At 70.3% G+C, this 49,332-nt stretch carries 39 protein-coding genes, 1 pseudogene and 1 riboswitch; of the genes and pseudogenes, 20 read left to right on the top strand and 20 right to left on the bottom strand.

Annotated elements, in window-relative coordinates; translation table 11 throughout:
- Window positions 1-275 (top strand): rhodanese-like domain-containing protein (locus JHN63_RS07440; protein ID WP_374222902.1); only part of this gene is annotated, 275 nt, incomplete at its 5' end.
- Between the two features lie 61 nt (window positions 276-336).
- Entirely contained in the window at window positions 337-1,020 is a 684-nt protein-coding gene (locus tag JHN63_RS07435) for a GntR family transcriptional regulator (RefSeq protein ID WP_200678112.1), read from the top strand.
- Window positions 1,021-1,037: 17 nt separating this feature from the next.
- Here JHN63_RS07435 and JHN63_RS07430 read toward each other — a convergent pair whose 3' ends face one another.
- Window positions 1,038-1,439: an Lrp/AsnC family transcriptional regulator gene (locus JHN63_RS07430; RefSeq protein WP_200678111.1), complete on the bottom strand. Its 402-nt coding sequence runs from the start codon at window positions 1,437-1,439 to the stop codon at window positions 1,038-1,040.
- A gap of 436 nt (window positions 1,440-1,875) precedes the next feature.
- Between JHN63_RS07430 and JHN63_RS07425 the strand changes: the two genes are divergently transcribed.
- Window positions 1,876-3,966, top strand: coding sequence for an RICIN domain-containing protein (locus tag JHN63_RS07425; protein WP_200678110.1), 2,091 nt, complete (start codon window positions 1,876-1,878; stop codon window positions 3,964-3,966).
- 82 nt (window positions 3,967-4,048) lie between these two features.
- Here JHN63_RS07425 and JHN63_RS07420 read toward each other — a convergent pair whose 3' ends face one another.
- On the bottom strand, window positions 4,049-5,104 hold the full coding sequence (locus tag JHN63_RS07420) for a LacI family DNA-binding transcriptional regulator (RefSeq protein ID WP_200678109.1): 1,056 nt from the start codon (window positions 5,102-5,104) through the stop codon (window positions 4,049-4,051).
- Window positions 5,105-5,559: 455 nt separating this feature from the next.
- Between JHN63_RS07420 and JHN63_RS07415 the strand changes: the two genes are divergently transcribed.
- From JHN63_RS07415 to JHN63_RS07395, 5 genes are all read left to right on the top strand, one after another.
- Entirely contained in the window at window positions 5,560-6,969 is a 1,410-nt protein-coding gene (locus JHN63_RS07415) for an ABC transporter substrate-binding protein (protein ID WP_200678108.1), read from the top strand.
- A gap of 5 nt (window positions 6,970-6,974) precedes the next feature.
- Window positions 6,975-7,940, top strand: coding sequence for a carbohydrate ABC transporter permease (locus JHN63_RS07410; protein WP_234476259.1), 966 nt, complete (start codon window positions 6,975-6,977; stop codon window positions 7,938-7,940).
- Window positions 7,941-7,944: 4 nt separating this feature from the next.
- On the top strand, window positions 7,945-8,829 hold the full coding sequence (locus tag JHN63_RS07405) for a carbohydrate ABC transporter permease (RefSeq protein WP_200678107.1): 885 nt from the start codon (window positions 7,945-7,947) through the stop codon (window positions 8,827-8,829).
- A gap of 71 nt (window positions 8,830-8,900) precedes the next feature.
- Window positions 8,901-10,406, top strand: a complete 1,506-nt coding sequence (locus JHN63_RS07400) for an alpha-L-arabinofuranosidase C-terminal domain-containing protein (protein ID WP_307781841.1) — start codon at window positions 8,901-8,903, stop codon at window positions 10,404-10,406.
- A gap of 44 nt (window positions 10,407-10,450) precedes the next feature.
- The gene (locus JHN63_RS07395; protein ID WP_200678104.1) at window positions 10,451-11,986 is read left to right on the top strand and encodes an alpha-N-arabinofuranosidase; all 1,536 of its coding nucleotides are present in this window, start codon (window positions 10,451-10,453) and stop codon (window positions 11,984-11,986) included.
- 32 nt (window positions 11,987-12,018) lie between these two features.
- Here the strand turns inward: JHN63_RS07395 and JHN63_RS07390 are convergent, their stop codons facing one another.
- From JHN63_RS07390 to JHN63_RS54590, 7 genes are all read right to left on the bottom strand, one after another.
- Entirely contained in the window at window positions 12,019-13,971 is a 1,953-nt protein-coding gene (locus JHN63_RS07390; RefSeq protein WP_200678102.1) for an alpha/beta hydrolase domain-containing protein, read from the bottom strand.
- Complete coding sequence (locus JHN63_RS07385) at window positions 13,968-14,981, bottom strand: LLM class flavin-dependent oxidoreductase (RefSeq protein ID WP_200678100.1); 1,014 nt, start codon at window positions 14,979-14,981, stop codon at window positions 13,968-13,970. The genes JHN63_RS07390 and JHN63_RS07385 overlap by 4 nt, the downstream gene beginning before the upstream one ends.
- Window positions 14,978-16,702 (bottom strand): dipeptide ABC transporter ATP-binding protein, encoded by a 1,725-nt coding sequence (locus JHN63_RS07380; protein WP_374222901.1) that lies wholly within the window; start codon window positions 16,700-16,702, stop codon window positions 14,978-14,980. Before JHN63_RS07380 ends, JHN63_RS07385 begins: the two co-directional genes overlap by 4 nt.
- A complete protein-coding gene (locus JHN63_RS07375) occupies window positions 16,699-17,634 on the bottom strand; it encodes an ABC transporter permease (RefSeq protein WP_200678097.1) in 936 nt (311 codons plus the stop codon). Before JHN63_RS07375 ends, JHN63_RS07380 begins: the two co-directional genes overlap by 4 nt.
- Window positions 17,631-18,590 (bottom strand): ABC transporter permease, encoded by a 960-nt coding sequence (locus JHN63_RS07370; RefSeq protein WP_200678096.1) that lies wholly within the window; start codon window positions 18,588-18,590, stop codon window positions 17,631-17,633. The genes JHN63_RS07375 and JHN63_RS07370 overlap by 4 nt, the downstream gene beginning before the upstream one ends.
- 3 nt (window positions 18,591-18,593) lie before the next feature.
- The gene (locus JHN63_RS07365; protein WP_200678095.1) at window positions 18,594-20,213 is read right to left on the bottom strand and encodes an ABC transporter substrate-binding protein; all 1,620 of its coding nucleotides are present in this window, start codon (window positions 20,211-20,213) and stop codon (window positions 18,594-18,596) included.
- A gap of 240 nt (window positions 20,214-20,453) precedes the next feature.
- The gene (locus JHN63_RS54590) at window positions 20,454-20,594 is read right to left on the bottom strand and encodes a putative leader peptide (RefSeq protein ID WP_374222900.1); all 141 of its coding nucleotides are present in this window, start codon (window positions 20,592-20,594) and stop codon (window positions 20,454-20,456) included.
- A 19-nt stretch (window positions 20,595-20,613) separates the two neighbouring features.
- Window positions 20,614-20,727: riboswitch (SAM riboswitch) on the bottom strand.
- Window positions 20,728-21,086: 359 nt separating this feature from the next.
- Here JHN63_RS54590 and JHN63_RS07360 point away from each other — a divergent pair.
- The 4 genes from JHN63_RS07360 to JHN63_RS07345 all read left to right on the top strand — a co-directional run bounded on the left by JHN63_RS07360 (window position 21,087) and on the right by JHN63_RS07345 (window position 24,579).
- Entirely contained in the window at window positions 21,087-22,115 is a 1,029-nt protein-coding gene (locus tag JHN63_RS07360) for an isopenicillin N synthase family oxygenase (protein WP_200678094.1), read from the top strand.
- Window positions 22,112-23,428, top strand: coding sequence for an O-acetylhomoserine aminocarboxypropyltransferase/cysteine synthase family protein (locus JHN63_RS07355; protein ID WP_200678093.1), 1,317 nt, complete (start codon window positions 22,112-22,114; stop codon window positions 23,426-23,428). Before JHN63_RS07360 ends, JHN63_RS07355 begins: the two co-directional genes overlap by 4 nt.
- A 90-nt stretch (window positions 23,429-23,518) precedes the next feature.
- Window positions 23,519-23,875 (top strand): hypothetical protein, encoded by a 357-nt coding sequence (locus JHN63_RS07350; RefSeq protein ID WP_234476258.1) that lies wholly within the window; start codon window positions 23,519-23,521, stop codon window positions 23,873-23,875.
- A complete protein-coding gene (locus JHN63_RS07345) occupies window positions 23,872-24,579 on the top strand; it encodes a dipeptide/oligopeptide/nickel ABC transporter ATP-binding protein (RefSeq protein ID WP_234476257.1) in 708 nt (235 codons plus the stop codon). Before JHN63_RS07350 ends, JHN63_RS07345 begins: the two co-directional genes overlap by 4 nt.
- Window positions 24,580-24,594: 15 nt before the next feature.
- Here JHN63_RS07345 and JHN63_RS07340 read toward each other — a convergent pair whose 3' ends face one another.
- Window positions 24,595-25,497, bottom strand: coding sequence for a LysR family transcriptional regulator (locus JHN63_RS07340; protein WP_200678092.1), 903 nt, complete (start codon window positions 25,495-25,497; stop codon window positions 24,595-24,597).
- A 185-nt stretch (window positions 25,498-25,682) separates the two neighbouring features.
- Here JHN63_RS07340 and JHN63_RS07335 point away from each other — a divergent pair, with 185 nt between their 5' ends.
- Both JHN63_RS07335 and JHN63_RS07330 read left to right on the top strand, forming a co-directional pair.
- A complete protein-coding gene (locus tag JHN63_RS07335; protein WP_200678090.1) occupies window positions 25,683-26,621 on the top strand; it encodes a family 2A encapsulin nanocompartment shell protein in 939 nt (312 codons plus the stop codon).
- A 2-nt stretch (window positions 26,622-26,623) separates the two neighbouring features.
- A complete protein-coding gene (locus tag JHN63_RS07330; RefSeq protein ID WP_267953723.1) occupies window positions 26,624-28,660 on the top strand; it encodes a family 2A encapsulin nanocompartment cargo protein cysteine desulfurase in 2,037 nt (678 codons plus the stop codon).
- Between the two features lie 160 nt (window positions 28,661-28,820).
- On the opposite strand, the gene JHN63_RS07325 is transcribed toward JHN63_RS07330, so the two are convergent.
- The 3 genes from JHN63_RS07325 to JHN63_RS07315 form a co-directional block, all read right to left on the bottom strand.
- A complete protein-coding gene (locus JHN63_RS07325) occupies window positions 28,821-29,642 on the bottom strand; it encodes an alpha/beta fold hydrolase (protein ID WP_200678088.1) in 822 nt (273 codons plus the stop codon).
- Between the two features lie 37 nt (window positions 29,643-29,679).
- Complete coding sequence (locus JHN63_RS07320; RefSeq protein WP_200678086.1) at window positions 29,680-30,138, bottom strand: cupin domain-containing protein; 459 nt, start codon at window positions 30,136-30,138, stop codon at window positions 29,680-29,682.
- A 123-nt stretch (window positions 30,139-30,261) separates the two neighbouring features.
- The gene (locus tag JHN63_RS07315) at window positions 30,262-31,200 is read right to left on the bottom strand and encodes a 2,3-dihydroxyphenylpropionate 1,2-dioxygenase (protein ID WP_200678084.1); all 939 of its coding nucleotides are present in this window, start codon (window positions 31,198-31,200) and stop codon (window positions 30,262-30,264) included.
- Window positions 31,201-31,439: 239 nt separating this feature from the next.
- Between JHN63_RS07315 and JHN63_RS07310 the strand changes: the two genes are divergently transcribed.
- Window positions 31,440-32,660: an IS110 family transposase gene (locus JHN63_RS07310; RefSeq protein WP_200678082.1), complete on the top strand. Its 1,221-nt coding sequence runs from the start codon at window positions 31,440-31,442 to the stop codon at window positions 32,658-32,660.
- A gap of 17 nt (window positions 32,661-32,677) precedes the next feature.
- Here JHN63_RS07310 and JHN63_RS07305 read toward each other — a convergent pair whose 3' ends face one another.
- Window positions 32,678-33,049, bottom strand: coding sequence for an alpha/beta fold hydrolase (locus JHN63_RS07305; protein WP_234476256.1), 372 nt, complete (start codon window positions 33,047-33,049; stop codon window positions 32,678-32,680).
- An 85-nt stretch (window positions 33,050-33,134) separates the two neighbouring features.
- Here JHN63_RS07305 and JHN63_RS07300 point away from each other — a divergent pair, with 85 nt between their 5' ends.
- From JHN63_RS07300 to JHN63_RS52475, 3 genes are all read left to right on the top strand, one after another.
- A complete protein-coding gene (locus JHN63_RS07300; RefSeq protein ID WP_200678115.1) occupies window positions 33,135-36,338 on the top strand; it encodes a TIM-barrel domain-containing protein in 3,204 nt (1,067 codons plus the stop codon).
- 426 nt (window positions 36,339-36,764) lie between these two features.
- Window positions 36,765-37,868, top strand: a complete 1,104-nt coding sequence (locus JHN63_RS07295) for an RICIN domain-containing protein (RefSeq protein WP_200678080.1) — start codon at window positions 36,765-36,767, stop codon at window positions 37,866-37,868.
- Window positions 37,869-37,901: 33 nt separating this feature from the next.
- Complete coding sequence (locus JHN63_RS52475) at window positions 37,902-38,315, top strand: peptidase inhibitor family I36 protein (protein ID WP_307781840.1); 414 nt, start codon at window positions 37,902-37,904, stop codon at window positions 38,313-38,315.
- 7 nt (window positions 38,316-38,322) lie between these two features.
- Here the strand turns inward: JHN63_RS52475 and JHN63_RS07285 are convergent, their stop codons facing one another.
- The 5 genes from JHN63_RS07285 to JHN63_RS07265 all read right to left on the bottom strand — a co-directional run bounded on the left by JHN63_RS07285 (window position 38,323) and on the right by JHN63_RS07265 (window position 45,713).
- The gene (locus tag JHN63_RS07285) at window positions 38,323-39,336 is read right to left on the bottom strand and encodes a nitronate monooxygenase family protein (RefSeq protein WP_200678078.1); all 1,014 of its coding nucleotides are present in this window, start codon (window positions 39,334-39,336) and stop codon (window positions 38,323-38,325) included.
- Between the two features lie 45 nt (window positions 39,337-39,381).
- The gene (locus tag JHN63_RS07280; RefSeq protein ID WP_200678076.1) at window positions 39,382-40,536 is read right to left on the bottom strand and encodes an acyl-CoA dehydrogenase family protein; all 1,155 of its coding nucleotides are present in this window, start codon (window positions 40,534-40,536) and stop codon (window positions 39,382-39,384) included.
- Complete coding sequence (locus JHN63_RS07275; protein ID WP_200678074.1) at window positions 40,520-42,631, bottom strand: acetate--CoA ligase family protein; 2,112 nt, start codon at window positions 42,629-42,631, stop codon at window positions 40,520-40,522. Before JHN63_RS07275 ends, JHN63_RS07280 begins: the two co-directional genes overlap by 17 nt.
- A gap of 64 nt (window positions 42,632-42,695) precedes the next feature.
- Entirely contained in the window at window positions 42,696-44,078 is a 1,383-nt protein-coding gene (locus JHN63_RS07270; RefSeq protein ID WP_200678072.1) for an NAD-dependent succinate-semialdehyde dehydrogenase, read from the bottom strand.
- A gap of 42 nt (window positions 44,079-44,120) precedes the next feature.
- Window positions 44,121-45,713 carry an APC family permease gene (locus JHN63_RS07265; RefSeq protein WP_234476255.1) on the bottom strand — a complete coding sequence of 531 codons (1,593 nt, stop codon included), beginning with the start codon at window positions 45,711-45,713 and terminating at the stop codon, window positions 44,121-44,123.
- Between the two features lie 128 nt (window positions 45,714-45,841).
- On the opposite strand from JHN63_RS07265, the gene JHN63_RS07260 reads away from it, so the two are divergent.
- Window positions 45,842-47,266, top strand: coding sequence for an FAD-dependent oxidoreductase (locus JHN63_RS07260; RefSeq protein WP_234476254.1), 1,425 nt, complete (start codon window positions 45,842-45,844; stop codon window positions 47,264-47,266).
- 29 nt (window positions 47,267-47,295) lie between these two features.
- On the top strand, window positions 47,296-48,183 hold the full coding sequence (locus tag JHN63_RS07255; RefSeq protein ID WP_200678068.1) for a TetR/AcrR family transcriptional regulator: 888 nt from the start codon (window positions 47,296-47,298) through the stop codon (window positions 48,181-48,183).
- Between the two features lie 25 nt (window positions 48,184-48,208).
- Here JHN63_RS07255 and JHN63_RS07250 read toward each other — a convergent pair.
- Window positions 48,209-49,332 (bottom strand): annotated as a pseudogene (locus JHN63_RS07250) (glycoside hydrolase family 5 protein); the annotation flags it as partial.

The following is a 49,332-nucleotide window of genomic DNA, read 5'->3' as shown; positions in this document are numbered from 1 at the left end:
GCTCCGGACACATACCCCGCACCACGAACCTGCCCTACGCCGACCTCCTCGGCCCGCACCACACACTCGACCCCGCCCGCACCGCCCGGCTGGCACGGGAGCACGGCCTACGGCAGGGAGCCGGCGCGGTCCTCTACCGCGGCGGGGCCATCAACGCGGCCGGACTGGCCCTTGCCCTGCACGAGATCGGCATCGACGACGTCGTCCTCTACGACGGCTCGCTCAGCGAGTGGCGGGCCCACCCGGAACTGCCCTTGGCGACCGGCCGACCGTGACGGACCGCCCCCGTATCGGGCATGATCGGTCCCGGCCCACGGGCCCACGACGAGGAAGCGGATGAAGAGCACACGGGACACGATCTACGACACCCTCAGACAGCGGCTGACCTCCGGGCACTACCCGGCGGACGCCTCGCTCGTACCGCTCGCGCTGAGCGAGGAGTTCGCGGTCTCCCGCACCCCGGTGCGCGAGGCGCTGGCCCTGCTGGAGCGGGACGGGCTGCTGGTGCCCACCCGACGCGGGTTCACGCTGCGGCTGCGCTCCGACGAGGAGATGCTCGAACTCTTCGAGATCCAGGCCGTGTTGGACGCCACGGCCGCCGAATCGGCGGCATGGCGCCGCAGCCCGGTCGACATGGTCCGACTGGACGCCCACCTCGACCACGCCCAGTCCCTGAACGAACCCGCACACATCCGGCGGAGCCTGAACGACTGGCACGACGCGGTCCGCCAGGCCGCCCACAACGGAACAGTCGTCGCCCTGCTCCGGACCCTCGACGCCCAGGTGAAGACGAGCGCGCCCTGGCGCACCCCCGAAGTCGCCGACACCTTCACCGCCGCCTTCGCCGAACACCGCACCATCACCGAGGCCATCCGGACCCAGGACGCCGAGGCGGCCCGCGTCGCGATGCTCGCCCACCACGGCCACGACCGGGACCGGCGCATACGGCAACGGGTGCGCGTGGAAGCGGAGTTGACCTCCACCACGGCATCGGACGGCAGCGCGGACGCTCAGCGGTGAGCGTCGAACGGTAGCGGTCAGGTCGGGATCAGGTGGCCGTCGCGGAGCCGCGTGCCCGCCTGCTTGAGGCGGTGCAGGACCGATCCGCCCTGGTCGCGGAGACCGGTGCGGGTCCGGCCCACGATCTCGGAGCCGCCGGAGGTGACGCTGACGTAGGAGGTGCCCTCGCGGGCGGCCGGCGCGTCCGCCAGGGCGTCGGTGGCGTCGGGACGGCACTGGACCCTCACGAACCAGGTCAGGTCCTCGGGAGTCGCGTGGCTGGGCAGGGCGCGCACCCGGACGGCTCCGTCGGCGACCAGGGCGCGGTAGCGGCGGGCCACGGTCTGCTCGGAGACCTCGGCCGCCTCGGCGATACGCCGGAAGGACGCGCGCCCGTCCCGTAGAAGGCACTGCACGATCCGCCGGTCTGTCGCATCCATGGTGGAAGTGTGGGGGTGGGTCGCCGATCGGTATGGATCTCTGGTCGCCGTCTGGCGGTCCGGCTGGGGGAGCGGAGCGGGACGGGGGACAGCGGTGTGGTGGCCCACCGCGTATGACCGCCCCGGAGCCCGGCGGTTGCCCGTGCGGGCGTTTCTTCGTGACGGTCGGTCACTCACGGCGCGGGCGCCCGGCAATCGGTACCGCACCCTCGGCGCCGTCCTGGATCTCCTGATCGGTACGCGGGGTGGCGCAGATCTATTGACGCCCACCAACCCACTAGGTACAACGTTGGAACCAGACGTGGTGGTCGGGTGATCCTCGCCCCCGCGCTGCTTCCGGCAGGGCTGGTGTCAGTCGCTGCCGGCCGTCGCTCGGCCCCGGCGGAGCGCTCCGCCGGGTCGCACCCACCCACTCCACCCGCTGATGAGGACTCGTATGCGCCTGCCCGAACGTCCTTCCTTCCCCCTGGGGCGCGCCGCCCTGCGGTGGCTCCTCCTTCTCGTGTCCTGCGTGGCGCTGGTCGCGGTTCCCGGCACGGCGTGGGCCGTCACCACCGGCAACGGCTCGCTCGTGTACTCGCCCGCCGCGGGGAGTTCCTTCGACCCCGCCGGCACGACCTACGCGAAGACCATCGTGCTGAAGCACGGCGGCTCCAGCAACGGCCGCATCCTGGTGACCTACGACCAGTTGGTCTGGGTCAACGGAAAGCAGGTGTACCCGATCTACTCCAGCGACGACAACGGGGCGACCTGGACGCACCTGAGCGACGTGGTGCCGGGAAACACCTTCTCCTCGCTGATCAAGACCTCGCAGCCGTTCCTCTACGAGGTGCCGCAGGCCACGGACGGTCTCGCGGCCGGCACGATCCTCCTGGCCGGCAACATCATGCCGTCGGACAAGTCCAGCAGCCGGCTCGTGGTCTACAAGAGCACCGATCACGGCGCGACCTGGTCCTACCTGAGCACCGTGGACAGCGGCGGCCCCGCCGTCTACGACCCGAGCCCGACCTCGACCACCACCACCGTATGGGAGCCGTCGCTGGGTCTCGACGAGGCCGGAGACCTGGTCTGCTACTTCTCCGACGAACGGCAGAAGGCCAACGGCGTGCTACAGGCAGTCTCCTACCGCGTGTCGGCGGACGGCGGAGCCACCTGGGGCACGGAGGGCAACGTCGCCGCGATCCCCAACAGCAGTGACAGACCCGGCATGATCACGGTGACCGCGCTGCCGAACGGGAAGTACATGGCGGTCTACGAGGTCGTCAACCGCCCCTCGCAGTCGCTCAACACGGCAGTGGTCTACTACAAGTTCTCCGACGACGGCATCACCTGGACCGCGAACGACCTCGGCACACCGATCAAGCTCGCCAACGGCCGCGGCATCGGATCCTCGCCCTTCGTGAAGTGGGTGCCGGCGGGCGGCCCGAACGGCATGGTCGTCGTCTCCTCGAAGTGGGGACTTGATGCGTCGGGCAACATCAGCGGCGGCCAGAACTTCATGGTCAACTACAACCTCGGCCAAGGCTCCTGGGAGCGGTTGCCGTACGCGGTGACGTACGACTCGAGCGACACCCAGGGCGGCACCTTCGCCGGCTTCGCCCAGGCCTTTGACACCAGCGTGGACGGGAACACCCTCTTCCAGGCCACCAACGTGGAGAACACGACCACCACCTACAACGACATCCGCGTCGGATCGATCCCGCTCAACGCCCACCACTACGAAGCCGAACGGGCCACCCTGACCGACACCACGCTCGTCTCCCATGTCGACGCGGACGGGGGCAGCAAGGTGGGCAACATCAACTACTCGGACAGCAAGGTCTCCTTCACCCACGTGAACGTGCCGACGGCCGGGACGTACACGGTCAACGTCCGCTACGACAACGGAACGGGCGCCACCAGCAGTCACACCGTGAGCGTGAACGGCGGCAGCGCCACCACACTCAGCTATCCGGCCACCGTCGACTGGGGCCGCTTCGGCTGGGCCCAGTTCACTGCGAGCCTCAACGCGGGGAACAACACGATCACCTTCGGCTACAACGGAACGTACGCGGAACTCGACGCCATCGACGTCTACCGGTCGGGCGTGGCCGCGGACGGGGAGTTCAAGCTGGTCAACCGCACCAGCGGGAAGTACCTGGAGACCACGTCGGCCCTGACGACGGAGGGCGCCCCGACGGGACAGTGGGGGGACACGAACAACCCGACCCAGGTCTGGCGGATCACCGCGGCCTCCTCGGGCGGCTACACGCTGGCCAACCTCAACAGCGCCAAGCTGCTGACCGTGAGCGGGGCGTCCACCGCCAACGGCGCCGCGGTCGTGCAGAACTCGTCCAACGGGTCCGCGTCTCAGCGGTGGACCCCGAACCCGACCGACTCCGGCTACGGCTACTGGATCAACGCCAACAGCGGCAGACTGCTGGAGATCTACCAGAACTCCACGGCGGACGGCGCGATCGCCGACCAGTGGTCCACCACCGGCTACAACGGCCAGCAGTGGCGGTTGGTGAAGGAGGGCGTCCAGTAGGAACTCGCGGCGGGCGGGCCGTGGTTCACCGGCCCGCCCGCCGCCGGATCCGCACAGGCTCCCAACCGGTGCTGTGCGTCGCTCAGTTCGAGGGCGGTGCGGCCTGCGTGCTCTCGCGGACGACGAGTTCCCAGCCGCAGCGCAGCTCGCGTGGCGGGATGGGGTCCTCGGTGCTCATGCGCTCGGTCAGCGCGGACACGGCCTGCTGTGCCATGTCGGCGTAGTCGGGCCGGATGGTGGTCAGGGTGGGGATGGTGAAACGTCCCTCGTCGATGCCGTCGAAGCCGGCCAGGGCGAAGTCGTGCGGTGCGTGCAGCCCCTGGTCGTGGGCGGCGCGCAGGGCGCCGATGGCCAGGACGTCGGCGAAGCAGTACAGCGCCTCGGGGCGCTCGCCCCGGGTGAGGATCTCGGCGGCGGCCCGCGCGCCGGCCTCCTTGCTGTAGTGGGTGCCGGGGACGGCCGGGGCCAGCTCCTCGTCGAAGGGCAGACCGCGCTGCGTCAGCGCTTCCCGATAGCCCTTCAGCCGCTGGAGTGCCGTCGCGGTGGCGTGCGGGGCGTGGTCCTGGCGGCCGATCACCGCGATCCGGCGGATGCCCTGGTCCAGGAGGTGGCCGGTCAGCGCGCGCGAGGCGGCCGCGTTGTCGATCGCGACATGGTCGACGGCGACATGATCGCCTGTGGCATCGGGCTGGCTCTCACCCAGCAGCACGATCGGCATGGACCTGGTGCGCTGTGCGAGTGCCTCGCCGCCGAGGTCCACCGGCGACATGATGACCCCTTCGATGAGCGGGTCGCGCAGATGCTCGGCGGCGCCGAGTTCGGCACCCGCGTCGCCTCCGGTCTCCTCGATCAGGAGGGTGTAGCCGGCCTTCCGCGCCGCGCCGATCATCGCGGTGGCGACCTCGGCGAAGTACGGGTTGCCCAGGTCCGGCACGGCCAGCGCGATCACCTGGGAGCGGCCGGTGCGCAGCCTGCGGGCCGACAGGTTCGGGCGGTAGTCGATCTCCTCGATCGCCTGGTGCACCCGGGCGGCGGTCCGGGCCGACACCCTGCCCTCCACTCCGCGCAGCACGTTCGACACCGTCTTGATCGACACTCCTGCCCGCGCCGCGACGTCGTGCAGGGTGGGCTGGGCCATCTGTTCCTCCGGGCTCGTCGCCGCTCGCGGCCACCGGGGTGGCTCCGCCGCCGGTGACCGTGTGCCCGGTCCCGGCCTCTGCGGCCCGTCTCTGTCTGCCGCCCCTGACGGTACCGCCACCTGGGGCATGTCGGGCCGTGGGTTGCGACAAGACCTCCTCCAGGTGTCGACCAGGCCATTGACGCAGCCGCCAGAGCAAGGGTACAACGTTGGAACCTGATCGGCCGACCGACGCTCCCCACCGGGCCCCGGGCGGCGAAACCGACAGGCACGGACCGTAGTTCGGCGCTGGCGCCGCTTCACCCGAGCACGCTCGCCAGTGGCCGTGACGTCCTCCCGTTGCCCCCTCATCCCGTGGCACCGCCTGCGCGCGCCACCACCCCGTTCACGCCCCGTCAGCACGCCCACCCACCCGCATGCCTTGCTGAAGTCAGCGGCAGTCAAAGGAGACCCGCATGTCATCGTCCAGCGCCGAGCGCAGAGCCGCCGCACCCGCCGTGGGCCCCGCCGCCGGTACCTCACGCCGATCCCTGCTGCGTCTGATGGGCGCGGCCGGCATCGGGGCCGCCGCGACCGGTGCGCTCAGCGCCTGTGCTCCCGGCAGCACCGCGGCCCCGAAGGCGCTCGGCTCGACCGTGCCCGCCCAGGCGAAGGGCACCGCGACCCTGTGGTTCCGCGACGACGACCTGCTGAAGGTGTTCCGCGGTGTGGTGCCCTCGTTCACCAAGAAGTACCCGAAGGTGACCCTGAAGCTCGTCGGCGTCGACATCGACACCAAGCTGCCCCCGGCCCTGATCTCCGGCGCGGGCGTGCCCGACGGCTCGTTCTTCGGCGACGGCAGCGTCCTGGGTCAGGCCGAGCACCTGACCGACCTCACCGCGCAGATGGCCAAGTACCGCGCCGACACCGTGCAGTACAAGCTGGACAGCAACACCAGCGACGGCCGCCTGGTCGGCATCCCGTGGGACACCGACCCGGGTCTGCTCTACTACCGCGAGGACATCCTGGCCGCCGCCAAGGTCGACCCTGCCCAACTCACGTCGTACGACGCCCTGTTGGACGCGGCAAGGGAGATCAAGGGCCGCGACGCCAAGGCCCGGCCGATCCCGCTGGAGCAGGACCCGAACCTGGCCACGCAGTGGCTGATGATGCTGGTCAACCAGCAGCAGGGCACCGGCCTGGTCGACGCCAAGGGCAAGCTCACTCTCGACACCGACGCCTTCCGGACCGCCCTGACCTGGATCAAGAAGGTCGCGGACGAAGGTCTGGGGGCCCGCAGCAAGTTCGCCGGCACCGCGCAGATCGCTCAGGCCGACGGCGGGACGGTCTCCCTCGTCCCCTGGGCGATCTGGTACAACTTCCTGGTCCAGGGCACGTTCAAGAAGAGCACCGGCCACTGGCGGGTGGGGCAACTCCCCGCGTGGACACCGGGCGGGGCGCGCTCCGGAGTCATGGGCGGCAGCTCCTTCGTCATCCCCGCCAAGGCGGCACAGCCGGATCTCGCCTGGCTCTTCTACGAGCACGCGGTCTACAGCCCCGAGGGCTACAAGGCCGTCTTCGGCAGCAACAGCGTCTACCCCAACGGCCTGAACACCGCCCTGCCGTCGGTGAAGTCCGCGCTCGACCCGGCGAACCCGCTCTTCAAGCCGCTGCCCGGCCTCGGCAACCAGAACCTGTGGGAGGTCGGCACCAAGGCCTCGCTCGCCATCCCGGCGGGCTACCGCATCCCGTCCTGGTTCACCCAGGCCGCCACCACCTACCTCGGCCCGAACCTCCAGAAGCTGATGGACGGGAAGATGAGCGTCGACGACGTCATCAAGAAGTCCACGTCCGACATCCGGACCAACCTCGTCGACCGGGCCTGACAGGCATGACGAACCTGACCTGGAACACACGGGCGCCGCGGACCGGTGAGCAGGACCCGGCGCCCCGCCCGACCCGGCGGCCTCCGGTCCGGCGCCCCGGCTCGGTCCGGGCCCGGCGCGAGGGCTGGTGGGGGCTCGGCCTGGTCGCGCCGTTCCTGCTGCTCTTCGCCGCGTTCACGGCCTACCCCCTCGGCTACGCCCTGGAGCTCAGCTTCAGCAACTGGCACGGCGCGGGCGCCCTGCGCTGGGTGGGCTGGTCGAACTACACCTACCTGCTGAGCGACCCCGGCTTCTGGGACTCGCTCGGCAACACCGGGCTGATGTGGCTGCTGATCGTGCCCGCCCAGACCCTCGGCGCGGTCGCGGTCGCCAGCCTCCTGACCCGCTCCCGGCTGAGGTTCAAGAAGGCACTGCGCACCGTCGTGATCCTGCCCTACGTGACACCCCTGGCAGCGATGGCACAGGCCTTCATCCTGATCTTCGACGACCACTTCGGCCTGCTGAACCGGGTGCTCGGCGCACTCGGCGGACCGCAGATCGGCTGGCTGACCACGACCGCCTGGGCGAAGCCGGCCATCGCGCTCTTCGTCCTCTGGAAGACCAGCGGCTTCGCCCTGATCATCATGCTGGCCGCGGTCCAGGGCATCCCGCCCGAGGTGTACGAGGCGTCGGCCCTCGACGGAGCCGGGCCGATGCGCACCTTCTTCTCCGTCACGCTCCCGCTGGTACGCCGCTCCGTCAGCTTCTTCCTGGTCATCTCCACCCTCGGCGTCTCCCAGATGTTCCTGGAGCCGTTCATGATCACCAAGGGTGGTCCGTACAACTCCTCGACCACCTCGGGCCTGTACCTCTACCACCACATCTCGGCCTCCGACCTCGGCACGGGCGCGGCGAACTCCTTCCTCCTGGTGATCCTCGTCCTCCTGCTGTCCCTGGTCGCGGTCCGCGTCCTGCGCTCCCGGGAGGACTGAGCCGATGACCACCGCCCCACTCACCGCCCCCGCCGCCGGATCTCCCTGGCGGCCCGTCCGGACCGTGCTCGGCTACACCTGCATGCTGCTCGCCGCGATCGCCTTCCTGCTCCCGATCGTCTGGATGGTCGGCTCCTCCTTCAAACCCGGCACGAGCATCCTCAACGACCCCCTCGGCTTCGATCCCGCCACGGCGACCTGGCGCAACTGGACCGGCATGTTCGACAACACGCCGATCATGCGCGCCCTGCTCAACACCGGCATCGTCGTCGTGGGCAAGGGCGGCCTGCTGCTCGTCTTCAGCCCGCTGGCCGGCTACGGGTTCGCGAAGTTCGACTTCCCGTTCAAGAACGCGCTGTTCGGGCTGGTGCTGCTCACCCTGATGATGCCGACGCTGGTCCTGATCATCCCGCTGCTGCTGGAGATGAGCCAGCTCAACTGGATCAACTCCTACCAGGCGCTGATCCTGCCCGGCGCGGTCGACGCGTTCAGCGTGTTCTGGATGCGGCAGACCATCAGCGAGATCCCCGACGAACTCCTGGACGCCGCGCGGATCGACGGCTGCGGACCGTTGCGCGCCTTCTGGTCGGTGGTGGTCCCCGTGCTGCGGCCCGCCCTCGCGGCCCTGGCCGTCCTGTCGCTGTTCACCATCTACAACGACCTGGTCTGGCCGATCGTCGCCATCAACGACCAGCAGCACGAGACCCTCGCCGTCCTCCTCGCGGGCCTGTCCGCGAACGTCAGCGGTGCGCAGGCCGGCGTCAGCAGCGCCGACATGTGGGGCCAGCTGATGGCCGCCTGCACCTTCGCGACCATCCCGACCGTGCTGCTCTTCGTGTTCCTCCAGCGCCACTTCATCCGTGGCCTGCTCGCCGGCAGCAGTCGCTGACCGCGCCCGCGCGCTCGTCGTCGCGACCGTCCCCTGCCCGCCCTCCCACCGCCGAAGGAATGGCTCCGAACGTGACCACACCGCAGCAGGCCCACCTCACCATCCACCCCCTGTTCGACATCGGCGAGATCGATCCGCGGGTCTTCGGCAGCTTCGTGGAGCACATGGGCCGCTGCGTCTACTCGGGACTCTACGAACCCGGCCATCCCACCGCCGACCAAGGCGGCTTCCGAGGCGATGTCACCGCGCTGATCCGTGAACTGGGCGTCAGTGTCGTGCGTTACCCGGGCGGCAACTTCGTGTCCGGCTACGACTGGCGCGACGGCATCGGCCCGACCGCCGACCGCCCGACCCGCCTCGACCTCGCCTGGCGCTCCCTGGAGCCCAACCTCGTCGGCATAGACGAGTTCCTGCCCTGGGCGCGCAGAAACGGCATCGAACCCATGATGGCCGTCAACCTCGGCACGGCCGGACCGAAGGAGGCCGCCGAACTGGTCGAGTACTGCAACCTCCCCGACGGCACCACCCTCGCCCGCGAGCGCGCCGCCAACGGACACCCCGCCCCGCACGCCGTACGGACCTGGTGCCTGGGCAACGAGATGGACGGCCCCTGGCAGATCGGCCACACCACGGCCGCCGAGTACGGCCGCCGCGCCGCCGAGGCCGGCAAGGCCATGCGGCTGGTCGACCCCGACATCGAACTGGTCGCCTGCGGCTCCTCGTTCCGGCACATGCCGACCTTCGGCGCCTGGGAGGCGACGGTGGCCGAACTCACCCTGGACGTCGCCGACTACATCTCCATGCACGCCTACTACGACGGCACCGCCGACCGCCGCGACTACCTCGCCTCCGGGCAGCGCCTGGAACGCTTCATCACGGACGTCACCCACACCTGCGACGCCGTCAGCGCCAGGCTGGGCTCCGCGCGCCGGATGATGATCTCGCTGGACGAGTGGAACGTGTGGTCGTCGGCCGCCACCTCCTCACCCGTCGGCGAGGGCCAGAACCACGAGATCAGCCACGCGCCCCGGATCACCGAAGACCCCTACCGGGCCCTGGACGCCGTCGTCCTCGGCGACCTGATCATCGGCATCCTCAACCACGCCGACCGCGTCAAGATCGGCTGCCTCTCCCTCCTCGTCAACGTCAGCGCGCCGATCCTCACCGAGCCCGGTGGCGGAGCGAGCAAACAGCCGATCTTCCATCCGTTCGCCGCCGCCGCGCACGCCGCCCGCGGCCACGCCCTGCGCACCCGGCTCTCCGCGCCCCGGTTCGAGACCCTCACCCACGGCGCCGTCCCGCAGGTGGCGACCGCCGTCACGCACGCCCCCGAGAGCGGCCAGGCGGCGGTCTTCGTCACCAACCGGGGCAGCGAACCGGTCGAACTCACCATCGACCACGCGGCGTTCGGCGCCTTCGACATCAAGTCCGTGCACACCCTCACCGCGGCCGACCCCCGCGAGGACCGAGACCTCGCACTGGAACCCCTCCAGCAGATCCACCCCGGCGAACGTGTCTCGACCCTGCTCCTGCCACCCGAGTCCTGGACCCTCGCCGAGGCCGTGGCCCGAACCTGATCCCACCCCCAGCCGTCTGACTCGCCCGTGCACGAAAGGCCGCCATGTCCCGACCGCCCACCGCCCCCGCCCGTCTCACGCTCGACCCCGCGTTCACCGTCGGCGACGTGGACCCGCGCCTGTTCGGCTCCTTCGTGGAACACCTGGGGCGCTGCGTGTACACCGGCATCTACGAACCGGGCCATCCCACCGCCGACGAGGCAGGCCTGCGCGCCGACGTCCTCGACCTGATCCGCGAACTGGGAGTGACCACGATCCGCTACCCGGGCGGCAACTTCGTCTCGGGCTACAAGTGGGAGGACAGCGTCGGACCGGTGGAACAACGACCGCGCCGGCTCGACCTCGCCTGGCGCACGACCGAGACCAACGCCTTCGGACTGTCGGAGTTCATGGGCTTCCTGCGCAAGCTGGGCCACGACGGCGAACCGATGATGGCCGTCAACCTCGGCACCCGCGGCGTGGCGGAGGCCATCGAACTCCAGGAGTACGCCAACCACCCCTCCGGCACCGCGCTGTCCGACCTGCGCGCGGCACACGGCGACAAGGCGCCGTTCGGGATCAGGCTCTGGTGCCTGGGCAATGAGATGGACGGCCCCTGGCAGATCGGCCACAAGAGCGCCGAGGACTACGGCAAGCTGGCCGCCGCCACCGCCCGCGCGATGCGCATGATCGACAAGGACGTGCAACTGGTCGCCTGCGGCAGCTCCAGCCAGAGCATGCCGACGTTCGGCGCGTGGGAGTCGACCGTCCTGGAGCACACCTACGACCTCGTGGACTACATCTCCATGCACGCCTACTACGAGGAGAGCGACGGCGATCGCGACTCCTTCCTCGCCTCGGCGGTGGACATGGAGGCGTTCATCGAGAACGTGGTGGCCACCTGCGACCATGTGGGCGCCCGACTGAAGTCCACGAAGAGGATCAACATCTCCTTCGACGAGTGGAACGTCTGGTACATGTCCCGCTTCCAGCGGGACTTCGCCGAGAACCTGCCCAACTGGCCCGAAGCACCACGGCAGTTGGAGGACAGCTACTCGGTCACCGACGCGGTCGTCCTCGGCTCGATGCTGATCGCTCTGCTGCGCCACGCCGACCGCGTCTCGGTGGCCTGCCTGGCACAACTGGTCAACGTGATCGCCCCGATCATGACCGAACCGGGCGGGGCGGCCTGGCGGCAGACCACGTTCTTCCCGTTCGCGCAGGCGTCTCGACACGGCCGTGGTCGGGTGCTGCGGGTCGATCCGCAGGGCCCGGCGCAGACGACCGCCAAGTACGGAGACGTGCCGCTGCTGCACGCCACGGCGGTGCTGGACGAATCGAGTGGGGCCGTGACCGTGTTCGCGGTCAACCGCAGCCAGACCCGATCACTGCCGCTGGAGGTCGCCCTGCACGGCACCGCCGTGACCCGGGTGGCCGAGCACAGCGTGCTGTCGGACGCGGACCCGGACGCCCGCAACACCCTGGCCGAACCCGACCGGGTCGTCCCGCATCGGGCCACGGCCACCACCATCGACGGCAAGGTGCTCCGCTGCGAACTGGAGCCTCTCTCCTGGAACATGATCCGCCTGCTGCCGGAGTGACCAAGGGCTCGGGAGGTGCCGCGACACCACGGTCAGGGCAACTCGACGTCGTGACGGGGCGCCGACCAGTCCGCGGCGGCGCTCACCGCCCGCTCGACGTCCTCGGCGGGCAACAGCCGCCTCTCCACGAGGACTTCGGCCGCCGCCCTGATCCGGGCGACGTAACCGGCCGCGTCACCGTAGCGCTTCTCCACGCTCGGCCGCGGGTCCCCGGTGATCAGGCGCTCGTCCTCGGTGGCGGCGAACGGGAACGTGGACCCGCTGAACTCGTGCAGCGCGCCATGACCTTGACCCGGGGCACGGGTGTTCCAGCCGGAGTACGTACCGAGCGGCACGGACACCATCGGCGCCCGTACGCCCGCCGTCTCGTTGCCGTCGGCGTCCACGGCCGGGACCAGCACCGTGTACCGGCGCGAACGGTCGGCGACCGGCGGCACGGCCGAACGGTCCACTGCGTACAGCTCGTTGGGCCCGTACGGCCGTAGCGCGGAGGGCACCGCAGGGAACTGCCGTGACCATTCCTCCGCCGTCACCAGACTGCCGTCGGCGACGGTGGGCACCGCGCTCGGGGGCGGTTCGACACCCTCGCTCACCCATGCGTCGAGCGCGTCGAGAACGCCCCGGAACAACGCGGACGTGGCGACGACGTTCTCGACGTGGTTGCAGATGCCCTTGCCGGGAGCCTGCGGCACAGGGCTCGCGACATGCTGGCTCGACGACCACAGGTAGCCCCGCACGTTCGGCGGAAATCCCAGGTCCCGCCCGTCAGTTGTGGTGTGCACCAGCGATCCCCGGCGCTGCCAGTACTCCGTGGAGGTCTGCGTGTGCAGCACCTTCGGGTCGCTCGCGCGCTTCATGATCGCGTCGCGTGCGCCGGTCAGATGGTCCACCGTCTCGGCGTACGCGAAGGGGAACGCGTCGGCCGCGTTGAGGTGGTCCTCGTACTGCTGCCCGCCCGGCACCGTCAGATTGGCGAACCGTCCGGTGTCCAGCCGGCCCGCGCCGGAGACGTGCGGCAGCAGTCCGTCGAAGACCCGGCGGCCTTCGCTGTCCTCGTTGAAACCCTGGTGGATGAAGTCACGGATGGCCCGGCCGGTCTGCGAACGGCCCCATCCGTAGGCGTAGTCGATCTCGCCGACCGGGCGGGTGGGGTCATGGCGAAGGTGGCCGACCAGGTCCCGCACCGCGACGAGACCCAGGCCGAGGACGAGCGGTGCCTCGGCCTCGTAGGTCAGTTCGTAGATCCAGCCCGGTCGCAGTCCGCCGTCGACATACAGGTCACTCCGGCTCGGCACGACACCGACGGCCTGCGACCTCAAGTCCCCGCCACCGCCCTGCACTCGGGCGAATCGCCAGGCCGTCGTGGGCACTTCCTCCGGTGCGCTGTGCGGGTACCGCCGCCGGGTGAGCCGCGCGGTCCGCTCGCCCGCCGCGCTCACGGGGTAGGACCTCGTGCTCGTCCAACGCGACAGCGGCAGGGAGGTGGTGGGCTCCTCGACGATGAACTCGGCTGTGGTCAGGCCGCGTACGGGCTCCGCTCCGTGCGTCGCGACGGGAAGGTCGAGCAGCAACCGTCCGTCGCCGGGCAGCAGATCACCCTGCCAGGCACCGAAGACCACCGTGTACCCGCGCCGCAGCAGATAGCCGTTGCCCGCGTGGGCGAGCGTGCGCGGCCGGTTGGTGTGCGGGGCCTCGCAGAAGTACTGGACGGCCCGTTTGTTGCTGCGATTGCCCCAGTCGAAGAACAGCCGACGGCGCCCGCCGTCGACCGGCCGCAGGATCTCGACGTCCCCGCTGAAACGCACCGCGCCGTCGCTGTCGCGCGGCGCGAGGTCCAGGTCGGTGATCGAGCGGTGAGCGGGCGCCTCGGGATCCACGGTGTAGTGAGCAGTGGCGGTGAGCACCTCGTACGCCCCACCCTCGGCGAAGCGATGACCGTCCGCGAACGGCTCCCGGGCATGGACCTCCAGTCGTACGGCACTCATCGCGCGGCCTCCAACCGCGCGGGACGCCAGCCCAGTTCGGGTGCGACCAGATGGCGTACGTCGTGCAGGATCTGCTCGTACTCCTCCCGCCTGAACTCGTACGGCAGCTCGAGGCGCAGCTCCGACACCGCCGACACGACGGGGTCCGCGGCCAGTTGCTCCAGGATCTGCTCGGCCGTGCCGACCACGTCCGGGGCGAACAGGGTCCGCCGCGGGCCCTGGGGTGCCAGGGTGCGGGCGTGGCGGCTCGCGGCGTACTCCTGGTACCGGATGCGGGTGGCCCGGTCGGCGCTGTCGAACGGCACGACGACGCGGCCTATCGCGACGCGGGCGGTGGACTGGATACGCCGGTATGCGGCGAGGAGGTTCGACTGGGCCGTGGTGAAGTCGTCGGTGTCCTCGCCGGTGACGATGTTCCCGGACAGCAGGTTGAGGCCGTTCTCACCGGCCCAGCGGGCCGAGCGCAGACTGCCGCCGCCGTACCAAATGCGGTCCACCAGGCCGGGGTTGTGCGGTTGCAGCCGTGGTCGCTGGGTGTTGCCCGGTGACTGGATCACCGTGTCCGGGTCGCCGAGATAGTCGCCGCGCAGGTTGTCGACGACGCGGGCGACCCGGCCGTAGGACAGGTCGAAGGCGCGCCAGTCGCCGTCGTACACGAGGTCGCCGAGGAGTTCGGCGTGCGGCATGCCGGTGCTGAAGCCGATCTGGAGTCGGCCCCGGGACAGGACATCGGCCAGCGCCAGGTCCTCGGCCAGCCGGAACGGGCTCTCGTAGCCGATCGGGATGACCGCGGTCCCCAACTCGACGCGCTCGGTGCGCTGTCCGGCCGCGGCGAGGAACACCGCGGCCGAACCGACGCCGTGTTCGAGGTGGCGTTGCCGGATCCAGGCGCCGTCATAGCCCAACCGCTCGCCGTACTCGAAGAGTTGGAGCGTCTCCTCCAGGCCGGTGTACGGGTCGTCGTCGGCGAAGTTGCCCGGAGTGAGGAAGGCGAGGGAGGTGATGGTCATGCGGTCTGCGTCCTCAGGTCGTGGTCGTCCCGGCGGCCGGGGATCGCCGCGAGCAGTTCGCGGGTGTAGTCGTGGCGGGGATGCGTGAAGAGGTCCTCGGGAGCGCCCGTCTCGACGATGCGGCCCGACCGCATGACGGCCACCTGGTGCGCGATCTGGCGTACGACGGCCAGGTCGTGCGAGATGAACAGGTACGCCACGCCGGTGTCGGCCTGCAACTCCCCGAGCAGGTCGAGGACTTGGGCCTGCACGGAGACGTCGAGCGCGGACACCGGTTCGTCGCACACCACCAGGTCGGGGGAGAGGGCGAGGGCACGTGCGATCGCGACGCGTTGGCGCTGCCCACCCGACAGTTCCGCCGGACGACGGTCCAGCGTCGACGCCGGCAGCGCGACCCGGTCGAGCAGGTCGCGGGCGCGCGCGAGTCGGGAGGCACGGTCGCCGACCTTGAAGGCGCGCAGCGGTTCGGTGATCACCTCGCCGATGGAGAAGCGGGGGTCGAGCGAGGCGTACGGATTCTGGTAGACGAGCTGTGCCCGTCGGCGCAGTTGTCTGGCCTGGGCGCCCCGGGCGGCGGTGACGTCGGCGCCGTCGAAGAGGATCTGCCCGGCACTCGCGTCGGTGAGGCGGAGCACCAAGCGGGCGGTGGTTGACTTGCCCGAGCCGGACTCGCCGACCAGTGCAAGGGTCTGGCCCCGCTGGAGGGTGAAGCTGACGTCGTCCACCGCGCGCACGGTCCGGGACGCGCCGTCCACGCGGGGCAGCCTGAACTCCTTGACCGCGCCCCGGAGTTCGACGAGCGGCTGCGTCCCGGTGGGCGTGGGCGCGGCGACCGGGGTACGGGTGCGGGCGGTCGCCAGGCTCGGTGCGCTCGCCAACAGGCGGCGGGTGTAGTCGTGTTGGGGGTCGTCCAGGACGTCCCGGGTCGGACCCGCCTCGACGACCTGCCCCTGCGACATGACGACCAGGCGCTGCGCCCGGTCGGCGGCGACCCCGAGGTCATGGGTGACCAGCAGGATCGCCGTCCCCAACTCCTCGGTGAGGCGCTGGAGATGGTCGAGTATGACGCGTTGCACGGTGACGTCCAGCGCGCTGGTCGGCTCGTCGGCGATGATCAGTTTCGGGTGCGCGGCGATGGCGATCGCGATCAGGGCGCGCTGCCGCATTCCGCCGGAGAGTTCGTGCGGGTACTGGCGCGCGCGGGTGGCCGCGTCGGGCAGTCCCGCCCGGTCCAGGATGTCGATCGCCTCCGCCGACGCGGAGCGGCGGGTCGCCAGGCCGTGGATGCGCAGCACCTCGGCGACCTGTTCGCCGACGCGCTTGACCGGGTTGAGCGACACCGACGGGTCCTGGGGCACCAGGCCGATCTGCGCGCCGCGCACCGTGCGCAGTTCGGCTTCCGACAGCGAGGTGAGATCGTGGCGCCCGAAGCGGATCGCGCCGCTGTCGATGGCCGCGTTCGGCGCCAGTAGCCGGGTGATGGCATGGGCGGTGGTGCTCTTGCCGGACCCGGACTCGCCGACCACCGCGGTCACTTCGCCCGGCCGCACGTCGAGATCGACGTCCCGCACCGCTCGCACGATGCCGCCCCTGGTGCGGTACGACACCGACAGACCGCGTATCTCCAGCGCGGGCCCTTGCTCGGGGTGGACCGGGTCGGTGCTCGCTGTCGTGCTCAAGTCCTCGTCCGTTCCAGGTGTGTTGGTCGGTTCGCCGGTCATCGCTGCCTGGACCATTCGCCGTCCAGCGCCCGTGCGATGCGGTTGGTGGCCAGCACGGTCGCCGCGATCGCCAGTCCGGGCAGCGCGGTCAACCACCAAGCGTTCGCCAGGTAGTTGCGGCCGTCGGAGATCAACGTCCCCCACTCCGGTGCCGGTGGCGGGGCGCCGTAGCCGAGGAAGCTCAGTGCCGACACGGCCAGGATCGCGGAGCCGAAGTCGAGGGTGGCCAGGACGATCACCGGGCCCGCCGCGTTGGGCAGGACGTGCCGGCCCAGCACCGCGTACCAGCGCGTGCCGCACGCGCGCGACGCCTCGACGAAGACCGCCTGGCGCACCCGCAGCACCTCCGCCCGGGTCACCCGGGCGAAGCTCGCGACGCTGGCGATGCCGACGGCGACCGCCACCTTCACCGTGCCGTAGCCCAGTGCGGTGACCAGCGCCAGGGACAGGAACAGTGCGGGGATCGACAGGAGGACGTCGACGAAGCGCATCAGCACGTCGTCGACCCAGCGGCCGACGAACCCGGCGACCAGGCCGATGAGACTGCCGACCACGAAGGCGACCGCCACCGCGATCAGCGTTGCCTTCAGGGACAGTTGGGCGCCGTGGACGACGCGGGAGAACACGTCACGGCCCAGTTCGTCGGTGCCGAACCAGTGCGCGCCGCTCGGGCCGCGGAAGTTCTGCGACGGCACTCCGGTGAGCGGATCGCGTGAGGTGAACAGCCCCGGCCAGAACGAGGCCAGCACCACCAGGACGACGATCAGGACCGACAGCAGCAGACCGGGGCGGCGCACCAGGAACCGCAGGATCTGCCGCGGGTCGACGCGGCGCCCGGGTTCGGGTTCGCTTCCGGGTTCGACCGGCTGCGGCGGCAGGGCCGCGAGACCGAGCGCGGCACCGGTGGAGTCGTCGATCAGATCCTGGCTCATGCGAATCCCGCCTTCCGGCCCGAGGCCACCACGATCCGCGGGTCCAGCAGCGGATAGACGAGGTCGACGATCAGGTTCGTCACCACGAAGATCAGCGCCCCGAACACCACCACGCCCTGCACGAGCGGGATGTCCTGGGCCGTGACCGCGGCGGCCGTCACCCGGCCCAGGCCGTCACGCGAGAACACCGTCTCGACGACCACCGAACCGGCGATCAACTGCCCGACCAGCAGGCCCACCACGGTCAGCGCGGGCAGGGACGCGTTGCGCAGGGCGTGCCGCAGATGGACCCGCCAGCGGCCCGCGCCCTTGGCACGGGCCGTCTCTACATAGGCCTGATCCAGTGCGGTGAGCAGGCTCTTGGCGAGCACCTGGGCGACCTGCGCACCGGTCGGGATCGCCAGCGTCACGGCCGGCAGGACCAAGCCCCGCAATCCGTCGTTGCCGAACGCCGGGAACCAGTGGAGGCGGAACGAGAACGACTCGACGAGCAGCAGCCCCACCCAGAACGTCGGCACCGACACCCCCAACGGCGGCAACGACAGCAGCAGTTGCCGTAGCCACCGCAGCGAGGTGTAGGTCGCAACGACCGCCAGTCCGCCGCCGAGGACCACCGCGAGCAGCAGTGCGGCACCGGTCAACTGGAGGGTCTGCGGCAGCGCGTCGGCCAGGGTCGAGGACACCGGCCGACCGGTGGACACCGAGTCGCCGAAGTCCCCGCGCACCGCCCGGCCCAGATAGTCGGCGTACTGCACCAGGATCGGCTTGTCGAAGCCGTACTCGTGGCGCAGCGCGGCGAGTTGGGCCGGATCGACCTGACCGGAGTCCATTCCGGCACCGGCCATCGCCGTGACCGGATCGCCGGGCAGGAAGTCGAGGACCAGGAAGGACACCGTGTAGGCGGCCCACAGCACCCCGACCGCCTGCGCGAGCCGTTTGATCACATAGCGGCGCATGTGTCAGCCGATCCAGGTGTCGTGCAGTTGGATGCGGCTCGAGGCGTCGAAGTTCAGGTTGTGCACCTTGTTCGACACGCCGATCTGGGTCTGGAGCTCGACCACCGGTACGTAGTAGGCGTTCTCCACGAGCAACTGCTGGGCCTGCTCGACCAGTTGGCCACGCTTCGTGATATCCGTCGTGGCCGCCTGCTGGGTCAGCGCGGTGTCCAGCGGACCCGCCGGGAGGCGGTAGAAGTTCGCCAGCTTCGTGGAGAAGGAACTGCGCAGGATGTCCGGGTCGGCCCGGGTGATGTTGCTCCACGCCGCGTCGAAGTCACCCGACTGGAGTGTCGGGGCGAGCTGGGTGACCTGGAGCTGCTTGAGCGTCAGGCCGACGCCGACGGCCTTGAGTTGCTGCTGGATCAGCTCCAACGCGGGCTGGTTGGTGGCCGAGTTGGGGATCCAGTCGACCGTCAGGCTGAGCTTCTTGCCGTCCTTCGTCCGGATGCCGTCGCTGCCGGCCTTCCAACCAGCCGTGTCCAGAAGGGACTTGGCCTTGGCCGTGTCGGTCGTCAGATCCGAGGAGAGGTTCGCGTAGTCGGGTGTGGTGTGCGCCAGGACGCTGGTCGCGGGCTGGGTACCCGTTGGGAACACCGTGTCGGCGATCTGCTTGCGGTCGACCGCGAGCCCGATGGCCTGGCGCACCCGCGCGTCCTTCAGGACCGGCCGCGCGTTGTTGAAGGCCAGCCCGAACACCACGCCCGGGTTGGCCCGCCGCTGGAGCGTGACCGGACCACCCTTGAGCGCCGCCTCGTTGGCCTTGCCGACGCTGCTGATCGCGTCGACCTGCCCGGACTGGAGGCTGCCGGCCCGTACTCCCGCCTCGGGCACGACCTTGAAGACGATCTTGTCCAGGTAGGCCTCGCCGCTCTTGGTCCACCGCGAGGAACCCCAGGCGTACCCGGTGCGCCTGACCAGGGTGATCGACTGGTTCTGCACGTACTGCTTCAGCACGAAGGGCCCGGAGCCGATCACTCCCTGGCTGCACTTCTGCTGCGGGGTCTTCTTGGCGCTCGCCGACGACTCGATGCCCAGCGAGTGCGTCGAAGTGGCTTGCAGGAACTGGGCGTTGGGCTGCTGGAAGGTCACCCTGACGGTGAGCGGGTCGACCACCGTCGTGCTCTTGACGCCGCTCAGATAGCCCTCGGCGAGGGTCCCCAGCGCGCCGAGCTTCGGCACCGCGTCGAAGTTGTCCTTGACCACCTGCGCGGTCAGCTTGGAGCCGTCGCTGAAGGTGACACCCGACCTCAGATGGAAGGTGAACGTCGTCGCGTCGGAACTGATGTCCCAGCTCTTCGCCAGCCACGGCACGATCTTGCCGGTCGCCGGGTCCTGGTCGGTGAGGGAGTCCACGATCTGCCGTACCGAATAGATGGTGTCGTTGCTGGCCACCTGCTGCGGATCCACGCAACCGGCGTCGGAACTCACCGCGAAGGTCAGGGTGCCACCGGACTTCGCCCGGCCGGTGCCGCTGTCCGAGCCGCCGCCACCGGAACCGCAGGCGGTCAGCAGGACGCTGGTGGTCAAGAGGGCGGCCAGCGCCGCCCATCGGGTGGGCCGGATGTCCGGATGTGATCTCACGGAGGTGCTCCTACTCGTGTCACTACGCGCGTGATGCCCTGCGGCTCACGGCTGCGCGCGGGCGTGCGACCCCGTTCGGCGCGACGCCGACAACGGGGCGGTGTTTTATGGGAGTTCAGACGGGAGGGGGGTGCGCGGGGCGGCCGCGGAACGGATCCGTACGTGCGGACGGGACCGCGAGGGGCTGCGGGGAGACGCCTTCAGGCCGCGACAGAGGTCAGACGGACGGGGTCAAGGCGGTCAGGCGCGACACAGACAACTGGCGGAACGCTGCAAGTCGATGTGGCGGCGGCGCGAGAACCGGGAGAACACGGTCGCGGCCGTCAGGGAAGTGGTGAAGGCACTCGGGTCACTGCTGTGTCGCACGACCGTCCTCCACATCTCCGACCCCGGCCACAGGGCCTCGCGCTTGCAGGGATCCTCGATGATCCTGCCGGGCTTTCACCTGGAGCACCCCACCGCGTCGGAGGGTTGCCGGTCAGCGAGCCAGGGCTTGACGCTGACACTCAATGCCGATCGTGATCGTACGGAGCGTTTTCGGCGTACGTCAATGGCGGGTCCGGGCGTCCCAGACGCCGTCTCACCCGTCGGGACGCGCCGTGGACGCACCCCCGAGCGTGTGCTTTGATCCGCTCATGGAGACCACTGGCCAGGCACACACGGTGCTGCTCGACCCGTTCTGGGTGAGCTGCCACGCCGACCAGTTCGACGAGAACTGTCGTTGACCTTCGGTCAACGACCGCGATCTCCCCACTCCCCAACCCCGCCCGCTCTCGGCGCATCCCACCGTTCCGTCGTCAACCGACCGTCCCCGTGCGGCCGTTGCCGCGCGCACCGCCGTGTCCGGGACTGCTGCCGCCGCGAAGGAATCCCATGGCACAGCCCACCGTCCTCCCCGTCATCGACATCTCAGGTTTCCGGGACCCCGGCACCGACCGGGACGCGTTCCTGGCCGAACTCCGGTCCGCCGCCCACGATGTGGGGTTCTTCTACGTCACCGGACACGGCGTTCCCGCATCAGTCCGGGACGAGATCCTGCACGCGGCCCGCGCCTTCTTCGCCCTCCCGCAGGAACGCCGACTGGAGATCGAGAACCTCAACTCGCCCCAGTTCCGCGGCTACACACGCACCGGAACCGAGTACACGGCGGGCAGCGCCGACTGGCGTGAGCAGATCGACATCGGCCCGGAACGCGAGTCGATCCCCACCGGACCGGAGGACCCCGACTACCTCCGGCTCGTCGGCCCCAACCAATGGCCCTCCGCACTCCCGGAGTTGAGGGACATCGTGCTGCGCTGGCAGGCGGAGGCGCTGCGGGTGAGCCGCGAGGTCCTGCGCGCCCTCGCGGCCGCGCTCGGCCAGGACGAGCGCTACTTCGACGAGTGGTTCGACGACGAGGCGGCCGTGCACGTGAAGATCGTGCACTATCCGCCGCGCCCTGCCGAGGACGCCGACCAGGGAGTGGGCGCGCACAAGGACTACGGCTATCTCGCGCTGTTGCAGCAGGACGAGGTGGGCGGACTCCAGGTCCAGCGCGAGGACGGCGGCTGGATCGACGCCGTACCGGTGCCGGACGCCTTCGTGTTCAACATCGGCGAGATGCTGGAGATCGCCACCCAGGGCTATCTCAAGGCCACCCGGCACCGGGTGGTCAGCCCGCGGGCCGGTGTGGACCGCTACTCCATCCCCTTCTTCCTCGGCCCGCGCCTCGACGCGGTCGTCAAACCCCTGCAACTGCCGTCCGAACTAGCGGAGTTGAGCCGAGGCGTCACCGACGACCCCGACAACCCGCTGCTCGCCGCCTTCGGCGAGAACGCCGTCGTCGGCTGGCTCCGCTCGCACCCGAGGGTCGCCGACCGCTGGTGGTCCGACGTCGTGGCGAGGCGGGAGGGCTCCCGATGAGCGACCAACGCCCTTACGACGGTTGGGAGTTCGAGACCCGGCAGGTGCACGCCGGCGCCGTACCGGACCCGACCACCGGCGCCCGCGCCGTGCCGATCCATCAGACCACCAGCTACGTCTACCGCGACACCGCGCACGCCGCCGCGGCCTTCGAACTGTCCGATCTCACCACCCACGCCTACACCCGGCTGTCCAACCCGACCACCGCCGTGGCCGAGGAGCGCGTCACCGCTCTGGAGGGCGGCTCGGCCGCCGTCGCGGTGGCCAGCGGACAGGCCGCCACCGGCCTCGCCCTGCTGAACCTGGCACGCGTCGGCGACCACATCGTCGCCTCGTCTTCTCTCTACGGCGGCACCCGCACCCTCCTGGAACACACCTTCTCCGACTTCGGCATCGCCGTGACCTTCATCGACGACCCGGACGACCTGGGCGCCTGGTACGCGGCCGTACGCCCCGGCACCAAGGCGTTCTTCGGCGAGACCATCGGCAACCCGCGCGGCAACGTCCTCGACATCGAGGCGGTCGCCGGCATCGCCCACGAGGTCGGCGTCCCGCTCGTCGTGGACAACACCGTGCTCACGCCCTACTTGCTCCGGCCCTTCGAGCACGGCGCCGACATCGTCGTGCACTCCACCACCAAGTTCCTGTCGGGACACGGCACCGGCATCGGCGGGATCGTCGTCGACAGCGGACGTTTCGACTTCGGCGCCGACCCCGACCGCTGGCCGGGGCTGGCCCACCCCGACCCGACGTACAACGGGCTGTCGTTCTGGGACTCCTTCGCCGACCTCGGGCTCGCCTACGCACTGCGCCTGCGCACCCGGCTCGTCCGGGATCTGGGACCCGCGGTCTCACCCTTCAACAGCTTCCTGCTCCTCCAGGGACTGGAGACGCTCAGCCTCCGCATCGAGCGCCATGTGGCTAACGCCCAAGTCCTGGCCACCTGGCTGGAGTTGCAGCCCCAGGTCAGCCGCGTCCACTACGCGGGCCTCGCTTCCAGTCCCTGGACGACCCAGGCCAAGCGGTATCTGCCGCGCGGTGCCGGAGCGGTCCTCGCCTTCGAACTCGCGGACGGACTGGACGCCGGGCGCCGATTCGTCGAAGGGGTACGGCTGTTCAGCCACCTCGCGAACATCGGCGACGTCCGCAGCCTCGTCATCCACCCCGCCTCCACCACCCACGCCCAACTCGACGCCGACCAGCAGGCCGCGGCCGGTGTCACCCCGGGCCTGGTCCGACTCTCCGTGGGCCTCGAAGGCGTCGACGACCTCATCGCCGACCTCGAGACCGGGCTGCGGGCAGCCGCCGTATGAGCACCAGCCGCTCTTGGAGAGCCGGCCTCACGGCAGCCACCGTATGAGCACCGACCGCTCTTGGAGAGCCGGCCGCACCGCAGTCGCTGTATGAAAACAGACCGCACCGTCAGTACTCGCCGCACCCGAGGAGCACGATCAGCCAAGCGCCCGGCGCTCCTCATCGCCGACGAACCCACCACCGCCCTCGACGTCACCGTCCAGGCCGACATGCTCCGACTCCTGGACGACCTGGTCCAACAGCACGGCACCGCCCTGCTGTTCATCAGCCACGACCTCGCGGTGGTCGCCCAGCTGTGCCCCCGGGTCCCCGTGCTCAAGGACGGACGGCTCGTCGAGGAAGGCGCCACCGACACCGTCATACGTTCGCCCCAACACCCGTACACACAAGGGCTGGTGGCAGCCGCGCGCGCGACGGGCTGGGGCACCGCGGAGGTCGCTCGATGACGACACTGCTCAAGGCCGACGGTCTCAGCCGTACCTTCGGGCTGCCCCGCACCTCACTGCGCGCACCCGCCGCTCACCGACTCGCCGTATCGGAAGTGTCGTTGGAGCTGAACAAAGGCAACAGCCTTGGGGTCGTGGGGGAGTCGGGCTCCGGGAAGTCGACCCTCGCCCGGCTCCTGCTGGCGCTGGACCGGCCCGACGCCGGGACGGTGCACTACCGGGACCGTGTCGTACTGCCGGGCGCGCCAAGGAAGTTGACGTGGTTCCGGCGTGAGGTGCAGGTGGTGCTCCAGGACCCCATGGGCCCCCTCGACCCGCGCGCCACCGTCCGCGACATCGTGGCCGAACCGCTGGAGTGCCTGCGGCTGGCCGGCGACCACGACGACCGGGTGGACGAACTGCTGCGCGTCGTAGGCCTGGAGCCGTCCGTGCGCGGCCGGTACCCGCACGAGTTCTCCGGCGGGCAACGGCAGCGCATCGCCGTCGCCCGCGCCCTCGCGCCGGGGCCGAAGGTCCTTGTCGGCGACGAACCCCTCAGCGCGCTCGACGTGTCGGTGCGCGCACAGATCCTCGCGCTCCTGGACGACCTCGCGGAGGCCTACGGCCTGACGCTGCGCGGGGCCGCCTCCGCGCGCCGATCCTCCGTAGCCGCGACTCCGACCGGGAGTCATCGAGACGACCTGAGCTCGCAAGAACGGCCGTAACCGGAGCCGGTGCCGTCAGGACGGCCACTCCGGTTCCGAGACGGTCGCGGCGAGTGCGTCGAGGAGTACCTGCGCGGGTTGGGACGCGGGCGGCTTGCCGTAGACCGCGGCCACGACCTGTCTGCGCATGCCGGCGATGCGGTGGAGCCGTACACCGGGGTGTCTGTTTGCCAGGAGGGTGAGGCCGGGCAGCAGGCTCACGCCGAGGCCGGCCGCGACCAGCGCCTGTACGGCGACGTAGTCGTCGGTCTCGAACTCGACGATCGGCGAGAAGCCGGCCCGGCCGCAGGCCGCGACGAGATGCTCGCGGCAGCGCTCGCAGCCGGCGATCCAGCGCGTGTCGGCATAGGTGGACAGGTCGGTCGGGGGGCCGTCCCACGCGCGGTCCGCCGGTGTGACCACGTACAACGGCTCGTCGAGCAGCGGCGTCATGGTGGTGTCGCGGCGATCGCGCTGGGGCGGGTCGCCGTGCTCGAAGATCAGCGCCACGTCGACGTCGTTGTTGCGCAGGGCGCCCAGCGCGTCCGGCGGTTCGGCCTCCCGCAGTGTCAGCTCGATGCCGGGATACCGGTCGGAGACACGGGCGGCGGCAAGCGGCACCAGGGTGGCCAGCGCGGAGGGAAAGGCGGCGAGCCGGACGCGGCCGGTACGCAGGCCCGCCAGCTCGTCCAGTTCGGCGTGCACCGACTCGACCTGCGCGAGGATCGACTCGGCACGGTCCACCAGCAGCCGCCCGGCCTCGGTGAGCCGGATACCGCGCCCCATCCGCTGCAACAGCGGCATGCCGACCTCGGCCTCCAGTTTGGCGAGTTGATGGCTCACCGACGGCTGCGCGTAGTGAAGTGCCTCGGCGGCGGCCGTGATGGAACCCTCGCGGGCGACGGCGACCAGGACCCGCAACCGACTCAAGTCGATCATTTGCGAATCATAGACCGCGTCGATGACAGCCTCGAAAACACGCATTGGACCATTACCGGACCTACTGCGACGGTGAATCGATAGTGGGTGCGAGAGATCTCGGCCGCACACCTTTCCGTCGGTGACCGCCGGTGATCTCACCCGTCACGCGTGCCCGGACTCCGGGCGCGGAAAGGAGATGTCGCATGACCACGGCTGTGAATCCGCCGTCGCGATCGATGTCGGTGAGCGACAGCGCGGCGCGAACCCTCGCGAACGCCACCAAGACCGTTCCCCAGATGAGCTCCATCACGCCTCGCTGGCTGGTGCATCTGATGTCCTGGGTCCCGGTCGAGGCCGGCATCTACCGGGTGAACAAGGTCGTTCACCCCGAGTCGGTGCGCATCGAGTGCGACAACTACGACGAGTCCCCGCTGCCGGACACCTTCGTCGACTACGAGCGGGAGCCCCGGGAGTACCGGCTCAAGGCCGTCCAGACGGTCCTGGACCTGCACACCCGGATCTCCGACCTGTACTCCAGCCCCCACAACCAGACGGCGCAGCAACTGCGGCTGACCATCGAGGCGGTGAAGGAGCATCAGGAGGGCGAGCTGATCAACAGCCCCGAGTACGGGATGCTGGCCAGCACGGCGGACAGTCAGCGGATCTCCACGATGACGGGGCCGCCCACGCCGGACGACCTGGACGCCCTCATCACGAAGGTGTGGAAGCAGCCAGCCTTCTTCCTCACCCACCCCGAGGGGATCGCCGCGTTCGGCAGGGAGTGCACCCGGAGGGGCGTACCGCCGGCCACGGTGAGCATGTTCGGCTCGCAGTTCCTGACCTGGCGCGGACTGCCGCTCGTCCCCTCGGACAAGGTCCCGCTGGAGAACGGCAGGACGAAGTTCATCCTGCTGCGCACCGGCGAGTCCCGCCAGGGCGTGGTCGGACTGTTCCAGCCCGGCCTCTCGGGCGAGCAGGGGATGGGCCTGTCGGTCCGCTTCATGCAGATCGACCGCAGCGCCATCGCCTCCTACCTGATCTCCCTGTACTGCTCGCTCGCGGTGCTCACGGAGGACGCGCTCGCCGTGCTCGACGACGTCGAGGTGGACAAGTTCCATGACTACGCGCCGAGTTACCGGTAACCATGACCACGCCCTCACCCACCGGTAACGAAGCCGCCCCCGCGTGGCTGCCGGACGAGGAGACGCTGAGCCGGATGGCCGGGGAGTTCTTCCGAGCACTCCCCGGGCAGCCGGCGGAGGCGGAGGCTCCGACTCCGGCCTTCGACGGCCGGCCTGAATGGCCGACGCCCGCCGGCCTGCCGCCCGCGGATTCCTCTTCTACGACGCCTCCGGGGCCGTCGGCCGCGCAGGCCGCCCCCGCTGTGCCCGCCGGTCCGCCGGCCCCCGGCCCGTTCCCTGCCCAGCCGCCCGGTGTGCCGTCGGCGGATTTCGCTCCTCCAACTGGCTTGCCCGCCGCGGAATCCGCTCCCGCGGTGTCCACCGCCAGCCCGGCCGCGGACCCCCTTCCGCCGGTCCCCACCGGCATTCCCTCCATGGACCCGCCGCCCCCGGCGCCGACCGCCGGAATGAGCCCGCCGTCCGGGCCGCCACCGACCAGCGCCCCCGCCACGTTCATGGCCGCCCCTTATACGGTGGGCGCGCCCGGCGGCGCCGCATCCACCCCGGAGGCATCGGCCCCGCCGGTGGCCCCGGGACCACCGCCCGTCCCGTCGCCGGCCGCACCTGCCCACTTCCCGGACCCCGGGGCGTACTACTTCCTCACCGAGGCGCCCGGGTACCCCGCCCAGGCCCCGGAGCTCCCCGGCTTCGGGCACCTGGGGCTGCCGCGCCTGCCCGAGATGGCGTCACCGACGGCGACGACCGCGCCGTACTACTTCGTCCAGGAACCGGACGAGTCCGATGCGCCGTCGGGCCTGCCGGTCGACCAGCACCCGGCGTTCGACGTGCAGGCCGTGCGCCGGGACTTCCCGATCCTGTCGGAGTTGGTCAACGGGCGTCCGCTGATCTGGCTGGACAACGCGGCGACAACGCAGAAGCCGCAGGCGGTGATCGACCGGCTGGCGGAGTTCTACAAGCGGGAGAACTCCAACATCCACCGGGCGGCACACGAGTTGGCGGCCCGGGCGACGGACGCCTACGAGGGCGCCCGGAAGACCGTCGCGCGCTTCATCGGGGGTTCCGCCGAGGAGATCGTGTTCGTCCGGGGCACCACCGAGGCGATCAACCTGGTCGCCAAGGCCTGGGGTCCCGCGAACATCGGCGCGGGCGACGAGATCGTGCTCTCCCATCTGGAGCACCACGCCAACATCGTGCCCTGGCAGATGCTGGCGGAGCAGACCGGTGCGGTGATCAAGGTGATCCCGGTCGACGACTGCGGCCAGTTGCTGCTCGACGAGTACACCGCGCTCCTGTCGGAGCGGACCAAGCTCGTCGCGGTCACCCAGATGTCGAACGCGCTCGGCACGATCGTGCCGGTCGAGCAGATCATCCAGATCGGGCACCGGGCCGGGGCACGCGTCCTGGTCGACGCGGCGCAGTCGGTCCCGCACCTGCCGATCGACGTCAGGGCGCTGGACGCGGACTTCCTGGTCTTCTCCGGGCACAAGCTGTTCGGGCCGACCGGGATCGGCGTGCTCTACGGCAAACGGGAGGTCCTGGAGGACATGCCTCCGTGGGAGGGCGGCGGCAACATGATCACCGACGTCACCTTCGAGAAGTCCACCTTCCAGCCGCCGCCGGGCCGTTTCGAGGCCGGTACCGGCAACATCGCCGACGCGGTGGGACTGGCCGCGGCCATCGACTACGTCGAGCGCCTCGGTCTGCCGAACATCGCCGCGTACGAGCACACCCTGGTCGAGCACGCCACCGAAGGTCTGCGCGGTGTGCCCGGGCTCCGGCTGGTCGGCACGGCTCCGAACAAGGCGAGCATCGTGTCGTTCGTCCTGGACGGGTACGAACCGGCCGAGGTCGGCACCGCGCTCAACGAGGAAGGCATCGCGGTGCGTTCGGGCCACCACTGCGCACAGCCGATCCTGCGCCGGTACGGGCTCGAGGCCACCGTCCGGCCGTCGTTCGCCTTCTACAACACACATGGAGAGGTGGACACGCTGATCGCGGCGGTCCACCGGCTCGCGGACCGCCGCGGCGGACGCCGCTAGTCCGCACACCTCCTTGAACCGGTACGGCGGCGACCCCCGAGGTCTCCGTCGTACCGGCACGAAGTCGCTCCGAGAGGCACGGCGGGGTCGGCGGCCCCTCGTCGCGGTCGCCGGGCTACGCGTCCTCGGGCTGTGGCGTGGATGTCGCCCCGGTCGCCAACTACGGCCGGATGACCGGGAGTTCGTCGAGCTGGAAGCCCAGGTCGGCGCTGTCCCGGATCGCGTCGACGACCTGGTCGGGGGTCTCCAGCTGCGGGGAGTGGCCGGTCTCGGGGAGCGATTGGAAGCGGGCCGCGGGGATCGCGGCGGCGTAGGCACGCCCGTAGTCGACGTCGACGATCCCGTCGCTCTCGCCCCACAGGACGAGGGTGGGGACATCCAGGGAGCCGAGCCGCCCGACGAGGGTGGCATCGGCCATGGCGGAGCCCGCGTACACGGCGATCGCGGCCCGGTTGCCCGCGACGACGGCCTGCGCCGCGGGCGGCAGGGTCGTGGGGTCGACGCGGAAGGGGGCAGGATGGTGGAAGCTGAGGTCGAAGACCTGATCCATGGTCAGGGCGAAGAAGTCGGCCACCGGATGGCCGGGTACCTCGATCCCGACCGCGTCGATCAGCACGACGCCGCTGACGCGCGGCGACTTCAGCAGGGCGATCTCGGCGGTGATCCAGCCGCCGATCGAATTGCCGACGACGGTCACGTCCGTCAGGTCCAGCCGGTCGAGCAGCGCGTCGTAGAGCGCGGCGAGGCCGGACACGGAGGTCAGTGCCTCGGGTCGTACCGTGCCGCCGAAGCCCGGGTGGGTCGGGACCAGCACCTGGACGTCGTGAGCGGCGGTGAGCCTCTCGGCGAACCCCGTCACCGACTGCGGTCCTGCGCCGCCGTGCAGCAGCAGGAACGGTCGCCCGGACCCGTATGCGACCACCGACACCTCGACCGGGCCGACTCCGTCGACGCCGAGGGTGTACTGAGTGGTGCTTGCCATGGCCTTCTCCTTCACATACGCGGGCAGGTGCGGGTGTTCACGCGAAGTCGGTGGCCGGTTCGGTGGAGTACCGGCTCATCGCCTCGATCGTCGCTTCGGGGGTGAGCGGGCTGCCGTCGGCGATCATGTCGCGCAGGTCCCGGAAGTAGTTGACATACAGGTCCGGGGTGAAGGTGTTGAGCAGGACCGTGGTGCCGTCGGTCGGGTTGGCGAACGTGTGCGGGGCGCCGGGCGGGATCATGACCAACGTTCCGGCGGGCGCGTCGTGCACGGTCTCGCCCACGGTGAACCGGGCCGCGCCGGACACGACGTAGAAGCCCTCGTCGTGCCGGGCGTGGCGGTGCTGCGGCGGACCGTCGGTGTGCGGGGCCAGGGTGATCTCGCCGATGCCCAGGCGATGCCCGGTCGTGCTGCCGTCCTCGAGGATCCGCATCCTGGTCGGGCCGAGCTGGATCGACTCACCGTTGTCCGGGCCGACCACTGAGACGTCCGTCATCTGAACCTTCAGAGGGGAGAGGTTGCTGTCTTTGCTGGGGTTGACTCTCACGAAGGTAGGCGATCGGGGCTCTTCGTGCAAGTTAACTCTCATGAAGAGAGTCAACCGTCCTGAATTGTCTGGTCAGTGGACCTCGAAGGTCGCGCCGAGGCCCATGCCGGTGATCCATTCCGGGACCGGTTCGTACGCGGTCCACACCAGCGGTGCCCGTACCGCCGCGTGCCCGATCAGCCAGGTGCGGATCTCGTGGCCGCCGCTGCCCGCCCGTTCCTCCAGACCCGCGTCGCCGAGGGCCGCGATCGGCCCGGACTCCCCGGTCCCCAACTGCTTGAGGAACCAGCGGTCCCAGGCGCCGTTGACATGGGCGTACGGATCGCCGCCCATCGCCCGCACCCGGTCCTCGCGCTCGACCGCGAAGGCGCGGAGGGCCTCGCGCCCGTGGATCACCGCGTGTCGGCGGGCTTCGGCCATCGCCGGGTCCCGCGGGTCGTTGGTGGGCAACCAGTGGGAGAGCCCGCCGCTCGCGATGACCAGGACCCGGCCGGTACCGCCGGCGCCGCGAAGGGCGTCGCCGAGCGCCCGGCCGAAGGCGATGCAGCGGTCCATGGTCGGCAGCGGGGGAGCCGCGGTGTTCACCACGAGCGGCACCAACGGGATGTCCGTGCCGACGCCGCACACCATCTCGTAACTCTGCACGAGTCCGTGGTCGACGGTCAGTGCGTACGACAACGAGAGGTCGAAGCCCGCGCCGGTGAGCCCGTCGTGCAGGGCCCAGGCCAGTTCGCCTGCGACGGGCAGGGGGCCCGACCGGCTGCCGAAGTCGCCGAATCCCACGGCGTGTTCGACGCCGATGAGGAACGGCGGCATCGCGTCGTAGAAGTTCCCGTGGAAGTGGTCGGGGCCGATGACCACGACCGCGTCGGGCGCGAGCCGCGCCACCGCCTCGGAGAGCCGGGCCGCCTCGGCGAGGAACCGGCCGCCGGGCTGTTCGGGGCCGTCGGGCGGAAGCAGCGTGGCGAACGGGGAGTGGGACAGGGCGACCAGGCCGAGGATCTCGCTCATTGGAGGACCATCCCTTCTGCAGCCCTCTTCGGTAGGGCTGTGACCTCTCGGTCCCGGCGGGTGCACGGCCTGTCTCGCGAGCCGTTCAACGGCCTGTATGAGTTCCGCCGGCCCTGCCGGGCCGAGGCCGTCTGATCGGCTTCAGGGACACGCCCCGCAGAGGGCCGATTAATGAGCTCCCGGCAGACGACCTCACCACCGGGCAGGTGCTCCGTCAGAACCACAGGAGTACGACCTTCGTGTTCATCGGATGGGACTGGGCGACCGAGACCCATGACGTGACCGTCATGGATGACGCCGGGAAGCGCATCGACCGGTGGGAACTGACCCACACCGAGCAAGGGTTCACCAAGACCCTGGCGAGGCTGCGCAAGCACGGCGACCCGGCAGATCTGCCGGTGGCGATCGAGACCACCCGCGGTCTGGCGGTGGACCGCCTGCTGGCCGCCGGCCATCCGATCGTGCCCGTGCACCCGAACGCCTTCCACGCCATGCGGGCACGCTGGGGCGCCTCCAAGGCCAAGACCGACGCCGGCGACAGCATGAAACTCGCCGACTACCTGCGCACAGACGGCCACCTCCTGCCCCGCTTGGAGCCCACCGAGCAGGCCACCCTGGACCTTCAGGCCCTCACCCGGACCCGCTCCGACCACGTCGAGGCCAGGATCGCCGCCGTCAACCAGCTCGCCGCGCTGCTGGACGAGCACTGGCCCGGCGGCAGGACTGTCTTCCACGGACTCGACAGCGACATCGCCATCGCGTTCCTGGAGCGCCACCCCACCCCGGCCTCGGCCGCCAAGCTCACCGTCGGACGACTCGAAGCCTGGTGCAAACGCCACGGCTACTCCGGCAAGAAGCCCGGCAGTGTCCTCATCGAACGTCTGCGTGCCGCCCCCAAGGCGGCCTCCCGCCTCGGCGAAGCCGTTGTCGGGCAGCTCGTCCGCGTCCAGGTCCAGCTGGTCCAGGCGATACGCACCACGATCCAGGCCCTGGACAAGGCCATCGCCGACGCCACCGAGGCCCACCCCTACACCCCGCTGTTCGCCACCATGCCCCGGATCGGGAAGGTAAGCCTCGGCCAGGTCATCGGCGAGATCGGCCCCCTCCTGGAACGCGCCCGGACCTGCGAACAGCTCATCGCCGAGGCCGGCGTCGTCCCTGTCACCCGCGCCTCGGGCAAATCCCGCACCGTTGCCTTCCGCTTCGCGACCCACCGCAGAGCCCGCGTCGCTCTGACCACCTTCGCCGACAACAGCCGGCACGGCAGCGACTGGGCCGCCAAGATCTACAACGACGCCCGGGCACGCAAGAAGCGACACCCCCACGCCATCCGCATCCTCGCCCGCGCCTGGCTCCGCGTGATGTGGGCCTGCTGGCGAGACGGAACCTGCTACGACCCCGCCACCCACCAAGCCGACAACAAGGTCAGCGCAGCCGCTGAGGAACCCTTCACGACATAGAGGTTGACTCAGGAAACTCATACCGGGTCCTTGCCGAGCAGCAGGAAGTCGCGGTGGGCGCGCAGGAATTCGGCGGGCTTCTCCCACTGCGGCCAGTGGCCCGCGTCCTCGATGACGTGCAGGCGCGCGTCGGGTAGCCAGCCCTGGAGCAGCGCCGCCTCGTCGAGTCCGCCGGTCGGGTCGTGGTCGGTCCACAGCGGGAGTGTGGGCGCGGTGATGTGGGAGACCCAGGCCGGATCCCACGCGAAGTCCTTGCGACGGCGGGGCTTGACAACGATGTCGGATGGCGCCACATTCCACCAGGCGCGAAAGGGACCCGGCACACCTTCACCACGGGCCCCGCAGGCCCGCTTCAGGACGGAGCTGCCCATGATGTCCACGATGTCCATGAGAAGAAGACCAGCGTTACGCGCGACGCGCCTCCTACGAAGACGTCTCGCGGCCATCGCCCTGGTGAGCAGCCTGGCGGCGACGATGGTGACCGGTACCGCGGAGGCGTCGGCGGACGCACCGACGAACCACCGCACCGCGTCGGTGACTTCAGGCGACGCACGCTTCCAGATCCTGTCCCCGACCCTGATACGCACCGAGTACGCACAGGACGGGAAGTTCACCGACAGCGCTACGTTCAACGCGATCGGCCGCACCGCGTTCGCACCGACCTCGTACACCTCCAACACGTCCGACGGTTGGCTGACCATCAGCACCAGCGCGCTCACCCTGCGGTACCAGGAGGGTTCCGGGCCCTTCGACGCGCAGAACCTCTCCGTACGGCTGTCGGCCGGCGGGTCACCCGTCGAGGCCACACCGTGGCAGCGGCTCACCTGCGCCCTCGGCGCCCTGTGCGAGGCGGAGCAACTCCCGCACAGCGGGCCCGGAATCGTCTCGGACCACACGGGATACACCGGCTCCGGATTCCTGGCCGGCTTCGAGGGAACGGGCGACTCCCTGTCGGCCGACGTCGACGTCCCCTCGTCGGGGACCTACCGGTTCGACGCGCGCTACGCCAACTCCCTCGGCGGCGACGGCCAGAACACGACACGCACCCTCACCCTGTCGGTCGACGGCGGCGCGAGCCGAACGGTGAGCCTGCCCGTCACCGCGAACTGGAACACCTGGCGCCTGGCGAGCAGCGCGGTACAACTCGGCGCCGGACACCACACCATCACGCTGACGAGGACCGCCGCGGACTCCGGCGACGTCAACATCGACAGCGTCGCCCTGGTCGACCAGGGCGGCGGCTTTCCGTCGACGTCCACGACCGCGATCACGGACTGCGGGTTCGGCGTGAACTGCGAGGCCGAGGCCGACCGCAGCTCGGGCTCGGCGATCACCGCCACCGACCACGCCGGCTACTCCGGCAGCGGCTTCGTCGCCGAACTGAACCAGGGAGCAGGCCTGTTGACCCATGTGGTCGGCGTACCGGCGGACGGCACCTACGCGTTGCAGGTCCGCTACGCCAACGCGACGGGCAGCGACGGCCGTTACCAGACACGTACGGCCACGGTGTCCTCCGGCGGTACCACGCAGACCCTGTCCCTGCCCGTCACCGGCGACTGGGACACCTGGAAGACCGCCTCGGTCCCCGTCACCCTCAAGGCCGGAGCCGCCGACATCACCGTCGGCTGCCCGGACACCGCGAGCTGCCACGTCAACCTCGACACGGTCTCCGTCACCACCGCCAACTCCCCGGCCCCGCAACCGCACTTGGCGCTCGGCGGCTACCGCCGCAGCCTCGACGGCTTCAACGGCGACAACGGCACACCGGCCACCACCCCGGGCCTGCTGTACAAGGACGGCTGGTACCTGCTCGACGACACGGCCTCGGCCCTCTACGACACCGGCACCCGCCAGGTCACCCAACGCCCTTCCCACGGCGGCGCGCCGTACCAGGACGGCTATGTCTTCGGCTACGGCCACGACTACAAACAGGCCCTGTCCGACCTGGCCACCCTGACCGGCCCGTCCGAACTGCTTCCTCAATGGGCGTACGGCGTCTGGTACTCGGAGTACATCGACCGCACCGCCGCCGACTACGAGAACAGGATCCTGCCCGCCTTCCGGGCCGAGGGCGTACCCCTGGACGTCCTGGTGACCGACACCGACTTCAAGTCGCCCAACACATGGAGCGGTTGGGAGATCGACACGTCCAAGTTCCCCGATCCGAAGGGGTTCTTCGACTGGTCCGCCGCCCAGGGCCTGCACAACACGCTCAACGTCCACCCGAGCATCCTCAGCGGCGACCCGCAGTTCGCCCAGGCCCAGGCCACCGCCAAGGGCAAGCTGCGCAAGGGGGGTTGTGCCTCGGCCGCGAGCAGTGGCCCGGGGGACTGCTACACCTTCGACTGGGGCGACCCCGACCAGCTCAAGGCGTACATGGACCTGCATCAGACGATGGACCGGCAGGGCAACGACTTCTGGTGGCCGGACTGGTGCTGCGACAACTCCCAGTCCTCGCTGCCCGGCGTCACTCCCGACGCGTGGATCAACCAGCAGTACGCCACGGATGCCGACAAGACCATCGGCCGCGGATTCGTCGTCTCCCGCGCCTACGGCTCGCTCCAGGCGGGCGGTTACAGCGGCCAGCAGGGGCTGCCGACCGGACCGTGGGCCGACAAGCGCACCACCGTCCACTTCACCGGCGACACCTCGTCCACCTGGGGCACCCTGAAGGCGGAGGTCGGCTACACGCCGGGTGAGGCGGCCGCCACCGGCCTGTCGGCGATCAGCCATGACATCGGCGGCCACAACGACACCACGAACCTGACCGGTTCGGAGACCTACACCTCCGACGGCACGACCCACACCACGCGCAAACTCCCCGACGACATGTACGCGCGCTGGGTCCAACTGGGCACCTTCCAGCCCATCGACCGGCTGCACAGCAACCACAGCGACCGGCTGCCCTGGCAGTACGGCACCGCGGCCCGCGCCTCCGCGGACAAGTTCCTCAACCTCCGCGAGAACCTGGTGCCGTACACCTACTCACTCGCACAGCAGGCCGGCACGACCGGTGTCCCCGTCACTCGCCCGATGTACCTCGAGTACCCCAACGAGCCGCAGGCGTACGCCACTTCGGGCAGCGAGTACTTCTACGGTTCCGACCTGCTGGTCGCCCCCGTCACGACACCCGGTGCCACGGCGACGACCTCGGTGTGGTTCCCGCCCGGCAGTCAGTGGACCGACTACTTCACCGGGCAGACCTACGCCGGTGGCACGACCCAGAACATCACCAGCGGCCTCGACACCATGCCCGTGTTCGTCAGAGCGGGCGCGACGATCCCGACCCGTACGAACAACGTGACCAGCAACGACAAGGCCCCACTGACCAAGGTCACGCTCACCGTCGCTGCGGGCGCCTCCGGTTCCTCCTCCCTCTACGAGGACGACGGAGCCGGCACAGGGCGCGGCCACACCGCCACCACGAAGATCCGGTACCGGGAGAACAACGCCCGACGCACGCTGACGATCGCCCCCGCGACCGGAACCTTCCACGGCCAGATCCGAAACCGGCAGTGGACCGTCTCCTTCCTCGGCGTCACCGCCCCGAACGCCGTCCGTGTGGGAGGAGCCCAACTCTCCCCGCACGCCTACCACTTCGACAGCACGACCCACACCCTTACCGTCACACTGCCCCCGCGGAGCGTGCACGCGCCGATCACCGTGACGTGCGGTTGACGACGGCCTCCACTGCGCTACTCGGGGAGATCGGAGGGCTGTTGTAGGTGTCGGCCCTCGGCGGGCACGGCCAGGGAGTGCAGCGCCCTGCACTCCTTGACGGAGCATCAGATGCCGGCGATCCCCGATCCCAGAGAACGCCGTTGCCCGGGACGACTGGAGGGACGTGAGCAGCCGGCAACGGCCGTACGCAGCCCCCTTGATGGGGGCCGAGCTTCGAGAGATTCCGGTGTCGGGAGGACACCGCGTGTCGCCCTTTGCACAGGCGGTCGTGGGCACGACAGAATCGCCTCGGGCACGAGGACGGTGATCGTCGGCGCCCGCTCAACGCATCGCGGACCACCGCGGGCCACCACGACGTCTTCGGCATCTCGACGCCGTACCGGCCACGCAGGGATCCACCACCTCAGTAACCGGAAGGACGACATGACGGCCTCCTCCGAGGATCCGACGGCGGAGGCCGCCACGGCCCGGACCGATCAGCCCGACGCCGCGTCGCGGCCCCTGCCACGCCGGTCGAAGGGGCCTTCGGCGATCGCCGAGGCCGCCGCCGCGCTGGGGCCCGCCGCAGCCTCCGAGGTCGTACCCGACCCCGACCCCGGCCCAGGGTCCGTGCTCCCGCCGCCCATGTCCGCGGCGGCGGCCGAGTTCGCGGCATTCACCGAGCGCGTACCGGACAAGGAGACGTCAGGTGGGCGTACCGATGCACCCGCCGGAGACGTGAACGACCATCGAGCCGACATCACGGCCGCTCCGAGCGGACCCGCGCTCCGACCCGCACGGCGCCGCAGGGTACTGATCGCCGCCGCCGCTACCGCCGGAGTCGTGCTGATCGGCTCCCTGTTCCTGGTGAACGGCGATGACGGCAACGGACGTTCTGCGGCCGGCAATGGATCGGACACCGTTCGGGGCAGCGAACAGAGCGGGGAGGTGACCGACTCGTCCGGCTCCGCCTCGCCGTCGGGTGAATCCTCCGCGCTCGAAGCCGACTCCACGCGGCAGTCCAGTGGGCAGCCGACCCCCAAGACCGGTTCACCGGCGATCGGCGAGGCGACAGCCACCGCGAAGGGCGACACCAAGAACGGCGGGGCGCCGTCCGGGAGTTCCTCGCCGACCGCCGCTTCCACCAACGCCGTCAACGCCGCCAACGGTGTACTGATCCGGGGTCACGCCTCCGCCCGCTGTATCGACGTGACCGGAGGCAGCTCGGCGGACAACACCCGTCTGCAGATCTGGGACTGCACGGGTGCCGCCCGCCAGAAGTGGAAGTTCGCGTCGGACGGAACGGTCCGCGCCCTGGGCAAGTGCATGGACGTCGACGGCGGTTCGCGGGCGGACGGCGCGTGGATCAAGCTGGTCGCCTGCAACGGCACCGGGGCCCAGCAGTTCAGGCTCAACGCCGCGCACGATCTGGTCAACGTCCAGGCCGACAAGTGCGTCGACGTGACGGATGCGGGGACCGGCAACGGCGCGGTGCTGCAACTGTGGAGCTGTACGGGCGGGAGCAACCAGAAGTGGAGCACCGGCTGACGGCACGCTCCCCAAGCTCAACGCCGTGGCGCCGTGGCGCCTTCGCCGCAGTCCTGGGTGCGGGGGCCTGCCGCGACCGCGGCCCCCGCTGCACCCAGCAGCCTGGCGGCCTTCAAGTGCACGTCCGGGTACTTCTGCATCTACAGCGACTGGAACGGCGGGGGAACCCGCAGGGCAGCTACCAGATCCGTTCCTTCAAGCCCCAGTAAGGCCGCAGCTCGCCGCAGGGCGCCTTTACGGAGGTGCCCTGCGACCGATCGGGCGCCTCTACGGAGGTGCCCTGCGACCGATCGGCGCGAATCGTTCCAACCTCGACATCAACTGTTCCGTGAGGGCGGGGGCTTGGTCCTCGCCGTAGCCGGTTGCGGCGAGGAAGTCGGCCTCAACACCGCGTACCGTTACCGCCTTTCGGTCCAGCGTGGACGGACCTCAGCTCGATCGATGTAAGCACCGTTCAGCCGACCACCGCCGGGGTCATGCCGGCAGACGGCACGAGTTGCCGCCGGAGGCGGTCGTGGATGATGTTCTCGGCCTCCGCGACTATCGTGCGGACCACCGTCTCGCAGCTCTCCACGCTGTCGATGAGGCCCTGCGCCTGACCGGCCCACCACATGCCGCCCTCTACATCGCCCTCCCGCAGTACCCGCTGCCTGGCGCGTTTCCCGGAGGCGAGTTCGGCCACGTCGGAGAAGTCGGCCCCTGGGCGCGCGCCCAGGCGGGCGATGTCCTGGGAGACCGAATTGCGCGCCACCCGGGCGGTGTTGCCGAACTCCCGGAACACGATCTGGGTGCCGCGCTCGTCGTTCGCGACGATCCGCGCCTTGACGTTCGGGTGGATCGGCGCCTCCTCGGTCGCCTCGAACCGGGTCCCCATGTTGATCGCGCACGCTCCGAGCGCCAGGGCCGCGACGAGACCGGAGCCGGTGGCGAAACCGCCGGACGCGATGATCGGGATGCGCAGCCTGCGGGCGGCGGCCGGGATCAGGACGAGGCCGGAGACGTCGTCCTGACCGGGGTGCCCGGCACACTCGAACCCGTCGATGCTGACGGCGTCGACGCCCAGCGCCTCCGCCTTCAGCGCGTGCCGGACGGCGACGGCCTTGTGCACGACCTTCACGCCGGCCTCCTTGAACGCCGGGAGGTGCGGTGCGGGGTTGCTGCCCGCCGTCTCCACGACCTTCACCCCCGAGTCGATGATGACCGCCCGGTAGTCGTCGTACGGCACCGGCTCGATGGTGGGCAGGATGGTGAGGTTGACGCCGAACGGCCTGTCGGTCAGGTCACGGCAGCGCGCGATCTCCTTCGCGAGCGCCTCCGGGGTGGGCTGGGTCAGCGCGCTGAGGAAGCCCAGCGCGCCGGCGTTCGCGACGGCCGAGATCAGTTCCGCGGTACCCACCGCGAGCATTCCGCCGCACACGACGGGATGTTCGACCCCGAACATCTCCGTGAACTCGTTCTGGAAGGTCATGTCACTCCTGTTGCCGGGGTGGGGACGTCGCAGGTGTCAGGGGCGTCAGAGGCGGCGCGAGATGATCAGCCGCATGATGTCCGAGGTGCCCTCCTCGATCTCCTCCAACTTGGCGTCGCGCATCCACTGTTCGACCGGGAACTCGCGCGAGTAGCCCCAGCCGCCGAGGGTCTGCACGGCACCCCAGGTCACCGCCATCGAGGTCTCCGAGGCCTGGAGCTTGGCCATGGCCGCGAGCTTCGTGGCGTCCGCCCCGGCGTCCATCCGGCGCGCCGCGTGCAGGGTCAGCAGCCACGCGGACTCGATCCGGGTCGCCATGTCGGCCAGTCGGAACGCGACGGCCTGGTGCTCGATGATCGGCTTGCCGAACTGCTTGCGCTCCCGGGCGTATTGGAGCGCGTACTCGTAGGCCGCACGGGCCGCTCCGGTCGCCGCCGCGGCCAGCACGATCCGTGAGATGTCGAAGGTCCTCATCAGTCCGCGGAAGCCCTGCCCCTCGTCCCCGAGGCGGTCGGACTCCGGCACGAAGACGTCGTCGAAGAAGATCTCGCGGCAGACGATCGCGCGCTGCCCCATCTTGCGCATGGGCTCGCCGAACCTCATGCCCTCCGCACCCTTGCGCAGCAGGAACGCGGTGACCCCGGAGGATCCCCGGGTGGGGTCGGTCTTGGCGAACACCACGTACTGGTCGGCCAGGCCCGCGTTGGAGATCCACACCTTCTGCCCGCTGATCGCATAGCCGCCCTCGACCCGGACGGCCGTGGTGGCGATCGACGCGGCATCGGAACCCGCTTCCGGCTCGGTCGTCGCCAGCGCGGTGTAGAGCGGGTTCGGACCGGCGAGCGGACGCAGCCACTCCGCCTTCTGCTCCTCGGTGCCGAGCGCGAGCAGCGGGTCGGCGAAGAACCCGTTGGAGCACACGAAGTTGCCGATGCCCGGATCGCCCCAGCACATCTGCTCCTGCACCAGGCACTGCGTCACGACATCGGTGAATCCGCCCCCGCCGTACTCTTCGGGCAGCATGAAGTCGGTGATGCCGACCTTGGCCGCCGCCCGAAAGATGTCCAGCGGTGACTCGATGTCACGCTCGTCGACCTCGCGTCCGCGCGGCCGGATCTCGTTCGCGGCGAACTCCCGGCACAGTTCGACGATCGCCCGCTGCTCATCGGTCAGCGGCCAGGGCTCAGTGGACGTGCTCACGCGATATCTCCTGCTCCTCGGTGGTTTCCCGGTGGCCGTTCACCCCGGTTGTTTCTGGTACGGCTGCTGCGGTGCTGGAGACGACGAGCGCGTCCACGGCGAGCGCGCCCTCGGGCCCGACCCGGATCGGGTTGACCTCGATGTCCGTCACACCGGTGGTGGCCGCGATCGCCTCCGACACGGCGACGATCGCGTTGACCAGGGCGTCGAGGTCGACCGCCGGTTGTCCCCGCCAGCCGTCCAGCAGCCGGCGCGAGCGCAGGCGGTCGAGCATTGCGGCCGCCGTCCGTCGGTCGACCGGCGCCAGCTCCACGGAGACGTCACGCCAGAGTTCGGCGTGGACCCCGCCATGGCCCACGGCCACGGTCGGACCGAAGTCACGGTCCCGGCGGGCGCCGATCAGCATCTCGACGACGCCTGGCCGGGTGTCCTGCTCCTCGACGACATACTCACCGGGGCCGAGCCGTTCGTACATCTCACGGAACACGGCAGCGGCGGTTTCCGGTCCCAACCCGGTTCTGACGGCCCGGTGTTCGCTTTTGTGCTCGATCCAGCCGGCCTTGAGCACAAGGGGTGCTCGCAGGGACGCGCAGGCCTCCGCGAACCCGGCCGCGTCGGTTACCCGTCTCGCCTCGGGCAGCGCGATGCCGAGTGCGCTGAGGAACGTACGAGCCGCCCAGTAGCCGGGAGTTGGGACCGTCGTTCCGGTTCGTACGGTCGCTGGAGTCGGGCGGGGCTGCCCGCCCAACCGGGTCACATGGCCCAGCGCGCCCAGCGCCGCGTCGATGGTGTCGAAGACCGGGACGCGGTGCTCCCGTAGCCGGGCAACCGCCGGTGAGACGGCGCTCATGCTGTGCACGATCAGGGGTACCCGTGTCGTTTCCGTCCGCCGGAGGTCGCCGAGGCGGTCGATCACGGCGGACTCGGCGTCCACGAGGCTCGGCGAGTCCTCGCCGTAGCAACCCAGGTATCCCGACAGGACGATCGAGTCGACCTCGCCGGAGGCGGCCACCAACTCGGCGACCCGTGCGTAGATTTGGAGGTCCGCTTCTCCCGCGCCCGCGAGGTCCACGGGATTGGACACCGCAGCGGCGGGCGGGAGCAGAGTACGGAGACCGGCTTGCAGCCGGTCGGTGAAGACCGGTGCCCGCAGCCCCCGGGTGGTGGCGAGGTCGGCGGCGATCCCGCCCTGTCCGCCGCTGTCGCTGATGACCGCGACCCGGCGTCCATCCGGTGGCGTGGTCGTGTCCAACACCCGTGCCGCGTCGACGAGTTCGCGCGGGGAAGCCACGCGAAGGGCTCCGGTGGCGCGGCACGCCGCGTCGACGACGTCGAGCGCCGAGGTCATCGAACCGGTGTGGGACCGCGCGAGTCGACGACTGCCCTCGCTCGCGCCGGTGGTGAGCACGAGTACGTGTTTGCCGACGCGGCGCAGGGCATCGAGGGCGGCGACGATCCGTGTGCCGTCCGCGAAGCTCTCCAAGTAGAGGGCCACCGTGGTGGTGTGCTCGTCGGCGACGAGGGATTCGAGTATGTCGGCGGCCCCCACGTCGAGTTGGTTGCCGACCGAGTAGAAGCGGGACACACCCAGTCCGGTCCGGGCGCCGAGACCGGCGATCTCGGAGCCGAGCTGACCGCTCTGCGAGACGATCGCGAGACTCCCGAGAGTGAAGTTCCCCCAGGCCAGCCGGAGTTGCGTGGCCGCGTTGAACATCCCGAGGCTGTTCGGCCCGATCATCCGCGCGTCCGACTCGCGCAGCAGGGAGGCGAGTTCGGACTCGTCGGCACCGAGTCCCGTGGTGATCGCGAGGAAAGCGCGGCACCCCTTGGCGAGGGCGTCCCGCACGACGGGGAGGACGTGCTCCGGCGGCACGCCCACGACGACGAGATCGGGGGTCCCCGGCAGCTCGCCCACTGTCGCGTGGCAGGGCTGCCCGAGGACGTGCGCGGCGCGGCGGTTGACCAGCCACACCTGCCGCCGGTCGGCTCCCGCGAGGGCGCCGGTGGCGAGCCAGTAGCCCCACTTGGCGCGGTCCTCGGTGGCGCCGACGACCGCGACGGACGAAGGGTCGACGAAGGCCTGGGGAAAGGACACGGACGGCCTCCCGTTCTCCGGTGTCGACGGCAGGCCGCTGCGGTGATCCGCGGTGCTGAACTGATCAGACATGGGCCTGCACCGCCGTGCACAGGAGCCGCTTGTTGATGAACTCGCTGACTCCCGGGCCCAGTTCGCGGCCGTAGCCGGAGCGCCCGACTCCGCCGAAGGGGAGTTCGGGTCCGTCCACGGACGGGGTGTTGATGTTCGCCATGCCGCTCTCCAGCCGCTCCGCGACGCGCCGCGCCCGCTCGGGATCGGCGCTGAACACAGCACAACCGAGTCCGTACGGAGTGGAGTTGGCGAGTTGGACCGCGTGCTCGTCGTGCGTCACGCGGTGGACGACGGCCACCGGCCCGAAGAGTTCCTCTTGCCAGGCCCGCATGTCCTCGGTGACGTCCACCAGGACGGCGGGGGAGTAGCGGGCCGACCGGTCCGGGGCCAGGACACCGCCCACGAGCAGACGGGCGCCCTTGGCGACGGCGTCCTCGACCTGGGCCGCGAGGTGCTCGGCCGCCGCGCGGGAGGCCAACGGCGGGTGTACGGCGGTGTCGACGGCCTCGGCCTCGGCGACGAGCGCGGCTACGAACTCGTCGTAGATGTCGGTCATCACGAGCATGCGCTTGTTGGAGGTGCAGGCCTGTCCGTTGTTATGGATCCGCGTCCGCCAGGCCAGCGCCGCCACGGCGGTCACGTCGGGGGAGTCGAGCACGACGAACGGGTCCGAGCCGCCGAGTTCGAGCACGCACCTCTTCAGGTAACGGCCCGCGGTCGCGGCGACGACCGAGCCCGCACGCTCGGACCCCGTCAGCGACACGCCCTGGACCCGGGGGTCGGCGATGACGGTCTCGACCTGCTCGTGCGTGGCGAAGACATTGAGGTACGTCCCGTGCGGCAGGCCCGCTTCGAGGAACACCTGCTCAAGTGCGCCGGCGGTGAGCGGGACCGACTCGGCGTGCTTGACGATCACGGTGTTGCCCAGCACGAGATTCGGGACGGCGAAGCGGGCGACCTGATAGGAGGGGTAGTTCCAGGGCATGACGCCCAACAGCGGGCCGATCGGGCGGGACTGGACGACCGCGCGGCCTGCGCCACGGGTCGCGAGCTCCTCGTCCGCGAGCAGGGCGGGGCCCTGGTCGGCGTAGTGGTCGAAGATCGACGCGCAGTACTCGATCTCGTCGGTCCCTTCGGAGAGCGGCTTGCCCATCTCCAGCCGCATGGTCGCGGCCAGTTCGCGGGACCGTCGTAGGAGAGCGGCGCCCGCTCGGCGGACGAGGTTCGCGCGTTCGGCGACGGTGCGCTCCCGCCAGTCGAGGTACGCCGAGTGCGCGGCGTCCAGGATCTCGGCGACCTCGGCATCGGTGGCGTAGGGGAAGGAGCGGACCGGGTCGCCGGTCGCGGGATCGACGACCTGATAGGCGGGCTGCCCCGTGCCTGGCAGGGTCATGAGTGATGAACCTCGAGGGGTCGTAGGACGGAAGGGTCGAACTCAGGCCTGGACTGCGGGAGTTGACCGGCGTTCGAAGAACGCGGGGTACAGGCGCCGGCAGACCAGCAGGGCGAGCAGGCCGAGCACGAGCGTTCCGGTGCCGATCAGGAACGTGCCGCCGACGTGGGTTCCCGAGGAGAACGGGAGCGACCAGCTCGTACCGCTGTTGATGGGATCCCACGCCTGCACCAGGCTCCACGCTCCCGCGGCGAGCAGGACGAGCCCGCCGATCGCGGGGAGGACGACGGTCAGCCAGAGGTCCGTCGCCTTGGCGCGCGGCCCGGTGCGGTGCACCCAGGCGGAGGTGAGGCCGGTGAGGCCGTAGTAGAAGGCGATCAGCACTCCGCAGGCCGACACCGCGTCGCCGAGGACGAGACCGTGGCCGAGGAAGTTCAGCGCGACGTACACCACCGCGCCGATCACCCCGACCGCGATCGTGCCCACGTGCGGGATGCGGAAGCGCGGGTGCACCCGGGCCAGTGCGCGGGGGAGCGCGCCCTGGTCGCCCATCGACAGCATCGTGCGGCTGAGGGTCAGTACGGTCGTCTCCGTCGACGCGGCGGCCGAGGTGAGGACCATGAGGATCAGCAGGTGCCACAGCACCGAGCCGAAACCGCTCGACCCGAACACCGCGGTGCCGAAGCCGTACAGGACGTCCCCGGAGTTGTCCGGGTTGTTCAGGCCGATCCCGGAGTCGCCGATGCCGGCGAAGGAGATCGCGGCGAAGGTGGCGAGGAGGTACAGCGTCACCAGCAGGACCGTGGACCAGGTCGCGGCGCGGCCCGGGATGCGGTGTCGGTCGGTGGTCTCCTCGTTGACGGTGAGCGCCGTCTCCCAGCCCCAGTAGATGAACAGCATCAGCACCAGCGCGCTGACGAACGCGCTCAGGGACGCGCCCTCGAACGGGTTGAGCCAGGACAGGCTCGGCCGCCGGGTGCCGGTCGGCGCGCTGTCGGCGTACACCTTGACGAGCGCGACGACGGAGAGGGCCACGAGCATGCCGAACTCCAGGAAGAGCAGGGCGCGTTGGACCGCCGCCGCGATCTCGATGCCGCGGTAGCAGACGAGGGTCATCAGCGCGAGCCAGCCGAGTCCGGCCAGCAGCACCCGCCAGTCGGCCGGGTCGGAACCGATGTTCTCCGCGCCGAACAGCAGGAACACGTACTGCCCGGCGACCTGCGCGAGGCTGCCGATCACCAGGACGAAGGACGCGATGATCGCCCAGCCGCCGAGGAAGCCGAGGCTCGGGTTCAGGGAGCGGGTGGCCCAGGTGAAGATCGTGCCGCAGTCCGGGTCGCGTCGGTTGAGGGCGGCGTAGCCGAAGGAGACGAACAGGATCGGGACGAAGGCGAGCACGACCACGGACGGGGCCTGGAAGCCGACGTATCCGACGACGAAGGCCAGCGTCGCGGTGAGGCTGCTGTAGGCGGGGGCCGCGGACGCCACGGCGAGGATCAGGCTGGTGGCCATGCCGAGCGCGCCGGAGCGCAAACCCTTGTCGGAGAACTCGACGTCGATCGGCTCGACGGCGGGGCTGAGCTCCTGCGCGGGTGCCGGTGCCTTGCCTCTTTGGTATTGCGAATCCGAGGTCATCGCCACTCCCGATCTGATGGTCTACGGGTACCGACAACAAAACGCAATGACTGATTGGCGAGTCAGACTGGCCGTGGCCGGAGGTGCTGTCAAGACCTCGATCGCAATTTTGTGGTGCATCTTGACTGATGGGTCAACGTTGCGACACGGTGTCCGGCGTGACAACACTCGAAACTTCTGCAGTCGACACCGAGGTCGTGGTCGTGGGCGCCGGCTACGCGGGGCTGAGCACCGCGTGGCGGCTGGCCGACGCCGGGGTCGACGTGGTCGTACTGGAGGCCGCCGAGCGCGTCGGTGGCCGCGTGTTCAGCCAGGTGAGTCCGTCGGGGGTGCGCATCGACCACGGAGGACAGTGGATCGGGCCGACCCAGCGACGGTTCCACGCGCTCGCGGACCGGTTCGGCTGCCGGACGTTCCCGACCTGGGAGACCGGACGGCACGTCGAGATCCGCGCCGACGGCACCCGCGTCGACTACGCGGGCGGCGCACCGGACAGCGGACCGGGCATCGAGGAGTACGCACGCGTCACCGCCCTGCTCGACGATCTCGCCCGCACCGTCGACCTCGAACTGCCGTGGTCCACCCCGCGGTTCGCGGAGTTCGACGCCCAGTCGGCCGAGGACTTCTTCCGCGCGCAGACCGCCGACGAGGACGCCCTGGCGCGACTGGCGCTCGCGGTCCAGGGCCTCTGGTGCGCCGAACCGCACGAGATCTCCTTCTTCCACGTGCTCTTCTACCTGGCCTCCGGCGGCGGTTACGAACAGCTGATGGAGACCCGCGGCTGCGCCCAGGACGCACGCTTCTCCGACGGAGCCGACGCGGTGGCCCACGCGCTCGCGACATCGCTCGGCGGTCGGGTCCGGCTCGGTGACCCGGTGCTGTCCCTCCGACAGACCGCCCACGGCGTGGAGGCGTACACCGGCGACACCGTCGTCCGCGCCCGCCGAGCCGTCGTCGCCGTACCCCCGGCGGCGGTCGAGCGCATCGCCTTCGACCCGGTACTGCCCGTCGGGCGGCGCGGCTGGGTCCGCCACTCCCCGATGGGCCGGGTCGCCAAGGTGCACGCCGTCTACGAGGAACCCTTCTGGCGCCCGGCGGGCCGCTCCGGCATCGCGACGTTCTTCGGCGACAGCCCGGTCGGCGTCGTCTTCGACAACTCCCCGGAGGACGCCTCGCGCGGCGTGCTCGTCGCGTTCGTCTACGGCGACCGGCTCGACCGCTGGTCCGCCGGAACCGACACCGAGCGCCGCCACGAGGTGCTGGCCGCCCTGTCCGCCGTCGCCGGACCCCGGGCCGGAGCGCCCGTCGACTATGTCGAGCAGATCTGGCCCCGGACCGGCTGGACCATCGGCGGCTACGAGTGCTTCGTGACCCCGGGCGGCTGGACCCGGCACGGCAGGGACGGCTGGCGGGAGCCGGCCGGGCTCGTCCACTGGGCGGGGACCGAGACCGCCTCGGTGTGGAACGGCTACATCGACGGGGCGATCTCGTCGGGCGAGCGGGCCGCGGCCGAGGTGATCAGCGCCCTCGCGGCCGTCGTCCACCAGGGGTGAACGACCGTGCCTGACATACTGACCGGGTTATGACCAGCATCGAAGAGCGGCCGGCCGCGACCGTCGCCGATCTGCCGGAACGCGTCCGTACGGCGATCCGGGCCGCCGCCGTCTCCCAGCGCGAACTCGCCCACCGGATCGGCATGGACCCGACCGCCCTCTCCAAGGCACTGCGCGGGACCCGGCGGCTGCGCGACGAGGAGATCGCCGCCATCGCGAAGGCATGCGGGGTCTCCACGGCGTATCTGGTCGAGGGAACCGGTCCGGAGCCCGTCCTCCCGCCCGACGCCGGCCGGGACCGGGCGCAGCCGGTGACGGCACAGGAACGCCGGGACCAGATCCTGGAGGCCGCGACCGTCCTCATCGCCCGCCGGGGCTATCACAACGTGCGGGTCTCGGACATCGCCCGCTACTGCGGGACCAGCACGGCGACGGTGCACTACCACTTCCCCAGCAAGGAAGCCACGCTGCACGCGGCGCTCGAGTTCTACGCCCAACGGTTCCGCACCCGGATCGACGAGGAGTTCGGCCGGGCGACATCCGCGCGGGACAAGCTGCGCCGCCTGATCGAGGTCCAACTCCCGCTCACCGCCGACGACATCGACGAATGGTCGGTGTGGATCCAGTTCTGGAACCAGGCGATGCTGGAGCCCCTGCTGCGGCCCGCGCAGCGGCGGATCTACTCGGGCTGGTACCGGGTCGTGGTGGACGTGCTGCACGAGTGCCGGTCCGAGGGCCTCGCGCCGGAGGCGGACATCGAGGCCCTCGCCGACCGGTTCACCGCGATGGTCGACGGTCTGGCGATCCAGATCCTCGTCAACTCGACGGACATGCAGCCGGACCGTATGCGCGCGCTCCTGCTGCACGCCTTCGAACCGCACCTCGACCTGACCGATCAGCTTCCGCCGCCCTCGTGAGACACCCGCCCACTCGCCTTCGGCGTCAGCCGGCCAGCTTGCGGCAGAACAGGGCCGCGGGGCCCGGCGAGCTGCCGGTGCGGGTGGTGTAGGCGATGCCCGCGGCGTACTCGTCGTCCGCGCACTGGCCCTTGTAGTCGCCGCTCGCGAAGTCACCGCCGCCGGCGCCGGCGGGCCGGTTGTCGGACCGGTCGAACCACACGGTGCGTCCCGTGCCCGCCAGGGCGACAGCGGCGGGCGCGCACAGAGATGCCGACGTCCGCACACCCCGGTGGCTGTAGCCGATGAGGAACTGGCCCTGGGCGCACTGGAGTTTGGTGTATCCCGAGGCCCAGTCGCCGCCCTGCGGGACGTTGCGTTCGTCGGTGACGACCGACTGGGCGCCGTCCGCGGCACGCAGGCCGCCCGCGGTGACGTCCGTGCACAGTCCCCGGCCCGAGGTGTGCCCCAGACCGATCAGCCGCAGGCCGTCCGGGCAGGCCGCCTTGGCGGCTCCCGAGTCCCAGTCGCCGGTGGCGCGCACCCGTACGGACTCGACGTAGTCGCCGTGGTCGGTGGCGAGCATCTGCCAAGCGGGGACGCGGGCGACCGGACCGGTGAGCGAGGGGGCGGACATCAATCGCTGCCATCCGGCGCCGCGCCAGTCCGCGTCGTCCAGGAGGCCGTGCCGGGTGCCGTCCGTGTCGTAGCGCAGCAGGGCCCAGTCGTCGTGGCCCTGCCAGCCGACCAGGGGCCAGTACGCGAAGTCGGCGTCGTGGTCGGCGAAGTAGGCGGTCGCATTGCCGAACCAGGTGCGTGCCGCGGTACCGGTCTCGCCCGCTCCGATGCCGAACTCGCTGATCCACACAGGGGCGGTGTAGTGCTTGCCGTTGTCCTGGGAGACGAAGAACGCCTCGTCGTAGAGGGCCTGGAACAGCGCGTCGCGACTGAGGTCCTGGTAGCGGGGGTCGCTGGTCTCGCCGAGTCCGGTGGCGCCGCTGTGGTGGGGACCCGTGTAGCCGTAGAAGTGGGCCGAGTAGACGAGTTTGTGGGCGGCGACCAGGGTGTGCGAGAGCGTGAGGGCGGGGGTGAGCAGGGGGCGGCCGTGGGCGAAGCCGTCGATGGGCAGGCCGGTCCAGTTGATGCCCTCGATGACGATGAGCAGGTTCG

Source organism: Streptomyces sp. MBT65, assembly GCF_016612545.1.
GTDB lineage: Bacteria > Actinomycetota > Actinomycetes > Streptomycetales > Streptomycetaceae > Streptomyces.
The sequence above is the reverse complement of the archived record's forward strand: the minus strand, read 5'-3'. Positions and strand labels throughout refer to the sequence as shown.

Coding starts and splice junctions, on each gene's coding strand:
- JHN63_RS07435 (WP_200678112.1), top strand. CDS start 337: ATGAAGAGCACACGGGACACGATCTACGACACCCTCAGACAGCGGCTG.
- JHN63_RS07430 (WP_200678111.1), bottom strand. CDS start 1,439: ATGGATGCGACAGACCGGCGGATCGTGCAGTGCCTTCTACGGGACGGG.
- JHN63_RS07425 (WP_200678110.1), top strand. CDS start 1,876: ATGCGCCTGCCCGAACGTCCTTCCTTCCCCCTGGGGCGCGCCGCCCTG.
- JHN63_RS07420 (WP_200678109.1), bottom strand. CDS start 5,104: ATGGCCCAGCCCACCCTGCACGACGTCGCGGCGCGGGCAGGAGTGTCG.
- JHN63_RS07415 (WP_200678108.1), top strand. CDS start 5,560: ATGTCATCGTCCAGCGCCGAGCGCAGAGCCGCCGCACCCGCCGTGGGC.
- JHN63_RS07410 (WP_234476259.1), top strand. CDS start 6,975: ATGACGAACCTGACCTGGAACACACGGGCGCCGCGGACCGGTGAGCAG.
- JHN63_RS07405 (WP_200678107.1), top strand. CDS start 7,945: ATGACCACCGCCCCACTCACCGCCCCCGCCGCCGGATCTCCCTGGCGG.
- JHN63_RS07395 (WP_200678104.1), top strand. CDS start 10,451: ATGTCCCGACCGCCCACCGCCCCCGCCCGTCTCACGCTCGACCCCGCG.
- JHN63_RS07390 (WP_200678102.1), bottom strand. CDS start 13,971: ATGAGTGCCGTACGACTGGAGGTCCATGCCCGGGAGCCGTTCGCGGAC.
- JHN63_RS07385 (WP_200678100.1), bottom strand. CDS start 14,981: ATGACCATCACCTCCCTCGCCTTCCTCACTCCGGGCAACTTCGCCGAC.
- JHN63_RS07380 (WP_374222901.1), bottom strand. CDS start 16,702: ATGACCGGCGAACCGACCAACACACCTGGAACGGACGAGGACTTGAGC.
- JHN63_RS07375 (WP_200678097.1), bottom strand. CDS start 17,634: ATGAGCCAGGATCTGATCGACGACTCCACCGGTGCCGCGCTCGGTCTC.
- JHN63_RS07370 (WP_200678096.1), bottom strand. CDS start 18,590: ATGCGCCGCTATGTGATCAAACGGCTCGCGCAGGCGGTCGGGGTGCTG.
- JHN63_RS54590 (WP_374222900.1), bottom strand. CDS start 20,594: ATGTGGAGGACGGTCGTGCGACACAGCAGTGACCCGAGTGCCTTCACC.
- JHN63_RS07360 (WP_200678094.1), top strand. CDS start 21,087: ATGGCACAGCCCACCGTCCTCCCCGTCATCGACATCTCAGGTTTCCGG.
- JHN63_RS07355 (WP_200678093.1), top strand. CDS start 22,112: ATGAGCGACCAACGCCCTTACGACGGTTGGGAGTTCGAGACCCGGCAG.
- JHN63_RS07350 (WP_234476258.1), top strand. CDS start 23,519: ATGAAAACAGACCGCACCGTCAGTACTCGCCGCACCCGAGGAGCACGA.
- JHN63_RS07345 (WP_234476257.1), top strand. CDS start 23,872: ATGACGACACTGCTCAAGGCCGACGGTCTCAGCCGTACCTTCGGGCTG.
- JHN63_RS07340 (WP_200678092.1), bottom strand. CDS start 25,497: ATGATCGACTTGAGTCGGTTGCGGGTCCTGGTCGCCGTCGCCCGCGAG.
- JHN63_RS07335 (WP_200678090.1), top strand. CDS start 25,683: ATGACCACGGCTGTGAATCCGCCGTCGCGATCGATGTCGGTGAGCGAC.
- JHN63_RS07330 (WP_267953723.1), top strand. CDS start 26,624: ATGACCACGCCCTCACCCACCGGTAACGAAGCCGCCCCCGCGTGGCTG.
- JHN63_RS07325 (WP_200678088.1), bottom strand. CDS start 29,642: ATGGCAAGCACCACTCAGTACACCCTCGGCGTCGACGGAGTCGGCCCG.
- JHN63_RS07320 (WP_200678086.1), bottom strand. CDS start 30,138: ATGACGGACGTCTCAGTGGTCGGCCCGGACAACGGTGAGTCGATCCAG.
- JHN63_RS07315 (WP_200678084.1), bottom strand. CDS start 31,200: ATGAGCGAGATCCTCGGCCTGGTCGCCCTGTCCCACTCCCCGTTCGCC.
- JHN63_RS07305 (WP_234476256.1), bottom strand. CDS start 33,049: ATGGACATCGTGGACATCATGGGCAGCTCCGTCCTGAAGCGGGCCTGC.
- JHN63_RS07300 (WP_200678115.1), top strand. CDS start 33,135: ATGGTGACCGGTACCGCGGAGGCGTCGGCGGACGCACCGACGAACCAC.
- JHN63_RS07295 (WP_200678080.1), top strand. CDS start 36,765: ATGACGGCCTCCTCCGAGGATCCGACGGCGGAGGCCGCCACGGCCCGG.
- JHN63_RS07285 (WP_200678078.1), bottom strand. CDS start 39,336: ATGACCTTCCAGAACGAGTTCACGGAGATGTTCGGGGTCGAACATCCC.
- JHN63_RS07270 (WP_200678072.1), bottom strand. CDS start 44,078: ATGACCCTGCCAGGCACGGGGCAGCCCGCCTATCAGGTCGTCGATCCC.
- JHN63_RS07265 (WP_234476255.1), bottom strand. CDS start 45,713: ATGACCTCGGATTCGCAATACCAAAGAGGCAAGGCACCGGCACCCGCG.
- JHN63_RS07260 (WP_234476254.1), top strand. CDS start 45,842: ATGGGTCAACGTTGCGACACGGTGTCCGGCGTGACAACACTCGAAACT.
- JHN63_RS07255 (WP_200678068.1), top strand. CDS start 47,296: ATGACCAGCATCGAAGAGCGGCCGGCCGCGACCGTCGCCGATCTGCCG.